General features: G+C 57.2%; 65 protein-coding genes (1 of these 65 cut by a window edge). 39 read left to right on the forward strand and 26 right to left on the reverse strand.

Going from position 1 to position 54,577, the window contains the following annotated elements; genetic code table 11:
• Positions 1 to 100: 100 nt before the first annotated feature.
• From AC1RQG_RS23560 to AC1RQG_RS23650, 19 genes are all read right to left on the reverse strand, one after another.
• Positions 101 to 619 (reverse strand): hypothetical protein, encoded by a 519-nt coding sequence (locus AC1RQG_RS23560; RefSeq protein WP_493135102.1) that lies wholly within the window; start codon positions 617 to 619, stop codon positions 101 to 103.
• 1,257 nt (positions 620 to 1,876) lie between these two features.
• Positions 1,877 to 2,500, reverse strand: a complete 624-nt coding sequence (locus AC1RQG_RS23565; protein WP_493135103.1) for a hypothetical protein — start codon at positions 2,498 to 2,500, stop codon at positions 1,877 to 1,879.
• A complete protein-coding gene (locus AC1RQG_RS23570; RefSeq protein ID WP_493135105.1) occupies positions 2,501 to 3,076 on the reverse strand; it encodes a hypothetical protein in 576 nt (191 codons plus the stop codon). It lies immediately after the preceding gene.
• Between the two features lie 7 nt (positions 3,077 to 3,083).
• Positions 3,084 to 3,629, reverse strand: a complete 546-nt coding sequence (locus AC1RQG_RS23575; RefSeq protein WP_493135107.1) for a hypothetical protein — start codon at positions 3,627 to 3,629, stop codon at positions 3,084 to 3,086.
• A 10-nt stretch (positions 3,630 to 3,639) separates the two neighbouring features.
• On the reverse strand, positions 3,640 to 4,182 hold the full coding sequence (locus AC1RQG_RS23580) for a hypothetical protein (protein WP_493135108.1): 543 nt from the start codon (positions 4,180 to 4,182) through the stop codon (positions 3,640 to 3,642).
• Positions 4,175 to 5,377: a hypothetical protein gene (locus AC1RQG_RS23585; RefSeq protein ID WP_493135110.1), complete on the reverse strand. Its 1,203-nt coding sequence runs from the start codon at positions 5,375 to 5,377 to the stop codon at positions 4,175 to 4,177. The genes AC1RQG_RS23580 and AC1RQG_RS23585 overlap by 8 nt, the downstream gene beginning before the upstream one ends.
• A gap of 15 nt (positions 5,378 to 5,392) precedes the next feature.
• The gene (locus AC1RQG_RS23590; protein WP_493135111.1) at positions 5,393 to 6,430 is read right to left on the reverse strand and encodes a type II secretion system F family protein; all 1,038 of its coding nucleotides are present in this window, start codon (positions 6,428 to 6,430) and stop codon (positions 5,393 to 5,395) included.
• An 11-nt stretch (positions 6,431 to 6,441) separates the two neighbouring features.
• Positions 6,442 to 8,418: a GspE/PulE family protein gene (locus AC1RQG_RS23595; RefSeq protein ID WP_493135113.1), complete on the reverse strand. Its 1,977-nt coding sequence runs from the start codon at positions 8,416 to 8,418 to the stop codon at positions 6,442 to 6,444.
• 18 nt (positions 8,419 to 8,436) lie between these two features.
• A complete protein-coding gene (locus AC1RQG_RS23600; RefSeq protein WP_493135114.1) occupies positions 8,437 to 9,237 on the reverse strand; it encodes a hypothetical protein in 801 nt (266 codons plus the stop codon).
• Between the two features lie 12 nt (positions 9,238 to 9,249).
• A complete protein-coding gene (locus AC1RQG_RS23605) occupies positions 9,250 to 9,906 on the reverse strand; it encodes a prepilin-type N-terminal cleavage/methylation domain-containing protein (RefSeq protein WP_493135116.1) in 657 nt (218 codons plus the stop codon).
• 6 nt (positions 9,907 to 9,912) lie between these two features.
• Entirely contained in the window at positions 9,913 to 10,962 is a 1,050-nt protein-coding gene (locus AC1RQG_RS23610; protein ID WP_493135117.1) for a type II secretion system protein, read from the reverse strand.
• A gap of 2 nt (positions 10,963 to 10,964) precedes the next feature.
• Positions 10,965 to 12,902: a secretin GspD/PilQ domain-containing protein gene (locus AC1RQG_RS23615; protein ID WP_493135118.1), complete on the reverse strand. Its 1,938-nt coding sequence runs from the start codon at positions 12,900 to 12,902 to the stop codon at positions 10,965 to 10,967.
• Positions 12,899 to 13,645: a hypothetical protein gene (locus AC1RQG_RS23620; protein WP_493135120.1), complete on the reverse strand. Its 747-nt coding sequence runs from the start codon at positions 13,643 to 13,645 to the stop codon at positions 12,899 to 12,901. Before AC1RQG_RS23620 ends, AC1RQG_RS23615 begins: the two co-directional genes overlap by 4 nt.
• Before the next feature lie 13 nt (positions 13,646 to 13,658).
• Positions 13,659 to 14,045, reverse strand: a complete 387-nt coding sequence (locus AC1RQG_RS23625) for a hypothetical protein (protein ID WP_493135122.1) — start codon at positions 14,043 to 14,045, stop codon at positions 13,659 to 13,661.
• A 3-nt stretch (positions 14,046 to 14,048) separates the two neighbouring features.
• Entirely contained in the window at positions 14,049 to 15,044 is a 996-nt protein-coding gene (gene parM / locus AC1RQG_RS23630) for a plasmid segregation protein ParM domain-containing protein (protein ID WP_493135124.1), read from the reverse strand.
• A 14-nt stretch (positions 15,045 to 15,058) separates the two neighbouring features.
• Positions 15,059 to 15,325, reverse strand: coding sequence for an IcmT/TraK family protein (icmT, locus tag AC1RQG_RS23635; protein ID WP_493135126.1), 267 nt, complete (start codon positions 15,323 to 15,325; stop codon positions 15,059 to 15,061).
• Positions 15,322 to 16,542 (reverse strand): type IV pilus twitching motility protein PilT, encoded by a 1,221-nt coding sequence (locus AC1RQG_RS23640; protein ID WP_493135128.1) that lies wholly within the window; start codon positions 16,540 to 16,542, stop codon positions 15,322 to 15,324. The genes icmT and AC1RQG_RS23640 overlap by 4 nt, the downstream gene beginning before the upstream one ends.
• Entirely contained in the window at positions 16,539 to 17,369 is an 831-nt protein-coding gene (locus tag AC1RQG_RS23645; protein ID WP_493135130.1) for a type IV secretory system conjugative DNA transfer family protein, read from the reverse strand. The genes AC1RQG_RS23640 and AC1RQG_RS23645 overlap by 4 nt, the downstream gene beginning before the upstream one ends.
• Positions 17,350 to 17,832: a DotD/TraH family lipoprotein gene (locus AC1RQG_RS23650; protein WP_493135132.1), complete on the reverse strand. Its 483-nt coding sequence runs from the start codon at positions 17,830 to 17,832 to the stop codon at positions 17,350 to 17,352. Before AC1RQG_RS23650 ends, AC1RQG_RS23645 begins: the two co-directional genes overlap by 20 nt.
• A 485-nt stretch (positions 17,833 to 18,317) precedes the next feature.
• On the opposite strand from AC1RQG_RS23650, the gene AC1RQG_RS23655 reads away from it, so the two are divergent.
• The 3 genes from AC1RQG_RS23655 to AC1RQG_RS23665 all read left to right on the forward strand — a co-directional run bounded on the left by AC1RQG_RS23655 (position 18,318) and on the right by AC1RQG_RS23665 (position 20,821).
• Positions 18,318 to 19,289, forward strand: a complete 972-nt coding sequence (locus AC1RQG_RS23655) for a site-specific integrase (protein ID WP_493135134.1) — start codon at positions 18,318 to 18,320, stop codon at positions 19,287 to 19,289.
• An 85-nt stretch (positions 19,290 to 19,374) separates the two neighbouring features.
• On the forward strand, positions 19,375 to 19,914 hold the full coding sequence (gene abiEi, locus AC1RQG_RS23660; protein WP_493135136.1) for a type IV toxin-antitoxin system AbiEi family antitoxin: 540 nt from the start codon (positions 19,375 to 19,377) through the stop codon (positions 19,912 to 19,914).
• The gene (locus AC1RQG_RS23665; RefSeq protein ID WP_493135138.1) at positions 19,907 to 20,821 is read left to right on the forward strand and encodes a nucleotidyl transferase AbiEii/AbiGii toxin family protein; all 915 of its coding nucleotides are present in this window, start codon (positions 19,907 to 19,909) and stop codon (positions 20,819 to 20,821) included. Before abiEi ends, AC1RQG_RS23665 begins: the two co-directional genes overlap by 8 nt.
• Before the next feature lie 334 nt (positions 20,822 to 21,155).
• On the opposite strand, the gene AC1RQG_RS23670 is transcribed toward AC1RQG_RS23665, so the two are convergent.
• From AC1RQG_RS23670 to AC1RQG_RS23685, 4 genes are all read right to left on the reverse strand, one after another.
• Positions 21,156 to 21,308 carry a hypothetical protein gene (locus tag AC1RQG_RS23670; protein WP_493135140.1) on the reverse strand — a complete coding sequence of 51 codons (153 nt, stop codon included), beginning with the start codon at positions 21,306 to 21,308 and terminating at the stop codon, positions 21,156 to 21,158.
• A gap of 595 nt (positions 21,309 to 21,903) precedes the next feature.
• Positions 21,904 to 23,178 carry a ParB/RepB/Spo0J family partition protein gene (locus AC1RQG_RS23675; protein WP_493135142.1) on the reverse strand — a complete coding sequence of 425 codons (1,275 nt, stop codon included), beginning with the start codon at positions 23,176 to 23,178 and terminating at the stop codon, positions 21,904 to 21,906.
• On the reverse strand, positions 23,171 to 24,388 hold the full coding sequence (locus AC1RQG_RS23680) for a ParA family protein (RefSeq protein ID WP_493135144.1): 1,218 nt from the start codon (positions 24,386 to 24,388) through the stop codon (positions 23,171 to 23,173). The genes AC1RQG_RS23675 and AC1RQG_RS23680 overlap by 8 nt, the downstream gene beginning before the upstream one ends.
• Before the next feature lie 414 nt (positions 24,389 to 24,802).
• Positions 24,803 to 26,104 (reverse strand): replication initiation protein, encoded by a 1,302-nt coding sequence (locus tag AC1RQG_RS23685; protein ID WP_493135146.1) that lies wholly within the window; start codon positions 26,102 to 26,104, stop codon positions 24,803 to 24,805.
• Positions 26,105 to 27,227: 1,123 nt separating this feature from the next.
• Here AC1RQG_RS23685 and AC1RQG_RS23690 point away from each other — a divergent pair.
• The 16 genes from AC1RQG_RS23690 to AC1RQG_RS23765 all read left to right on the forward strand — a co-directional run bounded on the left by AC1RQG_RS23690 (position 27,228) and on the right by AC1RQG_RS23765 (position 40,441).
• Complete coding sequence (locus tag AC1RQG_RS23690) at positions 27,228 to 27,752, forward strand: hypothetical protein (RefSeq protein WP_493135148.1); 525 nt, start codon at positions 27,228 to 27,230, stop codon at positions 27,750 to 27,752.
• Positions 27,753 to 27,841: 89 nt separating this feature from the next.
• Positions 27,842 to 28,480, forward strand: coding sequence for a DotI/IcmL/TraM family protein (locus tag AC1RQG_RS23695; protein ID WP_493135150.1), 639 nt, complete (start codon positions 27,842 to 27,844; stop codon positions 28,478 to 28,480).
• Complete coding sequence (locus tag AC1RQG_RS23700; RefSeq protein ID WP_493135152.1) at positions 28,477 to 29,391, forward strand: DotH/IcmK family type IV secretion protein; 915 nt, start codon at positions 28,477 to 28,479, stop codon at positions 29,389 to 29,391. Before AC1RQG_RS23695 ends, AC1RQG_RS23700 begins: the two co-directional genes overlap by 4 nt.
• Before the next feature lie 3 nt (positions 29,392 to 29,394).
• Positions 29,395 to 30,624 carry a hypothetical protein gene (locus AC1RQG_RS23705; protein WP_493135154.1) on the forward strand — a complete coding sequence of 410 codons (1,230 nt, stop codon included), beginning with the start codon at positions 29,395 to 29,397 and terminating at the stop codon, positions 30,622 to 30,624.
• Positions 30,625 to 30,633: 9 nt separating this feature from the next.
• Positions 30,634 to 31,683, forward strand: a complete 1,050-nt coding sequence (locus AC1RQG_RS23710) for a hypothetical protein (RefSeq protein ID WP_493135156.1) — start codon at positions 30,634 to 30,636, stop codon at positions 31,681 to 31,683.
• An 11-nt stretch (positions 31,684 to 31,694) separates the two neighbouring features.
• Positions 31,695 to 32,237 carry a hypothetical protein gene (locus tag AC1RQG_RS23715; protein ID WP_493135158.1) on the forward strand — a complete coding sequence of 181 codons (543 nt, stop codon included), beginning with the start codon at positions 31,695 to 31,697 and terminating at the stop codon, positions 32,235 to 32,237.
• 34 nt (positions 32,238 to 32,271) lie between these two features.
• Positions 32,272 to 32,646, forward strand: a complete 375-nt coding sequence (locus tag AC1RQG_RS23720; RefSeq protein WP_493135160.1) for a hypothetical protein — start codon at positions 32,272 to 32,274, stop codon at positions 32,644 to 32,646.
• Positions 32,647 to 32,655: 9 nt separating this feature from the next.
• The gene (locus AC1RQG_RS23725; protein WP_493135161.1) at positions 32,656 to 33,423 is read left to right on the forward strand and encodes a hypothetical protein; all 768 of its coding nucleotides are present in this window, start codon (positions 32,656 to 32,658) and stop codon (positions 33,421 to 33,423) included.
• Between the two features lie 3 nt (positions 33,424 to 33,426).
• Entirely contained in the window at positions 33,427 to 34,662 is a 1,236-nt protein-coding gene (locus AC1RQG_RS23730; RefSeq protein ID WP_493135163.1) for a hypothetical protein, read from the forward strand.
• Positions 34,655 to 34,918, forward strand: a complete 264-nt coding sequence (locus tag AC1RQG_RS23735; protein ID WP_493135165.1) for a hypothetical protein — start codon at positions 34,655 to 34,657, stop codon at positions 34,916 to 34,918. Before AC1RQG_RS23730 ends, AC1RQG_RS23735 begins: the two co-directional genes overlap by 8 nt.
• A gap of 11 nt (positions 34,919 to 34,929) precedes the next feature.
• Complete coding sequence (locus AC1RQG_RS23740; RefSeq protein ID WP_493135167.1) at positions 34,930 to 37,941, forward strand: ATP-binding protein; 3,012 nt, start codon at positions 34,930 to 34,932, stop codon at positions 37,939 to 37,941.
• Complete coding sequence (locus AC1RQG_RS23745) at positions 37,938 to 38,303, forward strand: hypothetical protein (RefSeq protein ID WP_493135169.1); 366 nt, start codon at positions 37,938 to 37,940, stop codon at positions 38,301 to 38,303. Before AC1RQG_RS23740 ends, AC1RQG_RS23745 begins: the two co-directional genes overlap by 4 nt.
• 16 nt (positions 38,304 to 38,319) lie before the next feature.
• On the forward strand, positions 38,320 to 38,730 hold the full coding sequence (locus AC1RQG_RS23750) for a YozE family protein (protein ID WP_493135171.1): 411 nt from the start codon (positions 38,320 to 38,322) through the stop codon (positions 38,728 to 38,730).
• A complete protein-coding gene (locus AC1RQG_RS23755; protein WP_493135173.1) occupies positions 38,727 to 39,209 on the forward strand; it encodes a hypothetical protein in 483 nt (160 codons plus the stop codon). The genes AC1RQG_RS23750 and AC1RQG_RS23755 overlap by 4 nt, the downstream gene beginning before the upstream one ends.
• Positions 39,210 to 39,240: 31 nt before the next feature.
• Complete coding sequence (locus AC1RQG_RS23760; protein WP_493135175.1) at positions 39,241 to 39,747, forward strand: DUF192 domain-containing protein; 507 nt, start codon at positions 39,241 to 39,243, stop codon at positions 39,745 to 39,747.
• Between the two features lie 10 nt (positions 39,748 to 39,757).
• Entirely contained in the window at positions 39,758 to 40,441 is a 684-nt protein-coding gene (locus AC1RQG_RS23765; RefSeq protein WP_493135177.1) for an adenylosuccinate synthase, read from the forward strand.
• A gap of 65 nt (positions 40,442 to 40,506) precedes the next feature.
• Here the strand turns inward: AC1RQG_RS23765 and AC1RQG_RS23770 are convergent, their stop codons facing one another.
• Complete coding sequence (locus AC1RQG_RS23770; RefSeq protein WP_493135179.1) at positions 40,507 to 40,770, reverse strand: hypothetical protein; 264 nt, start codon at positions 40,768 to 40,770, stop codon at positions 40,507 to 40,509.
• A gap of 83 nt (positions 40,771 to 40,853) precedes the next feature.
• A complete protein-coding gene (locus AC1RQG_RS23775; RefSeq protein WP_493135181.1) occupies positions 40,854 to 42,491 on the reverse strand; it encodes a DNA sulfur modification protein DndB in 1,638 nt (545 codons plus the stop codon).
• A 513-nt stretch (positions 42,492 to 43,004) separates the two neighbouring features.
• On the opposite strand from AC1RQG_RS23775, the gene AC1RQG_RS23780 reads away from it, so the two are divergent.
• The 16 genes from AC1RQG_RS23780 (at position 43,005) to AC1RQG_RS23855 (ending at position 50,681) form a co-directional block, all read left to right on the forward strand.
• Positions 43,005 to 44,213, forward strand: a complete 1,209-nt coding sequence (locus AC1RQG_RS23780) for a DNA-binding protein (protein ID WP_493135183.1) — start codon at positions 43,005 to 43,007, stop codon at positions 44,211 to 44,213.
• A 19-nt stretch (positions 44,214 to 44,232) separates the two neighbouring features.
• Positions 44,233 to 45,015, forward strand: a complete 783-nt coding sequence (locus AC1RQG_RS23785; protein ID WP_493135185.1) for a hypothetical protein — start codon at positions 44,233 to 44,235, stop codon at positions 45,013 to 45,015.
• Between the two features lie 3 nt (positions 45,016 to 45,018).
• Complete coding sequence (locus AC1RQG_RS23790) at positions 45,019 to 46,293, forward strand: tyrosine-type recombinase/integrase (RefSeq protein WP_493135187.1); 1,275 nt, start codon at positions 45,019 to 45,021, stop codon at positions 46,291 to 46,293.
• Positions 46,294 to 46,427: 134 nt separating this feature from the next.
• Positions 46,428 to 47,099 carry a tyrosine-type recombinase/integrase gene (locus tag AC1RQG_RS23795; protein WP_493135189.1) on the forward strand — a complete coding sequence of 224 codons (672 nt, stop codon included), beginning with the start codon at positions 46,428 to 46,430 and terminating at the stop codon, positions 47,097 to 47,099.
• A gap of 41 nt (positions 47,100 to 47,140) precedes the next feature.
• Complete coding sequence (locus AC1RQG_RS23800) at positions 47,141 to 47,383, forward strand: hypothetical protein (protein WP_493135190.1); 243 nt, start codon at positions 47,141 to 47,143, stop codon at positions 47,381 to 47,383.
• Between the two features lie 68 nt (positions 47,384 to 47,451).
• A complete protein-coding gene (locus tag AC1RQG_RS23805) occupies positions 47,452 to 47,601 on the forward strand; it encodes a hypothetical protein (protein WP_493135192.1) in 150 nt (49 codons plus the stop codon).
• 10 nt (positions 47,602 to 47,611) lie between these two features.
• Positions 47,612 to 47,845: a hypothetical protein gene (locus AC1RQG_RS23810; protein ID WP_493135194.1), complete on the forward strand. Its 234-nt coding sequence runs from the start codon at positions 47,612 to 47,614 to the stop codon at positions 47,843 to 47,845.
• Positions 47,846 to 47,861: 16 nt separating this feature from the next.
• Complete coding sequence (locus AC1RQG_RS23815) at positions 47,862 to 48,143, forward strand: DUF6283 family protein (protein ID WP_493135196.1); 282 nt, start codon at positions 47,862 to 47,864, stop codon at positions 48,141 to 48,143.
• Between the two features lie 13 nt (positions 48,144 to 48,156).
• On the forward strand, positions 48,157 to 48,354 hold the full coding sequence (locus tag AC1RQG_RS23820) for a hypothetical protein (RefSeq protein ID WP_493135198.1): 198 nt from the start codon (positions 48,157 to 48,159) through the stop codon (positions 48,352 to 48,354).
• 12 nt (positions 48,355 to 48,366) lie between these two features.
• Positions 48,367 to 48,519 (forward strand): hypothetical protein, encoded by a 153-nt coding sequence (locus AC1RQG_RS23825; protein ID WP_493135200.1) that lies wholly within the window; start codon positions 48,367 to 48,369, stop codon positions 48,517 to 48,519.
• Positions 48,520 to 48,781: 262 nt separating this feature from the next.
• Positions 48,782 to 49,234, forward strand: a complete 453-nt coding sequence (locus AC1RQG_RS23830) for a GNAT family N-acetyltransferase (protein WP_493135202.1) — start codon at positions 48,782 to 48,784, stop codon at positions 49,232 to 49,234.
• A 166-nt stretch (positions 49,235 to 49,400) separates the two neighbouring features.
• On the forward strand, positions 49,401 to 49,589 hold the full coding sequence (locus AC1RQG_RS23835) for a hypothetical protein (protein WP_493135204.1): 189 nt from the start codon (positions 49,401 to 49,403) through the stop codon (positions 49,587 to 49,589).
• Between the two features lie 14 nt (positions 49,590 to 49,603).
• Positions 49,604 to 49,765, forward strand: coding sequence for a hypothetical protein (locus tag AC1RQG_RS23840; protein WP_493135206.1), 162 nt, complete (start codon positions 49,604 to 49,606; stop codon positions 49,763 to 49,765).
• A 13-nt stretch (positions 49,766 to 49,778) separates the two neighbouring features.
• The gene (locus AC1RQG_RS23845; RefSeq protein ID WP_493135208.1) at positions 49,779 to 50,027 is read left to right on the forward strand and encodes a hypothetical protein; all 249 of its coding nucleotides are present in this window, start codon (positions 49,779 to 49,781) and stop codon (positions 50,025 to 50,027) included.
• Positions 50,028 to 50,043: 16 nt separating this feature from the next.
• Entirely contained in the window at positions 50,044 to 50,406 is a 363-nt protein-coding gene (locus tag AC1RQG_RS23850) for a hypothetical protein (protein ID WP_493135210.1), read from the forward strand.
• A 35-nt stretch (positions 50,407 to 50,441) separates the two neighbouring features.
• Entirely contained in the window at positions 50,442 to 50,681 is a 240-nt protein-coding gene (locus tag AC1RQG_RS23855; RefSeq protein WP_493135211.1) for a hypothetical protein, read from the forward strand.
• A gap of 108 nt (positions 50,682 to 50,789) precedes the next feature.
• Here AC1RQG_RS23855 and AC1RQG_RS23860 read toward each other — a convergent pair whose 3' ends face one another.
• Positions 50,790 to 51,776, reverse strand: coding sequence for a hypothetical protein (locus AC1RQG_RS23860; protein WP_493135213.1), 987 nt, complete (start codon positions 51,774 to 51,776; stop codon positions 50,790 to 50,792).
• A 554-nt stretch (positions 51,777 to 52,330) separates the two neighbouring features.
• Between AC1RQG_RS23860 and AC1RQG_RS23865 the strand changes: the two genes are divergently transcribed.
• The 4 genes from AC1RQG_RS23865 to dnaB all read left to right on the forward strand — a co-directional run.
• Positions 52,331 to 52,753: a hypothetical protein gene (locus AC1RQG_RS23865; RefSeq protein ID WP_493135215.1), complete on the forward strand. Its 423-nt coding sequence runs from the start codon at positions 52,331 to 52,333 to the stop codon at positions 52,751 to 52,753.
• Positions 52,754 to 52,904: 151 nt separating this feature from the next.
• Complete coding sequence (locus AC1RQG_RS23870; protein ID WP_493135217.1) at positions 52,905 to 53,048, forward strand: hypothetical protein; 144 nt, start codon at positions 52,905 to 52,907, stop codon at positions 53,046 to 53,048.
• Positions 53,049 to 53,280: 232 nt separating this feature from the next.
• Positions 53,281 to 54,039: a hypothetical protein gene (locus tag AC1RQG_RS23875; RefSeq protein WP_493135219.1), complete on the forward strand. Its 759-nt coding sequence runs from the start codon at positions 53,281 to 53,283 to the stop codon at positions 54,037 to 54,039.
• An 18-nt stretch (positions 54,040 to 54,057) separates the two neighbouring features.
• Positions 54,058 to 54,577: the beginning of a replicative DNA helicase gene (dnaB, locus tag AC1RQG_RS23880; protein ID WP_493135221.1), read on the forward strand. The gene runs 869 nt beyond the window's last position; 520 of the gene's 1,389 nt are visible here — the first part of the coding sequence; it begins with the start codon at positions 54,058 to 54,060; the stop codon falls past the right edge of the window.

Consider the following 54,577-nt stretch of genomic DNA (forward strand, 5'->3'; position numbering starts at 1 on the left):
GCGGCCGCCGGCAGCGCCATGGCGGCGCTCATGACGGCCGACGCGTATGCCGATCGATTACGACCGGATTGGCGAGGTCACCAAATCCTTTATCGCTACCTCATTTCCCGCATAACGTAGCACCGACATTGGTGCCGAAAGATTGGTAAAGTGCGCTGCCGTTGCTGGTATAAATTCCACCGTTCTGGAAAAAGCTCGCGGTTGAAGTGTCGTACACCCACATCCAAACAGTGCCTGTGGACTGTGCATTGAACGAACCAAACGACCATCTACTTCCCCCAATGTTGAAAACGTACGAATAGCTGCCGGCAGTGAAGAGCTTTGACCATGTCGCGGTATACCCAGCCGGGCAGCCGGGAACAGTCGAGCCGACAGTGAGCACTGGTACCGTTTCTGCATATGCGCTGCTCGTAGCTTGAATGATGACGGTAGGCGGCTGCGTGGCGGCATTTTGATTGACGCGCGCGACCGCGCCACCTGGGTTGCTGGTGGCGGCATAAGAGCCTCCGGACAGGCTCTTGACCGTCACAGCGCCATTCGCCTGGACCGCGGCCGCCTGATGCGCCCAGTCGATCGGGCCGGCCGCCGCCGGGATCGCGAGCGTGGCAAGTAATATCATGGCGCGTGCCGGCGCGCTGCGACCGGATTGGCGAGGGCATCAGGGAAAGCATTTTGAGTAGGACTTGATAGCAACAGACGCCACTTGAACCAGCGCGTTACCGCTTGAGTATGCGGAGTTGGCGTAAGCGCAAGTCGCATCTGAACTACAGGTAACTACTGGGAATGTAGCTGCGCTGTATGACGAGCCAAGTATGGCCATCATCAGCGCGCTTGATGGAGCGTTCGGATATGAGGAAGCTGGCGGGAAAAACGACATGAGGCCTGTGAATTTTCCAGTTGCGACATCAATTTTACCTACGCCCATTCGTGGCAGCGTGTCTTGCGCAGAGCCAGTCGGAGGCATCACAACATAGCAGTCATCTTTATAGTTAAACGGAAGCCCTCCGCCTGTGGCCTGAATGATGACGGTAGGCGGCTGTGTGGCGGCATTCTGGTTGACGCGCGTCACCGCGCCACCTGGGTTGCTGGTGGCGGCATAAGAGCCTCCGGACAGGCTCTTGACCGTCACAGCGCCGTTCGCCTTGACCAGGCTGTTCTGGTGGGCCCAGTCGATCGGCCCGGCCGCTGCCGGCAGCGCCACGGCAGCGAGGACGGCTGCGGCGCACGTCGACGCGCTGCGACCGGATTGGCGAGGGCATCATGGTTGATTGGCACGGCTATTTCGAGCAGATGGCTGCGCTCCATGTCGAATATGGTCCGCTATATCCACCCTGGCACGATTGGCTACCTCCCTGTACAAAGGTCTCGGTCCCACTACCGTTGTACATGTACGATGGCTTGAAATCCGCGAGCCACACCGCGTATCCCGATCCGCCACCGCCACTGTAAGGTTGATAGACAAGGCTCCATCGGCTCCCCGCCGCATTAAAGACAGCAGGCGGACCGCTATTCTGACTAGGACAACCTGTTCCTGTCGTCACGAAAATGCGCGTGTATGCCGCCGGGCAGGATGGAGGTGTCGCTCCTGCAATAAGCATGGGGACTGTCTCGTTGTAGCCGCCTCCGGTGGCCTGGATGATGACCGTCGGCGGCTGCGTGATAGCGTTCTGGTTGGCGCGCGCCACTGCCCCTGCCGGGTTGCTGGTGGCCGTATAGGAGCCGCCAGACAGGTTCCTGACGGCCACGGCACCGTTTGCCTGGACCGCGCCCGCCTGGTGCGCCCAGTCGATCTGGCCAGCTGCCACCGGCAGCGCCAGGGCTGTCCAGAGGGCCGCAGCGCACGTAGACGCGCTGCGACCGGATTGGCGAGGGGATCCTAAAAACTAATGCAGGCCAATCTGAGAGTGTTATTGCACGTCGCATTCTGATTACCCCAACTAGTACCCGCCGGTGTGCCGCTGTAGGCTCGCGCTGTGAGCGAACCGCTTCCGCTGGTCCACGCTGCACAATAGTTAGTCGAGGCATCATTCAGCCAAGCTGAGAGCTGCCCAGTTGGGACTACGCCAGATTGAATTCTACCGGCTTCAGCAAATTTCCAACCGGAGCCGAACTCAGCAGCGCATTTTGCGTCTGCACCGGAAACGCCACCTAAGTTTCCTGTATATGTCGCCGTTGTCATCATAAGTATAGGAGTGTTTGATGCCGTCGCTTGAATGATTACCGTAGGTGGCTGCGTTACGGCATTTTGGTTGCCGCGTGCGACCGCCCCCGCCGGGTTGCTCGTGGCGACGTAGGAGCCGCCCGACAGGGTCTTAACCGTCACAGCACCGTTCGCCTGGACCAGGCCAGCCTGGTGCGCCCAGTCGATCGGCGCGGCGGCCGCCGGCAGCGCCATTGCGGCGCTCATGACGGCCGACGCGTATGCCGATCGATTACGACCGGATTGGCGAGAAAGCGTTAAGCCCGTTTTCATCAAAATTTTTTGCAATTTATTCATCATTTATTCTCCCTTCCAGATACGCCAGTAATAAGCCGCGAACGCCTTGTCGACGATGTTCGTCGGCGGCCGTGGATCGGGCACTGCGTGCCCGTCCTCGATCAATTTCACGTTGAAGGGTGCAGAGCGGATCCACACCACCACCTCGTCGTTGTTGTAGAACTCAAAGCGCGCGTCTGCGGTGCGTGCATCCGCGACAGCTGCTGCTGCGCCATACAAATTCGTGAGCCGCGTGTCAGCGATACGAACGGTGGACTGGACGAAACGATCACCAGCTGGCGTCAAGATCACCAGCTGCCCGTTCTTGTCGACACCAACCATATTGCCGTACACGACGCGCGGCTTCGCGCCATCGGACTCCTGGTGCACCATGGCACGCATGTGCCATCGCGTAGCGCGGTAAAGCGCCCCGCAACGCACCTGTGCCCCAGTTACCCCAATGGTCCTGAAGAAATCATTCTCGGGCAGCGCCGCGAAACTACCACCCAGCACCATCACCGAAGCCGCCACGACCAACACGCGAAACGTCAGCGGGTGGTCGTAACGAAGGTTTTCAAGAAATTCGATCAACAGGCTCATCCTTTCTTTAGTTAGCCGAAGCCATGCGAACCACAACCGACTTCTTGCCGATACTGATCGTCGCGCCGTCCCCTTTTACCCCAGCCAGCGTTGGAGCGATGGGTGCTTTTCCTGGGGGCATAAAGGCCAACTCATCCATCTTTTCGCCGACCGAGTAAAACCGGCCGTTGATGACAGCCCCGTTGTCGGAAATCGCGCTCACGAAGGCGCTTTGCTGCACCAGCTGAACATAGTCGGGCTCCGGCGGTTCCGGTGGTTTAGGCAGCTCGAGCGCTTTCGCCTCCTCTGGCCGTTTGAATAGCTTATCCAAGCTGTCATCGGCCTGTTGCTCAGCACGGATCGCTGCTTTCTGTTTCACCCACACAGGATAGAAAGCCTTGGTATCGGTGCTCACTTGCTGGGACTGGACACGCTTCAGCTTCATCACGTCCAGGTCCGACAGCTTCTGATTCACCCAGTTTCCGGAACCCCAGATCACGGCGATTGCTCCGAGCACGCCGCCGTAAAACAGGTACGCGGAATCCCTGCTCGACATTGCTTTTTTGATTGCCATGTGTTCGTCCTTATCCGTTACGCAGCAGCACGCAGAAGTCACCCAACTTCGCAATCGGGAAAGCCTTGTCGCCCTCGAGTGAAATAGTTCCCAGAGAAATATCAGGACGCTTTGCGAGGCGGTCAACGCCCATCAGCAGCTTCTCGTAGTTGTCTGCGGCCACGAGGAAATTGGTGCCGTTTCCGCTTCCCGTCACCAAGCAAAACTTCGTCACTCCAAGGGGCATATTGTTCTGTGTGATCTGCTCGATCTTCAACAGGTGCATGTTGTCCCGATCCGTCTGCAGGCCATACCGTTCAAGCCCCAAATGCGCTGCCAAGCCCACCAGGTCCTGGATGGAGTCGGCGCGCTGGAAGCTGTGGTCCCACTTATCACGTGTGGCAGCGAGCGCACGGTAAGATTGCTTCCAGCGCACCACCGTCTCGGTCTGCTCGGATTGCTCCTGGACCTTCACATGCAGCGTTTTCATCGCGATGGTGCCCTGGTATACAAACATGGCGGCAACAGCGGCCGACGCCATCCAGACGATCTTATTGACCTTCTCGTTAGCCATGAATAAATCCTTCGACAGTAAATACGCGGCGGTCCTTGTCCTCGGACACGCCATCTTGGGTCAACCGCAGCGACAGGCCGGTTCCGCCGGCCAGCTGGCCCAGCACCTCGCGCGCCTGATCAATCGCAGAGGACGCGGTCTTCGGCACCGAGATACGGATCTGCGCGTCCGCAACGCGATCCGTTGTGATCAGGTCCTGATTCTTCCCGCCATCAGCATTGATGATCGGATTCGCCGGGCTCTGCCCGACGATCGGAGCCGACACGCTCGGTGCCGGCAATCGGAGCTCGATGATCTGTACGCCTGGCAAGACTCCAATGCCCCGGACAATTTGCAGGACCTTATCAGGCAACACGTCCTGCTTACGCGGCGTCTCCATGAAAATTCGCCTCTGGTTCATCACATCGATATACGCGGAGTCGATGCCGCCGGTCTCGCGAAGCGCGGGGTCGTTGACGGCCTCCTTGAAATTTCGCTGAGCACCATCCCACTCAGTCCAGGAGACCCCGATGACGCCGGCGTTGTAGAGCACGCCAATGGCGGCAACCGCCACCGGAAGTATGAACTCCGCGTGCGAATTCATACTCCGGGATATTGGTGCGTACTTTGCGTGCTCGAGTGCCGACTCGCCCACGTACTCGACACCATCGAGTCCCCAGTCCGAAAGCGGCGCTGCTTGCTGGATCTTTGCCTCGGGATAGTCTGAGCGGATCTTTGCTACAACGGCATCCGCACTGGCGCGGAAGCGAATATCGCCGCGATCCGGCAGCACCTGGTCATACAGGGCGACCAGGCGAGCACCCTCGAAAACCAGCACATCGACGTGGCAGGCCATGCCGTCACGCTCGATGCCACCCACCAGTGCCACGATGCCCTTTGTCTGGCCTCGCAGATGGCGCGCCCAGCTCACACCCCACGCAACGTAGGTGTCAATCAACGCCGCGAAGCGCGTCTTCTCCCAGCCGACCAGCGAGGGATTCAAATAGGTGTAGACCTTCGGCGTGTCCTTTTTAAAACTGGCGAGAAGGCCCTTGGCGGCCTCGCGCGGGCGTTGCGCCACAAACCCCTTGGGAGGCTCGGCACGCGCGTTCATGGTGGCGTAGACCAGGTCTCCGCCACCGATCAACACTTTGCGGTTGCTGGCTGCCTTCAGCTCCTGCAGGCTCTCCACCGCGACGTACTTCGATGTTTTCATGCTCGTCTTCCTAAATTAGTGGAGATTGCGGATTGCCGAGAAGGTCGGAGAATAAACCGCGAACAGGACCAGTGAAATCAATGCTCCGGCTAGCGCCGTGGCAAGAACCTTTCCTACCTCGATACCACGTTCAATCCTGAGGATGCCGGCCTTGATGAGCTCTGGCGCAACGACGTTCATCTGGTCATCGATCCGGCCCGTCTTGTCACCGACCAGAAACGCCCTGCGAATGAACAAAGGCCAGTCATGACGAGCATCGTCAGCGGCAAGGTTCGCAACGTTCGCGGCATAGCTCACTGGGAAGTTGTTGACAGAAATATCCCGTACGAAGGCTTCAAAGCCTAGTTGGCGCGACTCAGGGAGAGATCCCACCGTGAGATTGATACTGCGGTCCAGCGCAATGCCGGCGGAAAACATCAGGCTCATATACTTGGCCCAGATGCCAAACGAAAGCAGGTGCAGTCCCTCGCCTACGATCGGGATGCGCAGCCCAAACTCCATCATGGTTTTCTTACCCTCCTCGCTCTGACCCCACTTTGCTCCGAAAAAGATACCCGCAACGATGCCGGCGGCAACAAACACCCAGGACTTCGCGAAGAAAGACTCCATGGCGAACGCCAGGCCCGTCATGAAATTGCCGTCCGCCTTCAAGCCAAGCGACCTCGTTGCCATTGGCACCGCAGTGATCATCACACCGATAAAGGCCATGATGGCGGAAAGCGCCATCCCTACCGGATAGTTAAGTCCCATCAGGGTCTTCCTGAGCTCCAACTGGATGCCGACCGCATCCGTGATCCTGGAGAAGACGGCCTCCATGGTGCCCGATTCTTCCGCGGCCCTGACTGCGCCCACCAGCGCTTCAGGCCAGATATGCTGAAGCGAGGTAGACAATGGGTTACCCGCTTCAATACTAGCGCGGGTATCCTCCCAAAACTCCGCGTAGGCAGGCTGGGAGGCGACCATCGTTTCGACAGCCTCCAGCACATCGACTTGCGCGCGGAACTGGCTAGCGAGCGAGCCGGATGCTTCCCAAATTTCCCTCAAAGTCATCATGTCCCTACCCCTTAGCCGAAGAACAGAATTGACTTCAGCTCGACCTGGCCGATCTCGACAAGCTTGAGACCAGATTGAAGCAAGGTCAGGGTTTTGGAACGAATCAAGCGCTTCTGTGTCCGCACGTCCTCACGATTGAGCAGTGCATAGGCCGCGTCTTTGATCTCACGCGTGAACTGCAAGATTTCCAGAACGGGAATCTCCCCATCGAAACCTTCTTCGCATCCCGGATTGCGGTCTGGATCGGTTGGGTCGCAGCCCTTCGGATTCGCTCGCGTCAAAGACTCCGGCATCGTCGACGTCTCATCACCGACCATGGCCTTGTTCTTTTCAAATAGGCGACGCTCTTCTTCGGTCGGCTCACTGTGCTCGATTCGGCACTTAGGGCAGATGCGCTTCACCAGGCGCTGTGCAATCGACAGCGAGAGCGCCTCCGCCAAGAGATAGTGCAGCTTGTCAGGCACTTCCTGCGCGATCATCTCGATCGCGCGCATCGAATCGCTCGCATGGGTAGTAGTGAGCGCTAGGTGGCCGGTGTTGCTGAAGCGGATGACGAACTCCGCACTCTCCGCGTCGCGGATTTCGCCCACGATCACCGCGTCGATATCGTGCCGCTTGTATGCTCGCAGCGTGACAGCAAAGCGCTGATCCTCTGGGACGCGAGGCGAAGCTTGGACGTGCATCACGCCAGTAAGATGCCGCTCGATGGGATCTTCAACGGACGGGATCTTCATTTCGTCGCCGTACTCGTCGACGTACTCGCCGACAGCGCCTGCGATCGTGGTCGACTTGCCGTTGTTGACTGGTCCGGATACCAGAATTAACCCTTGCGGCATCACGACGGCATCGCGAATAATTTGAATGATATCCGCGGGAATATTCAGGTCCGCCAGTCGAATCGACTGCTCCTTGTTTTGGAACAGTCGAATGGAAACTGAGCGCAAATCCTTTATCTCACCCAGGTGGTTCAACGGGATAAAGTTCAGACGCATAAACGCCGATGCAGTCGGCGATCGGTAGTTGATTTGCCCGTCCGCCGGCTTGAGCAACTTCGTGCCGGCACTGTTCGCCGCCGCTTTCTGCAGCAGCAAGTTGATTGCCTTGTTGGTCATCGGCGCGCTGAGAATGGTACGCGCCACTTTGCGGCCGCTGCCATTCGCGTTCGTGAACTCACCGTTCACATTGCGGAACGGCTCAATCAGCCTTCCCCATTTTCGAATGCGGATCTCACTGGTGCCATTCCTGAATGGCTTGATCCAGACATCGGAAGCACCGACGTTCAGCGCATGGTCCAGTACGCGCACGAGCTGCCGTTCTTCCTCGGTGGTTACCGAAGCGATATCGCGAACGTTCCACGCACGAATTTCGCCCTCGAGCTGCTCCTGCGAACTTTCGGCGTTCGCATTCATCTTCAGGAGTGTGGCAACGTCATCCGCCGCCCCCACGGCCAGCAGCGGTGGACGCCCGCGCAAGAACAGGTGAATAGGATCGGTGCGCTTCGCTGCCGCCCCCTCTACGGAGTAGTTCAGCATCGGCTGGAACTGCGAGAACACCAACACGGGTACAACGCCTTCAACGAGCATGAGCACCGCGTTGAGCTGGTCGCAGATCTGATGCACGCGACTTTCTTCCATCGCTGCGTCGTAATGGGTCAGCGCCGACAGGCGATCGTAATATGGATAACCATGCTGAAGCGCAAGCACGCCTTCCATCTGGGGCAGCACGCTACTCGGCTCCTGGTCGGCGCAATGAGCCAAAAACTTCACGTCCTTATCGGCCGGCTTCGACTGGAGCAGCTGGTCGCGCCTCTCTGCAGTGAGGATACCCCACTGAACCAAGATCTCTCCAGTCTTCAGCGACTGGGCCAGCGCTGATTTCTCTGCCAACGCGAGGATTTCATCGGTTGGGCTCTTCCATCCCCACCCCTCGGCCAACTTCTTGGCGTCGGGTTTCGTCTTGTAGGGAACGACGTTGCTCGCTGCTTCCATATTCTTACTTTCGATAACTCAGGTTCGGTCGTTCGCGACCAGGATTGGCACGCCCGATGAATTGGTAATTGGCGTCTCGCTCACCAAGATGATGTGGGCAGCGCTCACGAACTGGTATGCGATCTTGTTCCCCCACTGGTTGAACATATCGCCGCAGTCAATCGGGATTCCCTGGTACTGGTATTGCCCTGTGCAGGCTGTGGCCGATCCGGCATACCCGACCAGCGCAGCGAGCGACGTTATGCTGTTAGCGCCCAGAGCGACGTTTCCAGCGTCTACGGACGGATACGCCCCCTTGGAGTTGTAATAGTTCGCAAATTTCTGATCCAACCGGTGCAAGCGGCCCTGCTCCGTGGCCAGCTGATCATTGAAGACCTCACGCGACTCGATGCGGAACCACATGCTCCGGCTGTTGCCGCACCACGCATTCGCTTCAGTAGCGTAGCCGCCAGCACCGCAGCTGTTCGCCGCGAGATAGCTCGCGGCCGTCGTTCCCGTCGAGGGGTCATTGGTAAACAAGACCGCGCGCTGGAAGGTCCACATCGAATCAACGATAGAGCCACTAACGCCGTAACCCTGCCAGTTGTTCATCAGCCCTGTGGTGTATTCGTAGCCAGGTGTACTCGCGAGCGCCCCCAACGAGGCCGGCATCACGCGGTAGTTCTGCACGTATTCAGCCAAAGCCTCTGACAACCGGACCATTTGCTGCGCCCGCGCTTTGGAAAAATACGCGTTTGCCAACCGCTCGAATCGGTCAGATACCTGATCGGATAGATATCCGACCAGGACGAACACGGCGATAACGGCGGCCACGTACATCGGCGTTGACCTTTACTGCTTGATCACCGTGACGGTACGCTGACCGCTGGTCGGCGCGCCGTACTGGATCACAGCACTGGTCGTGTCGCCAGCTGCGACCAGCGCCGTGAGCGACTTGTTATACTTCTGAGCCATAGCCAATACGATGTCGTCCGGGACTGCGGCAAAGCTGACCTGCAGTGGGTTGGTGCCGCCGCCGGCGAACGAGACCACGTAGTCCAACACCTGGTAGACACCAGCGGTCGAGGTGGCTGCCCCGACTTCCGTCATCGCTTTGGCCTGCGAACCGGCCCAGCATGTCTGGAAGGTGGCGGAAACGTTCGCCACGCCGCCGAAAACCACGTCCGATACAGTCTTGCCGGCCGCCGGTATCACGGAACCTGTGATATCTGTGGCTTTGCCGCAGCCCTTCACGCCGACGTTCCATACGTTGTTGATTTGATCTGCCGAACGAATCAGCGCCGTGCTCTTGCTCGGCAGGAACGCGTCCTTGATCTGGTTGCCGAATGCGGCGATCAGGATGCCCAGAATAACCACTACAACGAGCAGCTCCACCAGGGTAAAACCGCGTTGAGCAACACGCCGGATATTCGAATGCTTTTTCATGACTGTTTTGCCTTTCAATTTGCCCGCAGGCTGTTTAAAAATATGAAGAAAAATTAATTTCACGTAAGCTCAAAAACTGAGCACGACGTTATTCCCTGTCGCCACGGAATCTGGTGCACTGCCGCTGGACACGCTGGCACGGATCCGAAACGCGCCGTAGAACGGAGCCGTATTTGCACCCTTAGTTCCGGTAGGATCGTAATCACGGCAATATTCGATCGCGCCGCCCCACGCGGTGGAGCCGAGCTCGGTACTGGTGAGGCCCACGGTCTGCAAGATCGACGCGTCAGTCGATAGGTTGTACCAACCATCACGGCAGGCCTGGTTCGTACCTGGGTTTTGACCGGATAACGACGCCACGCCAGCGGGGTACCAGTTTGTGGTGTCCGCCGCGATCGCCTTTTGCTGAGCTGCGCGATAGTACGAGACAAAGTAGTCGCGCAACTTGTCCAGATTGTTCGTCGTTTTAGTCAACATCGAGCGCTGCACCGGCAGCGATGAGACAATGCTGGCCGCGCCATCGGTCCCGGCGGTAGTCCACGCGGTGTAGTTCAATGCCGTCAGCGCTAGACTGGTGCCGGGAACACCCGTCGCAGCAGTGGGATTGCACGCGGTCGTCGACTGATTACAGGCGGTCATGTAAATCGCACCATACTGATAGGTCAAAGTAACGAGCGGGCCGGATTGGAAGTACATCGGGATCTGCTGCGTTAGACCCGTCACCAGTTGGTAGACGCGAACGCTCGCCCCCACAGTACCGTCGTCATTAATCTCCGTGATGGGCACACCTTGTTGCGTCAGCTTTTGTTTCAGCGCGATGCCATTCGCGGTGACATCCGACGGATTGAATACTGTGGACGTATAACCGCCGCCCGTATATGGCGGCGGCAATGCGCCCGCCGCACCCACCGCGAGGTTCTCCTGTGCATATGACACCAAGGCATCGGCGATGTATCCGTTTTGCAGTTTCGTCTTCTCGATGCTCGCGCGCGTCCACGAGCTGGCGATTGAACCGAATACCGGTGCCATCGCCACTGCCAGGATCGAGATCACAAGCGCGACGATGAGCAGTTCGACGAGCGTAAAGCCACGCTGCGAATTTGGTATACGCTTTCTCATGATCAGAGCTCAGTCAAGTTGACCTTGAGGGCGAAGTAATACGTCCCGCCAGTCCGCGTCGACAGCTTCGAGCCGAATACACCGCCAATGGGGCCATCAGTGCCCGGGATGCCGTTCTCGTTGGTCGTCAGCAGATCCTCCGATTGCCCACCAACGATGATCAGGTCACCTTCGCGCATGATCACTTCGCCGCCAAGCTTCAGATCGCCGACGATAGGAACGGTCTGCGACAAGGAAACCGGCGTCGATCCGATGGCGAACTGCTGCTGGAACGAGCGCTCACCTTCCTTCAAGGCGCTTCGCAATTTGAACGTGGCACGCACGGTCCCGGTCGCAATGTCAAAGCGCGGGAATATCTGCAGCTCGGTGCCCAAATCTACAGGTACCAGAACAGTATTCGTGGCCTGCACTGCCGCGCCGGTGTTGCCGGTGGTAGCGTTTTGCTGCACCAGGGGGAAGAAGTCATGAATGAACTTGGAATAGGTGCCGGGCACGCCAGAAGTGGTAGCCACGCGCGGCTTCTGCACAACCGACGAGGACGTATATTCCTCCAGATAGTCGTTGAAGATGGCCAGACCATCGGCGTTGGACACGATACCGAGCAGCGCACCGCCGACGTCCTGCGAGCCGGCAGACACGTTAGGGATGTTACTACCAGGGTTAAACCCAACGGTGACTCCGCCAGCGGCATTGTTCGACAGCACGGCACCATAGCGGCCTTTTGCGAACTGCGCGAACTTGCGGATGTCCAGCGCTTCTTTCTTGTTCCGGCCGCTCGACACAAGAACTAGCCTGCCTTCGAACGACATCAGGGTGTTGAACGCGCGCGCAGTGCGGGTGAAATAGGTATCAAGATCTGAGAGCACCCAGTGTGGGGCCTGGACCCAAATCGCGCCCGTCTCCGGATTCAATGAGAACGTGCCAATTTTTTTCGACACGTACAGATCGGCGACAGCGCTGCTTGCATCACCTGGCTGACCGGATCCCACTGGCGGAGCCTGCAGCGTAGGGTTGAGCTGCGTCGGCAGTCCATTCGCCATTGGAAGGCCTGGCAACGCTGGCAGTGCGCCGCCGGCCATTAGTGGGGAACCGCGGCTTGCAGATGCCTTGGGAACAGGGATAAGTACCTGCAGGCGGCTTGTGAGTTCACGCGATAGCGCACCCCAATAGTCTTCGTTGTTCGACACGCCGATGCCACCCGAAGAATCGCTGTTCGAACTGGATGCGACCTGCGTCCCGCCGGAGCCGGACTGACCGCCAGTTGTAGGCTGGGCGCCCGTCTGACCACCGCTATTCTGACCTACACCGCCTGATTGGCCGCCCTGCCCGCTCTGAGTCCCCTGTTGGCCAAGTCCCGACTGCTGATTGCCTGTGCCGGACTGGGTCGAGTTCGCACCGCTAGAGGCGACACTCCCGTTAGTCGAGAACGAGCTGCGGCGATTGCCGAGCTGGATGTACCAGGTACGACCAGACACCGGCTTGATGGTCACGATCTTGCGTTGGTCATCGACGTCGTAGTCCAGACCAGCACTTCCGAGAATTATACGCAGGGCCGACTCGGCGTCGGTTCGATTCACGCGACCGACAAAGGTCATGTTATCGAGCGGCAGATCCGAGGTCACGTTCAAGCCCTTGGCCGCCAGCTGCGCCACGATTTGCGACAACGCGGTCGGATTCCCGGCGTTCACATCAACCATGATATTGCGCAGCCAAGCGCCGCTATTTTTCTGGTACGCGACAGACGTAGCCGTCAACATCTTGCCTTTGCGCTCAACGACAACCGGCACATCGGCCAGCATGATTGGTTCGGAGATCGCCTTGCGGGCAACGGGCTGCTGCGCCACGACTTCATCGCGTGCTTCGCGTACCGTGCCGCAACCAACCAGCAATACCACGGTACTCACGGCCAATGCGGCCGTAGTCAATCGAAATGGGTTCATCGTTCAACACCTTTACGGAATACATAGACGGTTGGCGGATCGTTTTCGCCCCACAGCTCGGCGCGGATCTTCGCGCTTTCAGGCAACGATGCGAACAGCTCTTTCACGAACTTCTTGAAGTCGCCTTCAACGCGCATACCGCCGCCCAGACGCAAGTCCTTCTCTTCCAGCGTCTGGGGATCCTTGTAGTTGTATTCCACCGCCCAGCCTGCGCGCGCCGCATACTCGTTGAGCACGGTGCGCAGGAATGACCCAGGCTTCACGACCCACACCGGCTCGCTCTTCTCGACGATCGTGGAGGCTGGCGTGCCAGGAACCACGCTGGCGATCACCACCTTGGGGCTGACGGTCAGGTACTGTCGGTTCCAGTCCACCGACACCAGCAAGCCCTGCTCGGCAGCGAGGGTATCGAGCACCTCGATCCAGTAGCGGCCACCGCGCCAGGTGACCGGCCGGTCTTTGTCGAAGCGGTTGGTCAAATCCGGGGTGACAGCAGCGTGCCACTCGGGCGGAGCGATCTGCTTCAGGGCATCGACCAACTTGACGTCGCGACCAAAGCCGCGGCGCAGCTCCATGTCGCCCTGCGGTTCGCCGATGTACGACACGGCCGCGAGGGTTACTGCCCCGGCCGAAGCTGGCTTGCCACCCAACGGCACCGGATATGAAGGCTTCTCGACGACCTGGAAGCCTGCAAACGCAGAGAAGGGCAGCAAGAGGAGGAGCAGGGACACATACTTTTTCATCGTTATCTCACAGTTACCCGTGTTTCATGAGGCCACCAAGGACCGATTTAGCAGGTACACCAGCAGCCGAGATCGGCTCCGCATTTTGTGGTGCACCACTCGCCGCATTCACGTCGCGGCTGGTGTCGTTGGCTGAGTTCTGAGCCACATGTTGTTTTTCCGTATTATTACTTTCATTTGAGGATAAATCAACATGATTATCATAGATTCCTTTATTTACAAGGAGTTTGAAGCCCGCCACGAGACAGTCTTTCAGGAATTCCTTGTCGTCTTTGCCTAGAATTTCAGACCGACGGTCATACTCGTCCATCACAGCCACTTCGGCAGGCCTTTTTAGGGAAAGCCTGATATGAAAGCGGCGGCCGAACCGCTCCCACGTTTTCCCGACTTCACGCGGCATCGTTTATTCCTCCACCATGTACTGCAGGAATTTGCGCATGCCGCGGGCGTTTGCCTCCGCAGGATCCGCAGGAACATAGCAATGCGGATAAGCTGCGACAATTACGTCGCGCATCAGCATTGCGCCGCCACCGACCAGGATTACCGACTGCATTTCAGCGGCGTCTCCGATGCGACGTTTGGCCTCGCGCAGGACCTGCGCACCGATCTCCGCCACGGCGTTATCAACGATGTCGGCGACGTCGTGATCCTGGCCACGTAGGCGAATCTTGCGGTGACGGGCGACATGGTCGAGTGTCGCCAAGCGGATTTTCGCGACCCCGAACTTGCGCTTGAGCTCGTTTTCCATGTAGTCGTAGACATTGCTAATGCCGACGTTCGCGGTACCTGAATTCGCATGATCGAGCTTGCCGCCCCCGTAGACGGTGACGCTGTCCGTGGTGCGGCCGCCGATATCGAGCACGGCGATTGGCGCGTTGACATCGATGTTCGGCCGCAGATTTCCGTCGTCCGCAGTGAAGTAGTCGATTACGGCAGCCAGGCCTTGGGCTGTCACGACCTGCTTCACGATTTTCGGAGCCTTTTGCCCGTTCAGCGGCTTTACCTCAATGGCGAGGTTGGCGATCTTCTGGTCAATCAGCGACTGGTTTGGCTCACTCGTTCCGGGCGTAAAGAACTTCTGAAACGGCAAGCCGGTAGCCAAGCGGATTTCGCGGCCACCCAGCCCGGCCAGTTGAAGCGCATGATTCACCAGCACGCGGTTGATCTCGTTGAAAGCGTAATCGTCGAAGCGCGTATCCTCACCCTCGATTTCGGCATCCACGGTGAACTGGCGTCCATCCGACTCGTAGCCGCCCATACCCGCGTCTTCCTTGCCCAGCGTAGTCAAGGTAAAGCCAGCCCGAGCGACACTGGGAATCGACAGGCTGATGCCGGTCGATGTCACGATCTTGGTTTGGCGGAAGCCATCGTCCACACCGACGTAGATTGGTTCTTGCATATATTTCTCCTCGATTAATATTTCTTCTGGGGCTTGTGCCACCATGCGACGCCATACCTGATTGGCCCTGCTATCCACGCTCGAAGCATGCGTAGGGCCACTTCCAACGAGATCCCGAACCGCTCCAACGTGCCAAATAGGAGGAATGACGAACAGGCGAAAATGAATGTCCACAACTTGATGTGGGCTAGGAAAATGAGAAACGGCACGCCGGCCTTCGCGTCGAAGACGAAGAAGCGCGCCGTCCGCCCTGTGTCACGCCAAACGTTCTTTTTACTCATGCGGCTTCCTCCTGAACGAGCGCGCCAACCTGGCCGCCGTGTGTTTTCGCAAGCTCCATCGCGATCGCAGTCTTGCCTTCCGCTTCGATCAGATCTGCATAAACTGGATCGATGCGACCAGCATCGGCCAGTTGCCGCGCGTGCTGCGCCAACGTCTGGCCGTGCTCTTCGACCATGCGCGCTGCCGTCGACGGCAGCAGGCTGATATTTTTCGACGCCACCATGAGCAGTTCGCGACGCATTACGTCGTCGAAAACCAGAAACTCGCGCACCGCGCACCGTTTCCCATCCAGGGTAGGCACGAGCCGCTGAGAGACAATCACGCGCAACGAGTCAATCAAGCTGCCCATGATCGACAGCACCTCCTCCGCTGGCACCGCCTGAATAATGCGGAGAAAAGTCGTCGCGACGTTGTTGCAATGGAGGGTGGTATAGAGCAAGTGACCGGTTTGTCCAGCCAAGATACCTACCTTGATGGTCTCCGCATCACGACTCTCGCCAACCAGAATCACATCCGGGTCACGACGGAGTGAATTACGAATCGCAGCAGCAAATGACCCCAAGTGGTCAGGAACAGCCGACTGGTCGATTTCGCACGAGACGGTATGAACTTCGTCATAGACGTATTCGATGGGCGCTTCCATGGTCAGGATGTGGCAATCGGCTTCAGGATCTTCCGCGATCTCTCGAATGATGGAAGCGAGCAGAGTACTCTTGCCGGAGCCAGTAGCACCGGTGACGTATACGAGACCATCAGGCGGGAAGAGCCCGGCCAGGAGCTTTGGATGCAGCTCGTCGCGATCCAATTTCCTCGGAACACCAGCCAGTTCACGGAGAACCAGAGAGATGCCAAAATTCCCTTTGACCAGGCAGCCAGTTCCGCACCAGCGGAAACGTAGGCTACGATCCCGCGTCACTTTGATCGAATAGGCCTGGTCGATCGGGTTGCCGGTCCGAAGCTGCAGGTCGGCATTTGCGCCGCCGTACATTTCACACGTGATCGTAACCAGTTCGTTATGGTCAAGACGGCGATTAGTCAACTTCACCAACTTGCCCTGAACCCGGGCCACGACCGGACGTCCGGTCTTGAAATAGATATCAGAAGCACCGACGGTTTCAGAATGGATCAGCAACCGGTCGAGCTCAGCCTGGTCAAAGCGGATCGGCTCGCCCACCAGCAGCCAATCCTTCTGGCGATCACTACGCTCCTGCGTCATTTAGGCACCACCAAGGATTTCCACGCAGCCGGATTCACCTCCAACTGAGGCTTCGCAGTAATACGCAGCACGCGATCATTGATGTTGATGCTGTTACCATCACCGGTAACCCCCAGGTCAGCCTGCGCGACATACGGCTTACTGATCATGCCTTTGGCGAGCAAACTCTTATACAAGACCATGCCCTTATAGTCACGTTCCAGGCGAGCCAGCGCGCCGTCAAAAATCTGATTCGCTTGCTCGGTTCCAACCTTCCAGCCCGCCGCCACGCCTTGTTGCCAGACGACCTTCTCCGCCTCGCTGTTTGGCAGCAGGGGCGAGGCCGGCATATCAGATGTGTACTTGAAGTCGCGCATCAGGTAGTCACGCCAGTTGGGTGGCGCGGTCACGAATTGCGCCTGGCGTTCGATGCGATAAGTCGCATCCACAATGCGGATCGTGTCAGTGCCGGATTGGTTCAGGCTGTTCTGGCCCTCCAGCAAAACCGGGCACAGAACGTTTTTGTCCAAAACCATCGCCGCGAAGTTGTAGATGCTGTCAAGCATGCGCTCGTTCTCACGAACGACTTGGCCGATCTCATAGGATCGACGCGCGAGGCCGCTCCGCACGCCGTAGCCGAGGGCCGCTTCCTTGAGCGCATCCAGCCGCGCACGCGCAATGCCGCTCAGCGCCTGCGAATCCTGGGCAGCACGGTTAGTGTTGCTCAGCACCGCGTCCAGCGTTGGGGGCTCGCTCACCGCAGGTACTGCGGCGTGTACTTGGGGGGCCAACACGCCCGCCAGCATCAAGACGGCAAACAGCCGTGTCTTAGAGACCGCCATTGCCATATTTGATGCCTACGATTTTTTTAGTGGGATCTACGATCAGGTCCGCGCGGGCTCCAGCTTGGATACCCAGGTTCCTGAGATGATCAGATACGGTGGCAGGATCACGGCCGATTTGCACCAGGATTGGTGTTACCGGGGCCTTGCCGAAGAATTTCACCTCGAAGCCGGCGAACGTCGCCAGCTTGACAGCGGCCTGTTCCAGCGTTCCCTGCCACGGCATGGTGACGACCTGCTCCATCCCGCGCACCTGTTCAAAGATGCGCGGCTGGCCCGGCTGTACTTTCATTTTATCGAACTGCTCCGCCTCCGCCAGCTGGGTAAGCGACTGTTCAATATTCCGAGCCGAGCGTGCCAGCATCTGGAATGCAGGGTCTTGCTCACGTGAAATTGTCACAGGCTGCGTGCTGGCACAGCCCGTTACGATCATCGCGGTAAATACGCCACCAAAGCTTCGTAGTTTCATAGTTTTTAGCACCTTGTTTAGATCAGCCTCAATTATAAGCTAACCAAAGTAAGCGCCAATGTACCCTTAAAACTATGCTTGTGTCAAAGCAAGTGCGTCACCTTGACCGGTTTTCTTTACTACGAACAACACGACTCACGTCCAAATGAGTCAATGTGACCTCAAATAACCATTCCAAAACTCACATATCCAAGTTTGCAGTCAATGTGACCTCACCATGATTGTCAGGCCGTGATGTGAAGTCACATTGACGCACCACCGGGACAAGCAATGGAATCGTGCGCGCCTTGCACAGTCAATTTGACGCAGGCATAAACTTACTTGGCGAGCAACAATGCAACTTCCGATGACACGCCATGTATCAGTTTTCGGTATGCGCCACGTTAGGTATCAAAAAAGGTCACTTGGCAACCGACTATAGTATGTGATACGGTTACTTCGAGAGGATTGCAGCTCGGAGTAACGTGGGGAGCCAAATAAAAACTATGATACCAACTCGACTTGAGAAAACAGAAAAAAACTATGCCATAAAAGCAATGGGAATACGCTCCAGAGCTGCCCGTGCGTATGGTCACGCCTCCCCTTACACGCTCTCCCCCATTGCCGTTGTTGAGCACCTCATCACCCGTAAGCCCACGATCGCCCGTAATACCTGGAAGCAGTACAAGAACTCCCTGCGCTATCACTTCGAGCATTTGGCATCGGAGTCAACGGATAAGCTGGCAAAACAGGAGCTCCAGGCCGCAGTCTCCCTGTTGAACGCGACCTCATCCGAGGGAGCGCTCAAATACGGCACCCAAACGTCATCGCGGAAACAAAAAGGGTGTAAGCGGGCGGACTATGAGAAGCTGTTGTCGTACTTGGCCGATCATGTGGGCAAACACCGCTATGCCGGCGCGCTGCGCACCTGGCTTGAGGCAACGCGCATCACCGGCTTGCGGCCAGGCGAGTGGGAATTCGCTCGGCTGGGCGAGCAGCACGGCAAGCAGATCCTGCACGTGCGCAACGCCAAGGCCACCAACGGCCGTGGCAACGGCGAAGAACGCACGCTCGATCTCTCCATGCTGTCTGCCGGCGAAATGGAGCTGCTGCAGGACATGATCCAGATGCTGGAGGGATACGCGGCCGAGGTCGGGTTCGAGCAGCTGCAAAAGGCCGTGAGCGACTACATGTACGCCGCCACAAGGGGTTGCTTCGGGAAACGGAAAAAATATCCGTCGCTCTATTCGATGCGTCACCAGTTCTCGGCGGACGCCAAAATGTCGGGCAGCACGAAGGCGGAAGTTGCGGCCCTCATGGGCCACGGCAGCGACGAGACGGCCGGCACACATTACGCACCGAAGGCGTCGGGGAATTCCGTCATCAAAGTTGCTCCTCTGGGGAGCGAGGTCAAACGGGTGCGCGCGAAGGCGAAGACGTTCCGGCCGCGGGCTCAAAAAGACGCGGGCAGCAGTTGACACCCGCAATTAAGTACATTGATACCCTATACATAGTTAGGGTATCATTTGACTTAACCGATATTCCTACAACACGGATTGCAACATGAATAAGTCTGCCGCCCTGAATAAACTGGCCGCCCTGGATCGCGTGGGCGTATACGTCTTGACCAAAGCAGACCTGGCCAAGGCCTTCCCGGACGAGAAGGATAAAGCGTTCGAGAAGTCGCTCCAGCGACTGGTATCGGATGGGATCCTGCAGCGTGTCGCCAAGGGCGTATACGTCAACCCGATGGCGCGCTCCAAGAAAGGACAGGTGGTCGAGGATATCGCCGCGGTGCTGCGGCGCGGCCATTTTTCGTATGTGACCAGGGAGTCGATGCTGTCCGAGTACGGCGTCATTTCTCAGGTTCCCATGAGCCGGATCACGATGATGACCACTGGCGCAAATGGCCTCTACGACACCCCCTATGGAACAATCGAGTTCACGCACACCAAACGCCCGGCGGCGGAGCTCATCGCTCGAACCGTGAGCATGAAAGGGCGTCCGCTTCGTCTGGCCACCAAACGCGCCGCGGTCGCTGATCTCATGCGCGCCGGCCGAAACACCAACATGATCGATACAAAGGAACTGGACGATGTCTGAAAACTTCAAGGAGCTTGTTGACGCTGCAATGGAGCAGCCCGGCCGCACAACAATGCGGCCCGTAGTCGAAAAGGAGCTGCTCCACTACGACATCTTCTATGCCCTGGACGCGGCCGGGCTGCTCAAGGATCTGGTCTTCCAGGGCGGCACCTCGCTGCGCCTGTGCCGCGGCTCAAATCGCTTCAGTGAAGACCTGGATTTCGCCGGCGGAAAGGACTTCACGTCCCAGAAGATGGAGGCCATCAAAGCCTGCATCGAGAAGCACATTGGCGAGCGCTACGGCCTCAGCGTCGACGTCAAAGAACCAAAGGAGATGGCCACCTCGCCCGACTACGAAAACGTCCGTGTCGACAAATGGCAGGTCAGCGTCGAGACATCTCCGGAGCAGCGCGATCTGCCTCGCCAGCGGATCAAGCTGGAGATCGCCAACATCCCGGCCTACACGAGTGAGCTGCTACCGCTGCGCCAGAATTACGATTTCCTGTCAGGGTACGGGAGCGTATTGGTCAATTCGGAATCGCTTGACGAGATCCTCGCTGACAAAGTCGTTGCCTTTGCGGCATCAGTGAAGAATATCCGCTACCGCGACATCTGGGACATCGCCTGGCTACAACAGCAGGGAGCAAAGCTACTCCCAGAGCTGGTCCAACGCAAGGTAGAGGACTATCACATCGAGGACTACGGGCAGCTGCTGGAGGACGCGATCGACAGGCTGCCAGGGCTCATCAGCGGCAAGGCTTTCATCGAACAGATGAGCCGCTTCATCGACAGCGAAACGCTCAGAAGAACTCTGCATCAGCCCAAGTTCGACGACTACCTCAAGAATACCGTCGGCGAGATCCTGCAGTCGATGGCCGACCACCTCAACGAAGCGAGAGACGAGGCCGGGCCCGGCTTCCGGATGTAGCTCGCAAACTCCTACTGCCGGATCCGCGCGCGGCACGGAGCGCCCAAACACAGTGGACAGAGGCAGGCAGGTGCAACGAGACGGAATATGCTCCAGGATCAGCCAACCAGCCGCCCTCGCTGCCGAATAGCAAGCGCTCCAGCTTCGCCCGACAAACAACGTCGAGCGTCGCCCTGAAGTGCAGTACGGAAGTGCGCTTTCGCATTGGTGCCCTTGGCACGAGACGTCGATGAAGAAGCACAGCAGCATGGACTCCCCTCTACTCCGCGGCGCTCAGTTAAGAGCTCCAAGCTTCCATTTTCCGCCTCCAGCCCCCCTTCTTTTTTGATCAAAATCATCGATCGCGACGCCGGCCAACTGCCTGGACTCCGATAACAACAATCACGGACAGCGCGATCAGCAACGCCGCTCCGACTCGATGCTGGTCGAGAACGAGAATCAGGTCAGCTGCTGCGCGCAGCCATTCAGGGGAAAAAAGGTTTTTCATGCGGACTCCGCTGGTGATTTGGAATCCAAACAGTGATGTCACGACAAGGCCAGCGGCGACCGTGGGCGCAAAATAAATTCAGTGGCCCTGCCCCGCCGCGAAAGGTGAAGGTTTATGGGGCAGCTGTCGCCAAAGGTGAAGAAATATGGGGACGACGCGATCACGTGGCGTCAAAGGTGAAGATTTATGGGGAGCCGTCCGTCGAACAAGGCAATTCGACGCCCGCCATGAGAAAAATTATCAAATGCAATATTACCACGCCATAATTGCTTAATTATTAGTCAATTCGGTACTGCGTCACAGTGACTCAAAGCAGAAAAGGCAAAAGGTGAAGGTTTATGGGGCGCTTTGCGTCACCGTGACTCATGAACTATCGTGCGAAAGGTGAAGGTTTATGGGGGTTCGCACGGAGTCTCAGTCACAGTGACCCAACCCAGACACCAAAGGTGAATGAATATGGGGTAATAGTTGCGTCACACTGACCCACGTCGCATAGTCAAAAAACGGGAAAGGTGAACATCTATGGGGCGGCCACGCCCACCACCATCAAAGGTGAAAGTTTATGGGTATGTTCCTAGTAGGAACATACCCATACTCACTGCTCAGGCAATTCCTTCGCAAACGTGGTCACGAACTCAAGCAGAGCTACCTCAAAGCGCTCTTGGTCTTGAGGCTGCAGCTGTACCTGCTTGTCCAGATCGATTTGGAAGCCATGCTTGCCGGGCTTGATCGTCGCGAAAGTGCGACCGCCATGCCAGGTAGCGGCACGCTTGTCAGTGACCTGTCGCTGCGACTGCTCGGGATGCGCCTTGATTTGTTGGTCCACCCATGCCGCCGCGCTCGCGTGATCGACTTCACCGCTATCGACCTTCTTCAACACCGTCGTCAGAAGGTCCTTGTAGTCGCCCCGCTCGGTATACGACGCGAGCGCAGTAGTTACGATCTGTTTCTCGATCCAGGTTGCAGCCTTCATCTGGTCCAGATCGCCTACCTCGACCTTCTCAAGCGCAGCTACAACCAGCTGCTCGTAATCAGGACGGTCAGCGTAGGCAACCAGGGCAGCGGACGCATTGCTACCGATGAGGGCTGGATTCCGAGTCAGCATTTCGTGTGCACCCTCTGGCAACTTCGCATAACTCATCATGCGCGACATTTCGGTCTTCGACATCTCAGCATCGATCGCCATCTGGTTCTGCGATTTCACGAAGCCAGCATCCAACAACATCTTGTAGCCGCGGTATTCCTCGTAAGGCTTGTACGCGCCACGCTTCTTGTTCGAGAACACAGCCATCCTGGCGGCAGTCCGGTCGTCGTAGTTCTTGATGATGGCTGGAATGAACTCTTCATCAAGCAGCTTGAAGGCTTCAAGCCGGTTTTCCCCCGCGATCAGCTCGAATTCCCACACCAGATCGTCACCTACGATGCGCTTATATGCTCGCACCGTGATTGGATCGTTCAAGGTGTCGGCACGGACACTCTCAGCAATTTCGGCGACGTGAGCCGGATCCAATTTCACGCGTGGTTGATACGGGCTCGGTTTGATGGACCGAACTCGGAGCATCACCAACTGGCCGACCTTTTCCTCGCTCACTGGAGCATGGCTCGCAGACGGCATCAAGAACGCTGGTGCCTCAGCCTCGTGCTGATCAGAGCCCTCGGAGGCCACGACAGGAGGCTTGGCCTCGCCCATTACTACGCCGTCAACTGCTGCAGACGGGCTCTGCGCACCAGGTAAAGAAGCACCGGGCTTTGCCAACGACCTCATTCGATCGAGGTACGCGCTGTTCGCCGGCGGCACAACAGGTGGCTTGGGAGCACTCCCTCCACCGAGCAGCCCAGAGCGCTTGTGTCCAGTTTTTGCTTCAGCCATGACGAGCTCCCGCACGTTTCGGTGTCGACTTCACTGATTTTGTCGCCGCACGGGCAGACACTTTCGAGGTCGGCTCGGCTACCTCCGCTGGCAATTCAGGGATGACCGCTGTCGCCATGCCCTCTTCCGCTACCGCAACACCATATTTCTCGTTCAGAGAAAGCGTCAGATCGATCAGCGCCAAAGTTGCATCACAGTTCGGCTCTTTTTCGACCAGTGGCCGGCACTCTCCCGGATTATGAATATCAACCTGGCGGCCGAAGCCAGCGTAGTGCGGGATAACGTTGTCGTTCAAAACACAGTCAGGGAACATTGGCTCTCCGCTCTCGGGATCAACACCGTGAGCCGACTGTAGCGTGAACAACGAATCCCGGCAGTGTTTATACGATGGGTGGAAACCGTTCGCGACGAGCTCGATAACACGACCACCGTTGTCGAGCTCATTCAGCTCGCTGATGTTACTGAGCAGCAGCTCGATTGCCTTCAGCGATTGGCCTTCAAGCATCACCGGTGCGAACACGCGTTTGGCAGCAAACATGAAATTGTAGGAGAGCAAAGTAGACCCTGGGGCACAGTCAACAATAATCAAGTCGTACTCGCAAAACACCTTCTTGTGCGCGTTGAGGAAATTCATGAAGCGACGCTCCGGGCCGGTGCCACCGGACATGCGTGCATCAAAATCAGCCAACGTGATATCGGAGCAGATGATATCCAACATTCCATTTTCATAGACATGGCGAATACCTGAACGCACGAACTCGTCATTCGGTTTCTTGCCATTCTCGGTCCTGTCCATCATGTGTCCAATGGTGATGATGTCATCGGCCGTGTTCGGATCGATGCCATGCAGACACGTAAGGCTCGCTTGCGGATCGCCATCAATCTGAAGGACGCGATAACCCATCTGTGCTTCAATCGCGCCGATGTTCGCGCAGGTCGTCGTTTTACCGGTACCACCCCGCGCAATACGGCCCACCAGCAACGGCGGAAGCACTCCTGCTGCACGAACTGCACCCGCTCGCTTCGCCAACGCCAGACGCAGCTGTCGCATGTCCTGCAGCGAGTATTTGAGATGGTAACTGCCCTTTCCGTCGTCGTCACCGCCAATGAGAGCGGATTTGAACGCTTTCAACTGATCGGTTGACAGTTGGTCGCGGACGAGGCGATGGGCCTGACCACTGCGAAGTGCAAAGTCACGGAGATTGTTCATACGCACCTTTCATGAAGTAATTTCCGTCAGTGTACGGCAAAGATTCAAACTTTGGAAGATTATTTTTATTTTCTTCTGAAAATCTTTTTATGTTGAATGGAAACGATGCCCCGATGTCGATGTCCCTAGTAGGAACGCTTCGCAACGCCCCAGGACGGACTATAGGCAACGGGAGTCGATAAGCCGTAGGGTAATTAGGGCTCCGTTATCGCTCGATCACCAAAAAAAACGACAAGCGTCACAACTACCGCCAGGCACGCACGCGTGCAACGGCGGAAACGAATAATGAGCTCAGGAGGTCAAGCGGATAAACGAAGTTTTCCTAGTAGGAACGGTGATGCGGGTATCAGATACAGATGGTAGAGGAGGAGACAGGCAGGGCAGTATAGCTACTATTCGAGCCGCTCTATCGGATCAGCCCGCAACAGCGATACCCAGTTCTTCGTAGCGCTTGCACAGCGCCTCATCGAAGCCAGGCAAAAATTCTTTCGCAACGAAATCCACGAACGCGGTCTCAACAGCCTTACTCTTGATCCCGCTTTTTTTCCACACAGCGAACAGCAATTGATTCTGCTCGAGCGCTTGAGCGAAGCGAGCGTCCATCTGGGCGCGGGCGTCATCTGGCAGAGCAACATAGTATTCACGAACGGCCGCATTGCGCTCCGCAATGAAGTCACTCTTCGCCTGGTCACGCATTTGGGCTTGGGTCGCGGTTACCTGGACGGCCGCCTTCTTGGACGCAGCCGTTTCACGCTTGACGCGATCGAAACCGCTCTCATTCACCGCAATGTCGCCGTCTTTCACCACCTTCAGGAAATACGGAGCGATCTTGCCTTGTTTGACCCGCCCCTGCTCGTAGCGCTCTTCCACATATTTCATCACAGACTGGATCCGCTCCTCGGAATGTGCGACCAGCGTTTCCTTCGCCTGCTTTTCTGTGAGGCAGAAGAACTCCATCAGACGCTGCTGAAGTACTTCATTGAAAGTGAACGGAGTGTCCATGGCCAGCGCGCCTTGTGGGTTGCTCTGGATCGAAAACTTGACTCCGACAACTCGCCTATTTTCCTTTCGCATCTCTAGATCCAAGACGATGTCGGAGTGGGTGTTGACCTCCTTCATGGCCGGCTGGATCACAGCTTTGTTCAGGACCTTGAATTCGTCATAGGAAGCGTTGTCGCCCACGCCGATCAGATCACGGAATAACTCCAAGGAAAACACTGGCGTCTGGCGCACGCCCACAAATCGGACGCAGTTCTCGTATAAAGCCAGGGCATGCCCGCTCGAGAAGCTGTTCTGAATAAGGATGTTGAGCGGCGCGTAATATTCTGGGTTGTTGAGCTTCGCACGAAGGTGCGCGCTATATGAGTAACTGCAAATACCATCCTTGATGACCGCGCTTGCCAGGGCCGTACTCACGCCCCACTCTGACTTGCCAGACTCATCCACGATATTCCAGTTGAGCTTTTTAGTGACCATTTCCTCAAGCGCTCCCTTGAGGTAACCCACGTTCTTACTGTTGAAACCCGCCAGCTCTGCCAACTCTTTAACGGGAATTTCATGCGTGAGAACTTTTAGATCCCCCAAGTCAGGGTAGGCATTGGCCAGCAAAACGTTGTATGCTTTTCTTTGCAAGAAAGAAAGGTCGTTCTTGATGTGGATAGCACCAACGTGCTTTTTCACGACAGGAGCGGCGACAACGGTAGAGACTGAGTTCATACGGGATCCTAAGACGGGCAGGTTGCAGGATAGTATAACGAAAGTCAAACTTCAGCAACATTCTGGAAGGATACAACACTTCTGCACTTGGTGCACAAGCTTATCCAAAAGAGCAACAGTGTGATATTTGCGCGCGACGGTATGGCTTTGTATTGTTTGTTTTTTAAAAGATAAACATACAAACAGCAAACAACGTTTACAGTGCGCTAAGTCCTTGAGTTATAAGCGTTTACACGGACTCAGGTGAAGGCTTATGGGGCAGAGGTGCATGTTTATGGGTCTCAAGTGAATAGTTGTGGGGTTAACAATTGCCCCATAAAGATTCACTTCAGGGTCCCATATCCTTTCACCCACCCGCTAAAGGTGAAAGGATATGGGGTTCAGGTGTAGGTTTATGGGGCGTTACTGCGTAAGGTGAATGTCTATGGGGAGGTGGCTCTCGAATACAGGCTGTCCCTACTAGGAACACTTTGGCGAAGTGCGAAGTGGCTAAGTTCAGTTGAACCACCAGTCCGTGTTCGTTCAAATAAGCTGTCCCTAGTAGGAACATCAAGCTGATCCCCAACCCCTCATTTGAACTAGCCTGCCGCACGTCATCATTTCTGGCCACGTTGTCATAACTATCTACATGAGTCGGGCAACCTCGACTTAGCGTCCCTTGACCTGAGTTAGTCAGTAGTTGCACCGAATGTCACTGCCGGCAGGGCGGGGTAGCGCCGTGTTTAGCTGGATGAAGCATTGAGGTAGAGCCCCGCCTTTACGCGCAAACGACGGCTGGCCTGCGATCTGTACGGTAGTCACCTTGATGATCCACTCCGGTGCCGTATTCGTTCCTACTAGGAACAGCTGCGTTTGAGGTTGAGGCGACATCACTGTCCATAAAAAATTGACTTTCGTTTGCTTAAAGTTTGGTGTATTGCGATAATTCACTATATTTTCCAACCAATGGAGGAATCGTGAATTCAACCTTGCCGCTCTACACCGTGCCCAAATATCCCAGTGGGGTTGCTGGAGGGGCCTTTGCTGTCCCTCTGTCGACCCGCTCAAATCTCCCGAAGCTTGACTTTCGCGATTTGCCATCTCCGCCAGCGCAGGTGCTGAATTCTCCAGGAAGGCGGCCAGGATGAGCGGGGCAGCCGCCGAACACGAAGTGTTCTCGTTCTGCGGTCATATCGAAGGTCAATCTCCGTCGGAGTTGAAGACCGGCCTGCTGATTGCCAACACGCCAGAAGAAGCAGTGTTGATGATGCTTTCGTGCGGCTTCGTCATCAAGGCCATTTCCTCGCTGGTCGAAGTCCGCCAGATGGTGGACATCCTGGAGAAGATCGCCAGTAAGCATCCTGATGTCGAGGCGTCCGAGTTCATCGATACCTTGGACGGGGGCGAGGCGATTGTTCCTGAGAATAACGTCTTCTGCTTCTCCGGTAACGTCGTCAATCCAACTGGTGGATTGAAGTCCGGATTCATCATCGCCAGCGATCTGCAGTTCCTCACCGACTTCCTGGGTGGGCTTGGTTTTGTGGTTGAGTCGGCCACTTCGCTATCCGACCTTCGCGGCGTAATGCAGGAGATGATCGATGTCCTGCAAACAAGCGAGAACGAGGAGCAATTCGACACCCACGTCGTGAACTTCAAAGTACCAGGATAAATTACCACAGGCATCACAGGTTGTTGACACATATGGTATTTTTGCGTATTGTGCGCAAGGTATCGTATAACGAAAGTCAGGTTAAGATTATGGCATCGGCCAATGATGAATATGTGCTCAGTCTCGCAAGACTGCAGTTCTACAAGAAGTACTTCGGCATCCTCTTGTGGACGCTGTTTGGAGCAATAGGGGTCATCGCCGTGCTCATTTTGGCGTTTGTCGCGGTCAAGAACCAAAAGGTGGAGAGAGAATACTTTGCGGTCGACCAAAACGGTCGGCTTACCAAGATCATCCCACTGGGTGAACCATTCGTGGATCAATCAACGCTGCTCAACTGGGCCAAGAAGTGTGTGATCGATGCGAACACCTATGACTTCGTGAACTACAAGGGGCAGTTCCAGGAACACTCGGCATGTTTCACGCCCGAAGGTTGGCAACAATTCATGACCGCAGTCGAGAGGTCCGGTAACCTCGAAACAGTGAAGAATTCGCGCTTGGTCGCTTCAAGCGTTGAGCAAGGCGCGCCAATTATCACGAATCAGGGCTTGCGCAAGGGCGTGTATTCCTGGGAAGTGCAGTTCCCGATCCTAGTTAGCTATCAGGGCGGTCAAGGCGGCCGCGGAACGGCATCGCAACGCCTTCTGGTGACTCTCCTGATCTCGCGTGTGCCAACTGCGTCTTACAAAGAAGGCGTCGGCATCGTTCAGTATATCGGGGAGGAGAAATGAAGCACTGGTCGCGTCAGATAAGCGTGCTGGCCGTCCTGCTATGCAGTGTGCATGCTGGCGCGCAGCAGCAGGCCGGGGCTATCCCGCCACCAGGTACGCCGATCCCGAATCTGCCGAAGCTGCCCAATGTCAATCAAGAGGCATTTAAGCAGGTTACCGAAGAGGCAGCCCCCTTGTCTCCAGAGCAGATTAAGGCGCTGCGAAAGCTTGTGGACGACGCGGAGCGCGCTGCGGCAGCTCCTGCACGATTCGTTCCCAAGCCAGTCTCGAGCGCGGTCACGGTGTCTCTGCTTCCAGGTGCTACTCCCCCAGTCGTGCGTCTGTTTTCGAACTACGTTAGCAACATCATGTTCGTTGACCAGGTCGGTAATCCATTGGTTGTGGACGATGTCGACCAGAGTGCGGCATCGCAGTTCAATGTCACTTGGTCGCAAAAAGCAAAGACGCCAGCGGGCTCGAACGTGATCAAGATATCGCCCAAGGCAACGTATGCAACCGGTAATGTTTCGGTGTCGGTGGACGGCGTCATGACTCCGATTTCGCTCACTCTCGTTAGCGGCCAGCGTGAGGTGGATTACCGCGTCGACGTGCGAGTGAAAGGCGTGGGCGGGACTGGGAAATCTGCCAGCGGATCTGCACTTCCGGAAAGTGTCAACCCGGTGATGCAAGGCATGCTGGAAGGCGTCGCGCCTGACGGCGCAAAAACGCTTGCGACATCGAACCCTGAGGTCAGCGCTTGGGAATATCGGAACCGCTTCTACATTCGCACCAACTACACGCTGCTCTCGCCGGCTTATACGGGCATTCAGAAGAGTGCAGACGGCTCCGCCGTCTACGAGATTCCACCAGTCTCGGTATTGGTTGCTATGGTCGGCGGCAGCACGATCAATATTAACTTGAGCGGATTTTGAGACATGGCAGACGATAGCAAGGCAAGCCGCTTTGGCAACATCAAAGCACAGTTGAGCGATGGAAGCACGCGCATTCGCTTCTTTGGGGGACTGGCAATCATCGCTGTCGCGGTGATTGTTGGATATATCTCGCTGCGAAAGGCCGGTAGCCCAGCGGGTAGCGGTCTGCCCAGCGAGGTCGCGGCGGTGCCATCACTGAACAGCCAGCAACCAGGACAGGGGCCGGATAACAACCATGTGAACCCAGCTTACGATCAGCTGTTGGCAAAAGAAAATGCCACTAAGGCAGCCGAGGCCGCAAAGACAGGGGAGAGCGCTGTACCGGTTATTCGGCCAGCGGCGGCTGCTGGGCACGACCCTATTTCAGCTGCGCAAGCCGGGGCTACAGCGTCGACACCAGGCAACAACTCGGCCACCGCGCCAGCTGCCACGCCGGCTGAGGTCGCGGCACGCGAACAAGCGGCGCAGCAGCAGCGTCAGGAACAGGCGAATGCCTACAAAGAAGCTTTGACCACCAAGACTTCCGCCATGAAAAATCAGGTTAACCTCCTGATCGCTTCTTGGGGAGCGAAGGACCACGCGACTGTTGGCGTTCGCGAGATGGCAAAGGACGCGCCTGTGGCTGCGAACGGCGCAGGCACTACCGCCTCGACGACAGCAGCGACGAACAGTGCGGCCACACGCACGGTCGGCAAGGCAGGTGACACCTTCTACGTGTTACCGGAAACAGTGGCCAACAATGCCGGTAGCCCGACCGTCACAGCGGTCATCCAAAACAAGGCGCTGAAAGGCACTCGCATCATGGGGCGTGTTGAGATGCCCCAGAACGCTGACGGCCCACTGCTGAAGTTCACGATAGCGAATGTCGATGGATACGCCACCAGCCAGACTATCGACGCGGTCGCCATTGACCCGCAATTTCTGGACGTCGACAACCACTATTTGCTTCGCACCTTTGCGGTGCTGGGCTCGTCGTTCCTCTCCGGGTATGGCGACGCCTTGTTGAAAGGCGGGCAGCCGCAGCAGGTCGTGACCACTCCTACAGGTGTAGTCGTGCAAACGGACTCGTTCTCGACAAAACAACTTTTGCAAATCGGTCTCGGTAACGTCGGGAAGACCGTGGGCACCAACGTGGGCAGCTTGATCAACAAGCCCGCGACCGTGTCGGCCGATCCGCAAAAAGCGCAGGCGGGCTTCGCCATCATCCTTTTGAGTGACATGACGTTGAAATAAGGTAAAACCATGAAAAATGTGCATAGCTTGAACCAGGACGACGTCCTGAGCGGCGACCCCAAGGGAGGCGAAGAAGAGCTTTCGCCGAGTGCATTCGGAGATGAGATCCCGGATGACGATACTCCGAAGAAGGGCAGTTCCAACCTAGTGATGTATGGCGGAATCGCTGTCGCTGTGCTGGTGGTCTTGTTCTTCGTCTGGAAGGTCTTCATCAGCCCTCATATGCCACGTGCGCAACAGGAAGCTGAAGCGTTCCAGCCGCTCGCCGCGGCGCAGCCGCAGCAGGCCGCGCCAGCGCCCTCTGCTTCGCAGTTACTGGATCCGGCAGCTGGTCCAGTGCCCGCAGGCGCACCGAGTCAGCAACTCATTGCAGCCCAGCCTGCGGCCGCGCCCGAGGTTGCGGCGCTGCCGGCTGCCACGGTGAGCGCTCCAGCGCCGAGCGCGACGGCGACGATGCAGCAGCAGGGGCAGGTGGGTACAACTACGGCACAGGCAGTGCAATCGCAGGCACCGACCATGTCGAGCGCGCCGCTGGCGGCACAAATCGGTGCCCAACAAGGTCAGCGCGTACCAGCTGATGGTCTGGCGCAGGTGAACGCGCGGATAGACAACCTGGAGCGTAGCCTGGCTTCGATTCAGGAAATGGTCAACAAAATGTCCGTTGCTGCTGCCGCGAATGCTGCTGCTAAGCCAGGTGCCACGCAGGCGAATCACGTATCTAGCGCAGGGCCTGCAGCGGCAGGCCCGAAGGCTTCGCGGCTGAGTGCAAAGTCTTCGATCGAGAAGGTCGGCATGTCCAAGAAGGCTACAGCAAACACCGAAACGACAGTGGCTTCGGCGAAAGCGGAAGTAAAGGAAGAAAAGGTCGCGGCGCGCCAAGAGGGCGGCCAAAGGGCAACCCTGAAGGCGGTCCTGGACGGGCGCGCATGGTTCCAGACTAAATCCGGTGAAACCCTGACTGTTGCTGTTGGCGAGGAGGTGCCTGGACTGGGTGTGGTGAAAAGCATCGACACGGAACGTGGCGAGGTTCGTTTCGCCAACGGCGTGAGCGTCCAATAGTGAGGCGCTAGATGATCGACGCTTCGACTATGCTCGGGACCTTCATGCAGTCGTTCCCAGGGTTCGAGCTTCTCCTAAATCTGGGGGTTGCTCTTCTCGGGATGTGCCTCACCGGCATGGCGCTGTTCAAGTTCGTCGAGCTTGGGAAGCCTGGCGGACACCCGGGCGGTGTGACGTGGGTTACGCCAGCGATGTATCTGGTATCCGGGGCCGCTCTGTGGAATTTTGGCTCCAGCATAGATACGTTTTTGGAGACGATCTATGGGCCATCGACCTCGGTTTCCAATTTGCTGAGCTATAACGGCTCCTCGTCCAAGATGCCACAGGAGACAAAGTTGATGCTGACGGCTTTGATCGCGTGCATCCGTCTCTACGGCTATTTCACGTTCGCCAGGGCCTGGATGAGCGTGCGGAAGATCGGGAGTGGCCAAAACGGTTCTGACGAAGTATTCAAGGGCGCTGTCATCCGGCTATTCGCCGGCGTGGCTCTCATCAACATCGTGCAAACCACGAATGTAGCATCAAGCACCTTCGGCTTCGGAGATGTTCTTTAATAGTAGTTTTTTTCTTGTCATAACGGAGTTACAAATGTCCAAAACTAGCACGAAACTGAAGATGTTTATCAAGGTAACCGCAGGCTTGATGCTCGGTGTTACCCAAATTGCGATGGCCCAGAATGCCGGCAAAGTCGCGCAAAATGTGGCGGGTACCTTCAACTACATGGGTCTGGCCGTGCAGGCGTTTTTTGCGTTGGCCGGCCTGATACTGATCGGCTTGAGCATCTTCACCCTGATCAAGTACAACAAGACCGAAGGACAGGGCGCGAAGCTGTCGACGTTCGGCATCTACCTGGTCGGTGGTGGCCTGCTGTTCTACATCGCTAGCCTGATTCAAACCACCGGCGACACCATCTGGGGCGACGGCCAAGGCAATCGCACCAAGGTCCAGATCCAAGCCAACTAAGGTGAAACCATGATTGCGCAGATCTCGCTCTCTGTTTGTCGCGACGTCCGGCGGACGCCGCTGGTGAATCATATGTCCAGCCGTGACAAGAACGCTGAGCGGGTGCGAGATCTCGTGATCAGCCAAGGGCGCTTCGGTCGCCGTTGCTACTACTGCGACTTCGCCTTCGGGACATCGGACTGCTTCGAAGTTCACCATCTGGACGCTGACCATACGAACGAAGCGCTGGAAAACCTGGTGCCCGTATGCGAGCTTTGCCACGCACCGTTCCACTTGGATCTGGTGGCACGGAAATGGCCGAGCAAGCAGGGTGCGATCATTTTCTTGCCAGAGCTTTCACAGCCAGAGTTGAACAACTTGCTCCAGGCAGTGTTCTACTCGATGGCGATGCAGGCTGCTGGCAATCTGGATGGTACGGTCCAATCTTCCCTTCCGCAAGAAGGCCAGAAGGAGCCCAGCAAGCCACTCGCGCAGCTGGCGCACCCACATACGATCTATCGTCGTCTGCTGGAACGCCGTGACCTGGTCGAGCAAAATAACAAGCAGGAAGTCATCCGGTCCGGTATGTCGGACCCGACAAACCTGAGTCTTGTCCTACTAAGCTCTCATCTCACAGATGATCAATACGCGGCACGTGATGCACTCCTAGCTGGCTGTCGTTACGTACCCGATCCGGACCACTTCGTGGCGAAGGCTGGGCAATGGAATGCGCAAGGGGCGGCGTTTAGTCGCCTTGATCTGGCTGCCTGGCCAGGTGTTGCCGGAATCGGTGCGTGATCCATGGGCGTTAAGCACTTTGGTTGTGTCAGGTTCGACTCCGACGATCCTAACTTAGGCGGATGGGCAGCCGTCAATGGCGAGCAGGCCTTTCGCATTTCTTCCGTGGGTAACCTGGACAACGACACCTTGTGGTGGACGAACTTGTCCTTCAAGGCGATCCACGGAGCGAACCTGAATAAAACGCCGTACATCAAGCGAACGACTTACTTGAACTCTTGGCTGCAAGACGGCCAGATCGAGATATGCAACGGCTGGGGCCTGCTGCGACGCTCCCACACGGAAAAGGCCATCACCGAGTCACTGTCGGGCGTGTTCGCACGCCTAATGCAGTTTGCCGGCAAAACCTACGGAATAGACTTCGCAAGATCTGTACCGAGTCACGACAACTTGGCTGACGAGCTGCGGTGCAAGATCTTGCCAGACAAGGATCCCCATATCGGGCCAGAAGTCGACAGCGCGCTCTCGGCCGCGCATCAATACTACACATATTGCCTCACTCCTTACGCAAATAGGGATGAGACAGCAATCGTTCGATTCGCGGTACCGGCGGTAGCATATGCTGCCGAAATGCTCAATGCGGTCGTGCCGACGGACCAGGTCGACTTTGTTCCCTTGGAAAAACTGCCACCTGCGGAAAAGCGTTTGGAATGGATAGTCAATCATCCACGTCCGGCGCTGGCTCGGGTCACCATCTCGAACATCAGCCCAGATTATGTGAACGTGATCGCCTTCGCGAATGGAGCAAAGGCGGGCAGCAATCGGGCCTGGGTATCGCAGCCGGAGTTGCTGCTGCTATCCCGTTATGCGAAGGTGGAAATCAGCGGCCTGTTTCTTTTCGGAGGCTACGAGACGTTACCACCGGAGTCGGCGCTGCCGAAGTTTACAGCGATGCAGGCGATGACGCCAAGTGCGGAAGTTATCGCATCGAACCACTGGATCGGGCTGGCGCGCGAGAACTGCTTCCGCCTTGAACCCAAAAGTACAGAGTGCCGTGCGATTTCTCCGCGGGCAGCCTGGATGACGGCGATTGACCGCTTTCTAATGTTCACCTACGCGCTGCAGCTGCATCGCGCTGGCGTGGCCATCCGCCGATACGGTGCCGGCGCGGTCACCGTAGTCGTCCCAAAGCACAACTATCGCGACGCCTATGAGATCGCCACGTCTATCGGCCTGATCGCGCCGCCAGGCCTCGTGGCCGATATCGAAACCCAGGATGAACTGCACGCCCATGGTTAATGCCGACGACCTGCTGATGATCGAAGTCGCCTTACGCGATTCGCGCCACATCGAAGTAATTATGGCGCTCGATCGCCTCTTTCTGATGCCAGTGCAAGAAGAGGCCCTGCAGGCGGCGATGCAGGATCTGGAGGTCGTCAAACGCTTCATCAATGAACACTTACCGGAACGCTTACGCGGGCCGGCGCGCGCGATCTTTGTGGAGCACGGCCGGTCCATCGGGGACCATTTTCGTGCAGCTCAGGATAATGAATAGAGAGGAATAGAATGAACTTCGCAGAGCGGGTAATTGACAACGTCGAGAGTTTTCTTGCGTGGATCGCCTCAGGCGTCAAGCAAGCCGGCGCAGACTATTGCGATATCGAGTCAGTCGACGACGAACAAACGATCACCATGCGTGACGGAACTTTGCTCACCATTATCAAGATACATGGTTCGTATCGGATGATCGGTGCCGATGAGTTTGCCGAGGTCGATACCACCATTGCCGGCAGCCTAAAGGCCTACCTGAGCTCGGGTGGTCATGCTGTCCAGTTCGTGTACAGCGGGGATCCAGATTCGGCTGAACGGGACATTCGTGAAGCGCTGGCGTCGTCCATGGCCACGGCCAAGCGCCTGAACCTTGACCTTGACGACTTGTTCGAGGAAGACATCGTGCACTTGGCCAAGTACTGCGCCAACGAAAAGACATTTGCGGTGCTATACACGCGCCCTGCTGCCGTCACGGCCGCAGAACAGAAGCGTGATTTGAAGGCGAAGATCGAGCTGCTGACCGCCAACCCGATGCCACGCATGAAGGATGCCCCAAACCTGTTCGCTGCGATGGCTGGGCTGCGCACCCGGCACAGTTCCTTCGTGTCCGCCATTATGGGCGATTTGAAGAACACCCGCATCGCTGCCGAGGTGCTTGAGGTCCACGTCGCAGTTCGTGAGCAGCGCATGTCGGTCGATCCTGACTTTACGGACGAGTCATGGAAGGCTTGCCTGGTGGGCGACAAGATCCCTCACCGGAAGACCCGTCGTGACCCGAAGGACATGTCGGGATCCATCTGGCCCCGGGTTGACCGGCAGATTGTCCCACGCGCGGTCGAGCCGATGAGCCTCAAAACCGTCCTGGTCGGCGACAGGATCTACGCGCCGATGTACATCGATCTGCATCCCGAGGAGATCAATCCCTTCCAGCAGCTGTTCCTCCGAGTCGTCGAGTCACGTATGCCTTGGCGCATGTCGTTCCTCATCGAGTCGGGAGGCCTGGGCATCATGTCCTATAAGAGCGCCGTGACGGCGCTGTTTGGCTGGAGCGCCGGAGAGAATGCGCTGATCAAAAGTGCAGTTGAGGAGGTGAAAGCTGCGGTGCGGAATCGTGGTTCCTATGATGTCAGGTTCCGCGTTGACTTTGCTACCTGGGCACCAAAGGGGGAAGAGAAACTGCTGGAGAGACGGGCCTCGCGCCTCGCGCGTGCGGTGCAGGGGTGGGGCGGTTGTGACGTTAAAGAGGTATCCGGCGATGCGGCGCAGGGCTTCATGTCAAGCTGCCTCGGGGTATCCCTCAAGAGCGTCGCTACAGCCTCGTGCGCCATTTTGTCCGATGTTACTTCCATGCTCCCCCTGTACCGTCCGGCCTCGCCATGGAGCGATGGAGGTGCGGTCATCTACCGTACTCCGGATGGGAAGATTTGGCCTTATCAACCCAACTCGCCGGTGCAGATCGGCAGCATGGTCGTGACCGTCGCCGAACCTCGTTCCGGTAAGTCGGTTAAAGCGAATCAGGACAATCTCGCGCTGTGTGTGTCGCCTGGTATTAGCCGCCTTCCGCTTATTGCCATCGTGGACTTCGGCAAGGCGAGTTCGGGCCTAATTTCGCTTCTGCATCATGCGCTGCCGGAATCCCAGCGGCACCTGGTGCTGAGCGTTCGGCTGCGTATGCTTCCGGAATACTCGGTCAATCCATGTGATACGCAGTTGGGATGCCGCTATCCATTGCCACATGAGGAAGCGTTCCTCATTAACTTCGTATCGATGCTTGTCACTCCGATCGGCAAAGAGGGTCCTGCGGACGGAATGGTCGGGCTGGTGAGGCTTTCGATAGATTCTGCGTACAAGTACTACAGCGACTCCAAGAACGCCAAGCCGTACACGTATAACACTGCAGGAGCGGAAAAAGTGGATGCGGCTATCCACACCTACGGCCTGCATGTCGACGAAAAGACCACCTGGTGGGAAATCGTCGACGCCCTGTTCGACGCCGGAGCGGTACACGAAGCAACGCTCGCACAGCGCTATGCCGTGCCTACCGTACCGGACATAGCATCGATCAGCCGTGAGCCACAGTTCCAAGATCTCTACGGCCAGAAATCGACGCCAGATGGCGAACCGCTGTTGCAGGCGTTCACGCGAATGCTGTCGGAAGCCGTCCGCGGGTACCCAATCCTCGGCAGGCCAACGAAGTTCGATATTGGTGATGCCAGGGTCGTATCGATCGACCTTGACGAGGTGGCGAAAACCGGATCGGATGCAGCGGACCACCAGACGGCAGTGTGCTGTATGTTGGCCCGCTATGTGGCGGCGCGAAACTTCTATCTGAATGAAGACCACGTGGTCAGTTTCCCTGCGCTGTACCGCGCCTATCATGAAAAGCGAATTCACGAGATCCGGCAGGACAAAAAGCTCCTGCAGTTCGACGAACTTCACCGGACGAAGAAGGCGATACCGGTCCGTGATCAGATCAAAGCAGACATGCGTGAAGGTGGCAAGGTCGGCGTCGGTATGACGCTCATTTCGCAGTCGGTTACTGACTTCGATGACGTCATGCTCGAGTTCGCGACCTGCAAGATTGTGGTGTCGAAGCAGAACGAGATGAACGCCGACATTATGCAGAGAATGTTCAATATGTCGGATACGGCCAAGTACGCTGTCAAGCATCTCATCAAGCCGCCTGGTCCACAGGGGGCGACCTTTGTCGGTATGTTCTCGACCAAACGAGGAGACGCGGTACACCTGCTGAACAATACGCTTGGCGGCATTAAGCTGTGGGCGTTTTCGACGACGAACGAGGACAGCTATGTACGGGACAATCTGTATGGCAAAATCGGCCCTGTGAAGGCGCGTAAGCTGCTGGCCAAATTGTACCCGGGCGGCACGATTACGGATGAACTGGAGCGCCGCAAGCGCAAGCTGGAAGAAACTGGACTGATCGGGGGGAACCACGAAGAAGGCGTGGTCTCCGAGCTCATCAAGGACATTTTGGAACAACATTCGAAGATGGAGCTGGCAGCATGAATCGACGACTTTCCCTGGCGGCCGTAGCGGCGTTGTTGCCCCTATCTGCGATCGCGCAGAGCATTTTCAACGTGCCGCAGGCTCAACCTCAACAGAAGCAGGCAATTGCCGTGCGCCCTGCAGTGCAAGCGCCGGCGGCACCGCAGCCCCAGTACCAGCCCATCACGCCGCCGGCGGCATCGTCGGTTCCTTTGGTGGCGGCAGATCCCAAGGTCATGGCGCAGTTTGATCGATTCCCAAACGAGAGCGACGATGCGTTTATCGCGCGGATGAAGGTCGTCTATCAGCGTTCGACGGCGGACATGGAGCGCGCGAGCCGCGCTCATATCGAAAAGATGAAGGCGCTCAGCGCCGGCAAATGAGAGAGAGGACTAAGGGATGCGATTGATAGTGGACCTGCCCGACGAAGGGCTTGAAGACATCGACCAGGACGAATTGGCGAACCTGGTCCGAGATGCGGTGGTCGGAACACATGACCTCCACTCGGGAGAAGGGCTGTATATCGGAAGCGCGCGCGTGACGATCGACGAATCGGAACTGGATGTCATTCCACCTCGATCATTCAAGGCATGGCTACTCAAGCAGCTGGATCGTGATGATCCAGTGGGCGACCTGGCGCGTGACGCCAGGTCGGACAAGGATTCACCAGCGGGTAGGAAATCCTTTCTCGCGTGGCGAATTTACCTCCAGGCGCGTTTCGCGCATGGGGATGCTCTACGCGCGTTCAAGGATGCCTGGGCAGAGTTCAGCAAGGAGTGCGCGGCTGCTCTCACCGGTGGCCGGTTATGAGGTCAGACTACGATTTCCTCATTTCCCTGCGCGTTCACGATGCGACCGCGTTGCGCCTGGCTGCGCTGCATCACGAGGACGCCCAACCGGATCAGAACTTTCTGACGCCGGAAGGCGACGTCGACGTCGGGAGCTGCCTGGTGATGTTGCTGGATCCGGGATCGCTGGATGGATGCTCTATTCAGAGCAGTGCTGGCACAGCGACGGAAGGCGCTCGTGAGGACGACTTCGAGTTCGGGATGTGGCTGACAGTGTTTTCTCCGGAAGCGCTGCGCGCAGCTGCCCTTGCACATGAGGATGCTCAACCTGAGGATCAGTTCATCGATGACCTGGGCGAAGTGGATGTTGGAAACTGCCTGGTGATGATGTTGGACCCTGGATCGCTTCCTGGGTGCTCGATCCACTCGAGCTCGGCATCCCCAGCGGACGCGTTGCTTGTGGAATTTGATCTCGACGAAGCGCCGCGACCACGCATGTAAATTACGGCAGGCGTAAATTATTGGAGCGGTAATGCGCAAGGCAGAATTCAATGTTGCGTTGGGAGTAGGGCTGGCTGTCTTGGTCGCTCTGAGCGGGGTCGGCCTTGTGTTGCGGCCGAGCCTGGTGACACTCTATCGCAACCTGGTCCCGGCGAAGGTTGAGTTCAGCCGTGGCGAAGTCACGGTGGCCGCCCACCGCATTGAGGTGGAAATCGCTTCAACGGATGCCGCTCGCGATCGCGGGCTCATGTATCGGTCGAACCTGCGGCCTGATGCCGGCATGCTGTTCGTCTTCGACAAGCCTGACCGGCAGTGCATGTGGATGAAGAACACTCAGCTGGCCCTTTCGGTCGCCTTCATCGATGTTCGGGGTACCGTAACGAACATCGAGGAGATGCAGCCGCATACAGAGGATGTCCACTGCTCGAAGCGTGGTGCTACCGCTCGGTATGCACTTGAGATGCCGGCTCGATGGTTCGATGAGCACAAGTTGTCGGCCGGGGCGCGGATCGATGCTATGCCTGGTCAAATTGATTGATTGGAATAACGTGAACCATGTAGAACTGTGCAGCATTGCGGTCAAATGGCTTCGTCGTCCAGCGGGCGAAGATGGGCCTGGCTGCAATGTAGCAGCAAGCGAGTGTACGGGTTCATACAGCGGTGAGATCACCGATGCGATCGGCTTCCGAAGCGTTGGCGAAGAACAGCACTCCGTGGTCGTAGAGGCGAAAGCCAGCCGCGCTGATTTTCTCAATGACGCGCGAAAGCCGCACAGGACTGGAGCAGTTACGGGCATGGGGGTGTTTCGGTACTATCTCGCACCAGCCGGCCTGATTCAATTGGACGAGCTTCCGCTAGGCTGGGGGTTAATTGAAGTGTCAACGCGAGGTGCGCCTAAGGTCCGCTGTGGACATGTCTTAGAAAGGCCTCAGGCAGATCTAGGCTGGCGAAAGGACTACTCCAGATGGCGACACGTCCACAATGCTGAAAGAGAGACTGCGTTGCTCGTGCGGCTTCTCGCCCGGGTGGGTGACGTGGAAACGCTGCAGAAAAGCCTAAAGACTGCACGCAACCAAGTCGCGCAGTCTCAGAAAATAATCGACCAGCAGCAGGCTGAGTTGAAGGCTTCCCTGAAACAGTACTGGGATCTTAGGCAGGAGTTTGAGAAAGCGAGGGGCAAGACACTTCTGACGGCCAGACCAAAAGCCTCGCCTACAAAAATCGCAGTCTGATTCGACGCAAATTGCAGTTTTAGACTGCATTTTCGGCACTGCGTCCCGTGACAGCGGACGAGCGGTCAGCCTGGGGGTCCTTCACTCGTGGCCTCGCGCACGAGGGTGGCGTACCTGTCAAAAGCAGGTTTAATTTTCTCCCGAATATGCTTGAGGTGGACATAGATATGCTGGCGGTGCAGCCCATGGTCTGCGGCCACAACGCTAACAGGCATCTTCAGAACAAGCACATCGTGCAGCGCGCTTCGCATCTTGTCCGTGTCGATCCTGCCTACGTCCAGGATGGCCGCCAGCATGTCGGCCGTGAGCGGATAATCCATTTTTTCCATCTGGTATACTTCCTTCTCCTGTCGAGTCCTCGATAGCGTGGCGCGGCGGCGTCGGAACCGCCGCGCCACACCTCCTCATCCCTTCACGCGGCCAGCCGCTTTTCCAACTCCTGCATGTGCGACGGTAACGGCACGTTGGCCAGGAATAGCAGTTTGGCCGCCGTGCCGTTGACGCCATCGCTCGTTTTCTGCATCTTGCCTAATACGACGCAGCGCTTTGCCCACATCAGCGACACCTTGCGCGCATCGACCTTGGCCAGAGGCTCGAGCCGTTCCCACACTGCCAGCTCCGGCTTGATAATCCCTGTCTCTGTGCGGCCGTGGTCGACCAGGTGGCCGTGGAACAGGGCGCAGCGGGCGAACACCGCCAGCGCTTCGAGCCACACCGCGTGGCTGATGACGAACCGCTCGCGCATGTCGAACGCCGAGATCTCGCCTGCCATCATTTCGCGCCAGTATGGCACGTGCTGCTCGCACGCTTCAAAGAAGTGACGCAGGAAGCCGTCGAGTGCATCGAGTTTTGTCTTGTCTAGCTCGCCGATATTCTTTTCGGTGACACCGGTCAGGATCGACAGGAATTTCTTGAACGCGATCAGGCTCCACAGCTTGTACGATTTGGCAGCCACGCTGGAATTCTCCATGTCGATGCGCTGGGATACGCCTGGCAGCATGTCGATCACCGACAGCGCCCACGCATTGAACGGGTTTCGCCGATCGTACAGCGCATTGATGGCCGAAGACGGTTTGACCTGGCGGCCGTTGATGTCCGCGAACATCTGCTGCGAGCGCTTCAGTCCCTGGTCGAAGAAAAGTGTCACCGTCACAGTTTCGTTTGCCAGGTGCGGCTTTTCCTTGATAGCCAGCTCAATACCGCGGCGTCGATGCTGACCATCGTTGATGAGCAGAGTTGATTCCATTGGGATATGCAAGAGACCAAGGCTGCCGGCGGCACCGGGAATATCGACCGGTTCGAACGCCATGTCCGCCGACACGCTGGCGGTCAGGGCGGGCAGCACGTAGTCGGCCGGATTTTGCACCACGTACTCTCCGATCGCTTCGGCGCGCCGCTCGCTCATCACGCGCTGGGCGCGCAGTTCGGCCGGCACCACGTCTTCTTCGTCGAAACGGAACAGCCGCACTAGCGCACCGTAGGGCACCTGCGCTGCGTAGAAGGCGCGCCCGGCCTGCGTGCCGGCGACGGCAGGGAAGGTATAGCTGAACTGGCTGCGCTCAGCCTGCAAGGTCGCGGATACAGCTCGGATGCGAGCAGTGCTTTCAGCCTGCGCAATCCGTTTGGCCCCGGCCCGGTCCAGCTCCGCTTCGGCACGATCCTGATAGCGAGTGCGCAGTTCGTCCAGGCCCAGGCCGATCTCTTCCAGGAGCCAACCGACAGTTTGATCATCGGTTGCCTTGTTGCCATGCCAGATCGGGTCGATCACGCATTTCATGATGTACAAGGCGTTGTCGTCGTAGCGCTTGGCCAGCCACTGGTCGGCCAGCTCGACGTGCACGCTGCCCTTGGCCAGCGCCTTGTCGATGGCCACAACGCCGAATCTGGGCTTTCGCGCGCTGGTCACACCATTCTTGCTGTTGGCCTTGTCGCAGCGCTCCTGCGCGTTGAAGCTCTCAGTGTGCATCGAAATGATGCTGCCTTTCTCAATGTTGAACGTGTCGGCCAAGTAAGCCGTGCTCAGGGCGATCACATAGTGTCGGTCTGCCATAAATCTGTCCTCGATGTGTTGGGTGGCGCGCCGCTATGGTCGGAAAGGGCGCGGTGGCGGGTAGCCACGGTTCACATCATCGCCGCGCCTCGGCCGGCTGTCAATAGATAACTATTGACATCTCTACGAAAAAGAGCGTGACAGGTCTTTGGGCAGCCACTGAGCATTTTTGTTTACTTAGCTCAGGCTAAGTAAACAGTTGCTTTTTACGGGTATATTTATACCGGACTTTGTACCTGAACTTGCCGGGACGGGTTCCCTCTCTTTCACTACGAAAACGAGCAGACGGCTGGCATGCAGGCGACGGGTAGCGGCTGGTCAGCAACGGTTTAATTACCGCCTGCGCCGCCCTAGCCAGCTTTTTGGGGTAAGTTATTTCGAGCAAAATCAATAGCTTACATGTACTTTGGGTATTTTCACACGAGTCCCGACCGTCCTCGCCTACACAAAAACGCTTGTTTTATTTCGTATCGTATCGTATCATACATTGATATCGTATCGTATCGATACGATATGCACCTCAACCAGACAGGAAACCTCATGGCCCGCCAAGCGACAATTACCCAGGAACACGTCAACGCCATTTGCGACAGGCTCCGCGCCGGCAACATCACCCCGTCGCCACGCAAGATCCTTGATGTCCACGGCAGCGGCAGCCTATCCACCATTACGCCCTTGTTCAAGAAGTGGGAGGCAGGTCAAGTCGTGTCGGCCGACGCCGGCAAGGTCACGCTCCCAGAAGAACTGACGAGCATGATGGTTAGGGTCATTGGCCAGCAGCTGGCCGCAGGCAAGGCCGACCTTGAAGCCAAGCTGGCCGAGAGCGAGCAAAACAACGCCGACTTGGCGCGCGAGGGCGAACGTCAGCTGGCCGAGATCGACACGCTGACTGAGCAGCTGGAAATCGAGCAGCAGGAGCTGGCCACCGTGCGCGGCCGGTTGGAGCAGGTCGACGCCGATCTGGTCACGGCACGCGACGAAGCCAAGCGCGAGCGGGAAGGGGCCGAGAAAGCGAGAACGGACTTGGCCAAGGCCGAACTGCGGCTCGAAGCCATGCCGCGCCTGGAGGCTGATCTGGTTGACGTGCGGGGCGTACTGGACGACGAGCGTGCCAAGCGTATCGCTTTTGAGCGCGCCGCCGCCGTATCGGACGCCCACCAGGTGTCTCTTACCGAGCGCCTGCAGGAAGAGAAGACCCGCGCCGAGGCGGCCAGCGCCGCACTGCAGCTGGCGCAGGACCAAATGGCGCAGATTCAGCAGCAGTCACAGTCGGCTGTGGCCAAGGTGCAAGAGCAAGCGCAGACGGCGATCGCGGCCTTGAACGAGACTCTGGCCAGCGTGGACCAGGCCCGCATCGAGGCCGAGCAGCGGGCCGCCGTGCTGGCCGCCCACAACGAGGACGTTACCGCTCGCCTGCAAGAAGGTGTCGAACGTGCCGAGCAAGCCGCGAGCGCACTGCAAGAGGAGCGCAGCACCGTCAAGCGCCTGCAGGAGAGTCTGACCACTTCCCGCGTGGCGGTGGAAACGGCCAATGCCCATCTTGACGCGGCACAGCGGCAAGCCGTCAGCGCCCGCGAGGACACGGCGGCGGCGCGTGCCGAAGCCCGCAAGGCGATCGAGGAGGCCGCAGAACTGCGCGCTGCGGCCGAGCTGCGCAAAAAAACCGAAACCGCCGATGGCGTTGTCGGTGGCAAGGCCGGCCAGAAGTCTTCGAAAAGCTAACCTGTAACCGGATAAAAACATGGCCCGCAAACGGATCGAGCTGACCGACGCCCAATCGCAGGCCCTGGCTGACGCCATGCCTGCCATCATAGCGCGCCACCCGGACGATGCACTGAACTGGCGCACCTTCGTGGACGACTTTATCCGCGCCGTTCATGCTACCACCGGCCAGACCTACAGTCCGCTGGTCTACCGCCGGTTGCTCGATGAATACGCGCCTGGCCGGACACCAGCAACGGACACGTTCGAAAGAGCCAAAAAGGAACTGGTGCGGGAGCTGGCGGGCCAGGCGCGCGCCGCCGAGCAGTTGGCCGCAAAGCCGAGCGCAGTGCCGGGCCAGGATCTGGCGTTTTTGATCGAAAAGGCGCTGGCGCGCGTGCTGGCCCGCGCCCCGCACCACAGCCCTGAAGCCGAGCAGTTGCGCGCCCAGTTTGCGTACCTGCAGGCTCAGCTAGCCGACGCCGAAAAAACGGTACGGGAAGTGCGCGGGCAGGCCGCCCGCCTCGCCGGCGAGCTGCTGGCCGCAACAGAGATCCGCGCTGCAATGCAGGAGCAGCTGGCCAGCACCAATGCGGCCCTGGTCGCGCAAACGGAACGGGTCGGGCAGCTGGCCGAAGAAAGCAAAGGTGCGCGATTGTTCGCCATGAACGCGATCGACGCAGTGCGCGGCGAGACTCGGGCCGTCCAGGAACGGGTTGTCGACCTCGAAGCCCGGCTCAAGCGCGAGCAGCAAACTGTCGAAACCTATCGCCAGTTGGCCTTCCGTGCCGGCGGCGCACCAGGATCAATGGAGAAGGGGTAGAGCATGAATAAAATCACGCCCGCCGGCACCGCCCAGGTCGACCTGCTGAGCCACAACCCTGAGCCTGGCCACGGCTTAGGACCGGTACTTGACGACTGGGAGGCGGCGGAGGTCTGGCTGGCGGCCGTCGCCCGCAAGGCCGAGAGCAAAAAGGCTGGTTCCACGTCCACGGTCGACACGTACCGCTACCACATCGCAAAGCTGCGGTGGTTCTGCGAAAATATCATCATGGTTACGCCTTCGCGCTGGACTATGCGGGAGGTTGCCGCATACTCCGCTTTTCTGGCCAAGCTGCCCGCCGCGGCACTACCGGACGACGCCGGCCAAAGCACGCCTTTCAGATCGCAGCCGACTGCCAGCAGTCAATCTGACATCCTACGCGTGGCCCACGCAATGTTCGCAGCGTGGCTGAAAATGCGCTATATCCGATTGAACCCCATGGCGCTCGAAGGAGCTCCGCGCAGGCGTAACGCCAACCCGCAGCGTGCCGTGTCTCTCGATCTATACGACTTGGTGTTGGAGACGATGGCTGCACGCGGAAGGAACGCGTTTGCCGGCCGCCAAGTGCTTATGCGCGACCGCTTTATTTTTGAACTGCTACGCGGACTCGGCCTGCGCGCCAGCGAAGTTGTGCAGGCGAAGATGAGTGCTTTTCGGCTAGAGGCGATGCCCGGCACTGGCGATCGGTACCGGATCTTCGTGGTTGAGGCAGAAACGGCAAAGGGCGGCGTCGAACGCATGCTGCCGGTGCCAGTGGCCGTGTGGAGCGCGTTATGCGCCTACAGGGCCGCCTATGGCCTTCCCGAGGTTATTGCCGAGGGCGAGAAGACCCCCTTGCTACTGTCCGTCCGTACCGCACCCATTGTCATCGCGGGGAAAAATTTGCGTAGAACGGCTGATCGACGTTATTTCGGATCGTGGACTGCCGTTAAGACTCGGCAGGGCCTGTACCGGATCGTCAAGGACCGACTGGCCGCCACCGCAGACGCCTTGTATGAAGCGGGGCGCTACGCCGACTCCGCCAACCTGGAAGCTGCGTCGCCCCACTGGCTGCGTTCAACTTTTGCGCGCGCTGCTCTTATGACCGGCCCAGGCCTGCTGCGCGATGTAGCCGCTTTACTGGGGCACGCCGACATCCAGTCGACTCTTCCATACACCGCCCCTGCTGTACTGTCCATCGTGGCATCGCTCGAGCAGATCCGGCCGGGGGCGATCGCGCGCGAGGGCACGGCGCCGATGGCTAGTCCAGCGGATACCTCTTGTGACTTTCCGAAATAGATGCGACGTTTTTGGAAAAAGGCGCGACTGGCTTTTCCGAGGACTGAGGCTGGGCCTGTGTTACGCTAGAAAAAGAGTCCATCATCGGACTAGCTCTGAATGCAACCTGTTTTACGCCTATTCAGAGGACCACCATGCCACAAGCCGCCGTCTTGAAGCCGGGCCAGTACCGGCACCTACTCCGCGTCACTAAAGCCACCAGCCGCGATCCAGAGCGCGATATCCTAGTCCTGCTACTCGGCATCCACACGGGTATGCGAGTGTCTGAAATCGCGCAGATCGAGGTCGGCGACGTGCTATTTCCGTCCGGGGCGATCCGGGCAGAAGTGTCCCTCCGGGCCATCATCACGAAGGGCCTTCGGCAACGGTGTATCTATCCAACAAACCGGGACTTGGTGGCGGCGATTGATGACTACCTTGCGCTACGCGCCGCACGGCGCTGGCGTATGAGCGATGACCCGAAGCGGTATCGTGGCCTTCGGCCAGACAGCGCGCTGGTGCTCACCTTCAAGGGCTATCGCTACTCAATGAACACCAAGCGTCGAATCAACAGGGCCGGCGACCAGGTCGATTACGCGGCTTGCGATGCACTGCAAGCGCACGTCTCGAAGCTGTACCGCGATGCGGGGATCAAAGGAGGCAGTTCGCACAGCGGCCGTCGCACGATGGCGTCAAGACTCTTGGCCAACGGTGTCGAGCTGGGCACCGTGCAACTGATGCTGGGGCACGCTGAACTGGATCATGTTGACCCATATTTGGAAGTCGATAAACGAAAACTTCGGCAGGCATTTGCAGAGGTGATATGATACTCATTGGGTACGTAACGAATACTAATATGACTACGACAATGACGCAGCAAGAATTTCTCCGCGATGCAAAGGCAAAGCTTGGTCTGACCTGGCCCGAATTTGCCAAGCGCATCGGCGCGCCAGAGACTACGCTCAAGAAATGGGCGTTGCCAGATGACGCTGAAAAAAATGCGAGGGAGATGCCTTCGACCATGTGGGTTCTTCTGCGCGAAATCCTTGCGCATGAAGCCTTAAAAGGCAAACATGAACGCCTTTTGAAGAAGGTCGAAAAAATAACTTGACGTACCCAATGGGTACTATATAATCTAAGTCATGGGATGCGCAATTATGCGCCCCGAAACCAAAGGGTATGACGATGGACGATGTGATGAAAGGCATGTACGTGCGCGGTATTGAAAATCTGCGCGGCCTGCTGCAAAAAATTGGCCGCCACGAGTTCCGCGCTTTCGGCTACACCGCACAGCTGCGCGAGTACCGCGCCATCGTTCGCCAGGCGTAAGGAAAACGACATGAGGCGATTGCACACACCAGACCTGAAATCGGGCGACATCATCCAATACATGGGCGGTACGTTCCAAGTCGGCGCGCTGCAAAACGTGGACACTACCCAACCTTTCCCTGAATTTCAGTTCGAGACGATCGTTCTAGAAATGGGTAAGACGATGCGCAGTTTCGGCTACCGCAAGGAGTTCACCGTGCGCGGCAATAAGAACCATGTGTGGAACGTAATCCGCACGAACTAACCGGGAAGCCGAGCCTGTGAAACTACCGCACATACCAAGTCCATGCCGTGACTGCCCGTTTCGCAAAGACACTTTGCAGGGCTGGCTTGGCGAGGACAGGATGGCAGAAATTCTGGAAGCAGACTCGTTTGTCTGCCACAAGAAAACGGACATGCAGTGCGCGGGGCACATGCTTGTGAATGGCGACAGGAACGCGTTTGTGCGGCTCGCTGCCCGGCTGCGAATTGCGCTGCACCTGACAGGTGCTGAGCAGGTTTTCGCCAGCCAAAAAGCGTGCATCGAACACCACAAGAACTGAGAAGGAAAACGATATGTCTCTTTCTAGCGATGAAAAAGCCTGGAGAGCTCGCTGCGCCGAACTGACCACCCGTGAACAGCGAGTCTATCAGGCAGCGATTGATCAGTTACACAGCTTCGGCGTATCAGCTGCAGAGGACGAACGCAAAGCGCGTCTAGAAGCGGCCTTGGTGCGCTACCTGATCGAGTCGCGTGACAGCAAAACTCCGTAAAGGAAATCGATCGTGAAAACCATTATTCTGAAATCCCGCACCATGTACTTTTACGCGCACGCTCATCGTGACACTTTGCTGACGCTGCTGGCACAACGTCTGGTGAACGCTAATGCAACTGACAGCGCCCTGGTGCAGCAGGCTGTCGCCGATCTGCGCGCCTAAGAGGAAAATCAGCATGACGACAAACGCACCATGTGGTGCAACCGCATCGGCCGGTAGCCGACGACCAAAGGAGACAATTATGTTGGGTTGGAATACAAGTGCCACTAAGAAAAAGCGTGACGAGCAAGCCCCACTAAAGATTATCGCGGTCGTATTTCTTGTTCTCGCGGTGGTCCTGTTCGTCACTCATTTCTGGCCTGCGGTTCCATATCTTCGTTAAAGTACCGTCCCTGCTCACTAAGAATTCAAGGAAAATAACGCGATGTCCAAATTGAGCGAAATCGTCACCGCAGCACCAGAGCATGAACAGGGCTGGCGTACGCTGTGGCACCACTACTGCGAAGGCCATTTGCCCGAGAAGACGACGGCTGCCACGTGGCGTCGGATCGTTGACCCAGCATCATCCATCGGAGCCTTGGTAGCGACGATTGACGGCGCAGTTGTCGGGTTCGTCACGTTCGTTGAACACGAAGGGACGTGGGAGACGACGCCGCTCTGCTACGTCGAGGACCTGTATGTAGAGAAGTCCTATCGAGGCGATGATACCGGCGTCGCAAAAGCGCTGGCCGGGGCGTTACTGGCCCGCCTTGAGGCCGGAGAGTGGTCCCGCCTGTATGGCATTACCAGATCAGATAATGTCGTCGCTCAGCGGTTGTATCGTGGCTTCGCCAAGGGTGAGCCGTACTTGCGCTACGTCCTGCGGAGAGCCGCATGAAGCTATTTCGATCCATTGCTGTCACGCTCGGCGCGTTAGCGTTGTTTGCTGCCGGTTTAGCGTTTGACACTTGGCTACACATCGGCAGCTTCGATGATTGTCAAGCTGCTGGGCACTCAACAATCGTGTGCGTAATGCGGATACTGTGATCCAAGGAAAACGCATCGTGAACGACAACCATCTTGACGACAAGATCCTGGCTGCGATCCGCGGTGGTCACGGCAGCCGGGAGAAGCTGATGCAGATTGAAGCGCTCCGCATCAACACCTGGGCGGTAGTTGGGGAGCGCCTGAGTGTCCTGACGAAGCGCGGCGCGCTCATCGCTAGCAAAGCCGGTTGGCGGCTGGCAAAGTAACCGAGGAAATTTCTGTGAGCGAATTTAAGAACACGCCCGGCGAGGCCGCGCAAAAGGAACCGGCGATTTGGGCTAAGGTTGGCGGCGGCGGTTGGTACGCTATTCCGCCGAGCATGGCCGATTCGTTCCGTAAAGCTGGTGCCGAAGTGCGCCAGGCACATGAACTGCCGCAATAGGGAAAACGGTGCCATGAATTTCAACCAGGTGATGGCGATCTACCGAAGCGCGGTCGATCAGTCGGCAACGGCCGCAGAAGGTCGCGATTGGTGGAGCGAAGTTCAGGTCGAGGTCGAGTCCGTCATCGCAGCGCCGACGAAGGCCTCTGCCGCGGCGATTATCGCTTGGTGGATGTCCGAGTACGAGTGGGTGCAGTGTGGCGACTCGCCGTCACGCGCCGCCGGCCGCATCCGCCAGGTGGCGAAAACTGTTTTGAAATAGCCCGGGGAAAGTTTGTATGACTAAGTATAAGATTAACGTCGCATTGTCGTTGATACTGCTAGGAGGGTTTCTGTTTCTGGCCGTGCAGGGTGTCCGAATGGTGCAGGCTTCGACTACGAGGGTTTCTCGTATCAATGAGGACATCAAGCGCGAAATGCCTGACGCCGGCCGTTATCTCGACAGGTGGTTGGTATGCTACCGTAGTGCATCTAGCGCAAAGGAAGTTCAGCAATGCGATATTGCGATTCAGCTGGCTGCAAAATCGACTGGGCAAGAAGATCTTGTAGCCGTGGCGCTGGAACGGCAACGTGATAAGGTGTGGGCCACAAATAGCCGTAGCAATGTCGGCTGGCCCTTCACGCTGATCTACGAGAACTGACGTTGCTAGGATCGGAAAAATTAGGCGGGTAATCCATGAAACTGACTGAAGCGCAGCGCCGTGTGTTGAAGTGGCTTGGGCATGGATGGGAGTCAGAGCCGGGAGCTGGTATGGCCATTCACGTCAACGGTAAACGCATCTGCAACGTCGACACGATGCACGCCCTTTCACGACTTGGGTTGGTCGAGCAAAAAGAGGTCGACGGCCGCACGTCCATCGGCGAATGGAAGGCAACGCAAGCTGGCCGCAACATCGCGAGTCAGCTTTGCCTGTAAACACCGCATGGAAATTAAAGAAGCTGGAGTAGTTATCCACAGATTCTGTGGATAGATCAATTGCCGACCACACTTGCCGCCCGCAGTTGAAGGAACACGTCGGTGTGCCTAAGTTTTGAGCGATGCGGTATTTGGCTTCGCCTCGAGTCGTCTTCTGGCTGCAAAAAATTCACTCATGCGTTGGCGCTCGTTCAGATGTCGAACCTTGGTCCTTACCAGTGGAAGTAGAGGCGTCGCGAGCAGCATGCAAAGCGCTCCGAATAGCATCGCAACCAGTATCTGGAATCCTGGCCACCGCCCTGATGCGAACTTCAGCGCAAGCAGCAGCACCGGAAGCGCAGCCGCCGCTTGCAACCAAGTCTTGAGCCCAGGCAGCGTTATCGCCGCGACATCCAGCAACGTCGCATCCACCTCGATGTCACTGGCTGCGGCATCCAGCTTCAATTTTTCCATGTCGACCAGGTGCGGCTCCCACTGGTGCTTGTAGCGAGTGTCGTTCATGTCGCTTAGCACTTGGTCCAGCGCCGCAAATTCGGCTGGCCAGCACTTCTCTACGGCGATACCGTATGCCTCCATCAGATGGCGTATAAGATTGAGCGCCTTCACACTTTCAACAAATCGTCCATCGAGAACAGCAAGGCATGCGCCACCAAGATTGAAGATCCGAATGCGATCGGCTGCGGGGTAATCCTCTTCCGACACCAGCGCGGGAATGTGCGTTATGTCGCGCTCCTTGAATAGGGCAACCCGGTTCTTACCTTCGTGTGCAAGGATGATCCCAAGTGGTTTGATGTGGGTATATTGAGGGCATTCCGATTCAACGTGCCCTGGCGTAGATGATTCAAATGCGGCAGTTGTTTTTTCGAGGACGCGCAGCTGCTGGGCGTCGTCCAGATTATGTGGCCACCAACGCCAGCTCTCGCCGATCACTTGCGCCGTTGGCACTAACGTCTTGCGTCGAGTGCCGCATGCTCTTGCTTCTGAGCGAGCATGCCGAAAGAACGGCAATACCTGTGTCGCGAAGCAGTGCGGGCCAATGCTGCGATGACCCTGCCAATCAGGAAACAGCTGACCGACGATGGTGGTGCCGGCCATGGTTCTGCCTAGCTGATCGATTTTGTCTTTCGTCGCCACCAGGTTAGCGGCCGCAGCGATGACATCAGGCGTGCATGTGAGTTCAAGTTGTGGGGGGGTGTTCGAAAGTATCATTTTGATCCCGAGTTTGATTTCTGTGTGGCAACAAGTTTAACCTAAATTTGGATAGCGGCGGCGCGCCGTCTATTCTTGACGTAGGTGCACACGTGCACCTAGAATGCCATTTGTGAGATTGGATGTAATCTCAATCTCTTCCCTCCATCAACAAATTTCAGCATTCAGCACATGCCACCTAAGACTCCAGTGACTACAACGACAGTGCGTGCCGGGCGCGTCCAGAAGGTTGACAACGGAACTGCGCTTCGAAACCTGATCGAGGCTGCCGGAATTACGCAGGTCAAAGCCCTTGACTTGATCAATGAAGGGCAAGCGTTTCCAATTGCGCAGAGCACCTGGAAGTCTTACCTAGCTGCCGCCGACAGTGTGCGCCGGCGGCCCTGTCCGGACAAGGTCCTTGACCATGCCATGGACGTGATTATTCCTGAAGGTAGAACATGAAGTCGTTGGCTGTGGGCTTGTTCAGGCTTGCGGTATCGCTGTGTGTTCTCGCATTCGCCTTCGTTGCCGCATTCCGCGTAATGGGGGCGATGATGATTTATGACGACGCGCAGATCCGGCTCGACGAGCCATGCCCGGTTCAGCAGACATCGGAGGGGGTGTGTCTGGTGCGGGGAAGTCTAGGGCACACATTGGTGTCCGGGGATGCCGAGATTACGTTGAAGGATGGGACAACCTGGATTGTACCGGCCGCCAGCGTACGCAGCACCATGTTCGAGAAGCGCGTGGTGCGCTATGAGCCGTTCGGCAAGGTCCTTTCTGGCGCTATCGGATTCGCGGTGCTGGTGTTGGGTGGTCTTGTGGCGCTAAGTATTCCGGGATGGCGGCCGAGCGGGCGTTTCAAGAAAACAGGGCGGTAGATCTACAGATAAAAAGATTTTAAGAAAAAAACAAAAAAAATCTTTCAAAGTAAAAATCTTTGGCGTACACTGGCGTTGTACTTAAAGCGAAGCCCGCTGCGGCTGTAACCGGAGCGGGCTTCTTTCAAATTCAGACTGAACGGAGTGTGAAATGAATGACGCCAATTTTACCGGTATTCGCATGAAAAAGGATGACTGGAACCGCCTCCCTGCCCACTTTCGTAAAGTTGAGCGCGAGGAGGGCTTGATGGTCCTCGCGGGAGGTAACTGGGCACCTGTCCTGATCGTTGATTAACTGTGGCCGGTAGCGAAGATTTGGCCCGCGACCCCTTCAATTTCTGTCCTAACGTTTCCCATCCAGGACACTATAGAGTTCGGTTTTGGCGTGAAACCTATGAACCTGAATCGCCAATTGAAAATTGACACTGCATCCCTCTTATCTGTCCTTATTTGTTTTTTTCGATTTGGCCAGAATAAAGCAGCAGTGCAATGGAATTCGCCAAACTCAACTCATTTAGGAGATATCGATGGAACGCGACTGGGACTTAGTTGAGCGGCTGTCCCGCCTTGAGGATTGTGTTGTTGTAGGCGTAGTCGAGACAGCTGCATATACTGGTTTTGCTCCTGCCACTCTGCGCGGGCGGGGCGTCAAAGGCTTTCCAGCACCAATTCCGGGGCCACGGCACCTGAAGTGGAGCCTCGGCCAATTGCGTGCTTGGGCTAAGGGCGCAGCGATTGCCGCCCCCACGTTGGTAGAAGCCCTATCAACAGCGGAGATGAAGATAGGGGATAACGTGCAGGCTAAGCGGATTCAAACCGGACGCAAAGAGTCTTCTACAAAAAAAACTCCGGTAGCCGCAGAGTCTAACTGTTTGCCAGCAGTGGTAATTCGTACGTCATTTGAGCTGGAGAAGAGTCGAGCTGACGTGAGACGGCTTCGTGATCTATTGGTGAACTTGAACGCTTCCTATAAGGAATCCCATTGGGCGCTGATTAGCAGGACAAAGAAGGCGTTAAGCCTGGCGATAGATGGGGTCGCTTACTATCAAAGGGAGTTGAACGTGCCATACAAAGTTATCGCTGCCGAGCTAGGTGTTTGTGCGGGAAGAGTTCAGCAGCGGATCGCGAAGCGACGTAGGATGGTGAAGGGGATGCTTGCCGATTTGCCGAATGAGTCGAACCTCGGCCAAGTCAATAAAAATCACCTGGCTTGCGCTGAAATCGAGCGTAGGGCTGATGAAACAATCATCGGGCTCTTCCTCGCAGTACCTTCTCGTGGAAAATAAATTCAGTTTGAGTTACATATGAAAAAATACGACATTAACGTAGACGAGCTCCGCCTTCCTCCCCACTCCATCGAAGCCGAACAGTCGGTTCTCGGAGGCCTCCTTCGGGACAATAACGCCTGGGATCGCATCAGCGGCCAGGTTAGCGCCGGTGACTTCTACAGGTACGATCATCGGATTATTTTCCAAGAGATGATCAAGTTGATCGCATCCAGCAAGCCGGCGGACGTCATCACAGTGCATGAGCAACTGGTACTACTTGGTAAGGCTGACGATTTCGGCGGCCTGGCGTATCTCAACGACATGGCGCAGAGCACTCCGTCTTCTGCGAATATCACCAGGTATGCAGAGATCGTTCGAAATCGTGGCGTCCTGCGTAACCTAATCACTGCTGCCAATGAGATCTGCGACGACGCGTATCGGATGCGTGACGAGGACGTATCAGGGCTGTTGGATCAGGCGGAGGCCAGGATTCTGGCCATCGCCGAAGATCGTTCGCGCGGTACCGACGGCGCTGTGGCGCTTCAGCCCTTGTTGA

This window comes from Rugamonas sp. GW822-FHT03B10 (assembly GCF_058801745.1).

What these genes read in the sequence shown, in the direction of transcription:
- AC1RQG_RS23560 (WP_493135102.1), bottom strand. Translation starts at nt 619, where the DNA reads ATGATATTACTTGCCACGCTCGCGATCCCGGCGGCGGCCGGCCCGATC.
- AC1RQG_RS23565 (WP_493135103.1), bottom strand. Translation starts at nt 2,500, where the DNA reads ATGATGAATAAATTGCAAAAAATTTTGATGAAAACGGGCTTAACGCTT.
- AC1RQG_RS23570 (WP_493135105.1), bottom strand. Translation starts at nt 3,076, where the DNA reads ATGAGCCTGTTGATCGAATTTCTTGAAAACCTTCGTTACGACCACCCG.
- AC1RQG_RS23575 (WP_493135107.1), bottom strand. Translation starts at nt 3,629, where the DNA reads ATGGCAATCAAAAAAGCAATGTCGAGCAGGGATTCCGCGTACCTGTTT.
- AC1RQG_RS23580 (WP_493135108.1), bottom strand. Translation starts at nt 4,182, where the DNA reads ATGGCTAACGAGAAGGTCAATAAGATCGTCTGGATGGCGTCGGCCGCT.
- AC1RQG_RS23585 (WP_493135110.1), bottom strand. Translation starts at nt 5,377, where the DNA reads ATGAAAACATCGAAGTACGTCGCGGTGGAGAGCCTGCAGGAGCTGAAG.
- AC1RQG_RS23590 (WP_493135111.1), bottom strand. Translation starts at nt 6,430, where the DNA reads ATGATGACTTTGAGGGAAATTTGGGAAGCATCCGGCTCGCTCGCTAGC.
- AC1RQG_RS23595 (WP_493135113.1), bottom strand. Translation starts at nt 8,418, where the DNA reads ATGGAAGCAGCGAGCAACGTCGTTCCCTACAAGACGAAACCCGACGCC.
- AC1RQG_RS23600 (WP_493135114.1), bottom strand. Translation starts at nt 9,237, where the DNA reads ATGTACGTGGCCGCCGTTATCGCCGTGTTCGTCCTGGTCGGATATCTA.
- AC1RQG_RS23610 (WP_493135117.1), bottom strand. Translation starts at nt 10,962, where the DNA reads ATGAGAAAGCGTATACCAAATTCGCAGCGTGGCTTTACGCTCGTCGAA.
- AC1RQG_RS23615 (WP_493135118.1), bottom strand. Translation starts at nt 12,902, where the DNA reads ATGAACCCATTTCGATTGACTACGGCCGCATTGGCCGTGAGTACCGTG.
- AC1RQG_RS23620 (WP_493135120.1), bottom strand. Translation starts at nt 13,645, where the DNA reads ATGAAAAAGTATGTGTCCCTGCTCCTCCTCTTGCTGCCCTTCTCTGCG.
- AC1RQG_RS23625 (WP_493135122.1), bottom strand. Translation starts at nt 14,045, where the DNA reads ATGCCGCGTGAAGTCGGGAAAACGTGGGAGCGGTTCGGCCGCCGCTTT.
- parM (WP_493135124.1), bottom strand. Translation starts at nt 15,044, where the DNA reads ATGCAAGAACCAATCTACGTCGGTGTGGACGATGGCTTCCGCCAAACC.
- icmT (WP_493135126.1), bottom strand. Translation starts at nt 15,325, where the DNA reads ATGAGTAAAAAGAACGTTTGGCGTGACACAGGGCGGACGGCGCGCTTC.
- AC1RQG_RS23640 (WP_493135128.1), bottom strand. Translation starts at nt 16,542, where the DNA reads ATGACGCAGGAGCGTAGTGATCGCCAGAAGGATTGGCTGCTGGTGGGC.
- AC1RQG_RS23645 (WP_493135130.1), bottom strand. Translation starts at nt 17,369, where the DNA reads ATGGCAATGGCGGTCTCTAAGACACGGCTGTTTGCCGTCTTGATGCTG.
- AC1RQG_RS23650 (WP_493135132.1), bottom strand. Translation starts at nt 17,832, where the DNA reads ATGAAACTACGAAGCTTTGGTGGCGTATTTACCGCGATGATCGTAACG.
- AC1RQG_RS23655 (WP_493135134.1), top strand. Translation starts at nt 18,318, where the DNA reads ATGATACCAACTCGACTTGAGAAAACAGAAAAAAACTATGCCATAAAA.
- abiEi (WP_493135136.1), top strand. Translation starts at nt 19,375, where the DNA reads ATGAATAAGTCTGCCGCCCTGAATAAACTGGCCGCCCTGGATCGCGTG.
- AC1RQG_RS23665 (WP_493135138.1), top strand. Translation starts at nt 19,907, where the DNA reads ATGTCTGAAAACTTCAAGGAGCTTGTTGACGCTGCAATGGAGCAGCCC.
- AC1RQG_RS23670 (WP_493135140.1), bottom strand. Translation starts at nt 21,308, where the DNA reads ATGAAAAACCTTTTTTCCCCTGAATGGCTGCGCGCAGCAGCTGACCTG.
- AC1RQG_RS23675 (WP_493135142.1), bottom strand. Translation starts at nt 23,178, where the DNA reads ATGGCTGAAGCAAAAACTGGACACAAGCGCTCTGGGCTGCTCGGTGGA.
- AC1RQG_RS23680 (WP_493135144.1), bottom strand. Translation starts at nt 24,388, where the DNA reads ATGAACAATCTCCGTGACTTTGCACTTCGCAGTGGTCAGGCCCATCGC.
- AC1RQG_RS23685 (WP_493135146.1), bottom strand. Translation starts at nt 26,104, where the DNA reads ATGAACTCAGTCTCTACCGTTGTCGCCGCTCCTGTCGTGAAAAAGCAC.
- AC1RQG_RS23690 (WP_493135148.1), top strand. Translation starts at nt 27,228, where the DNA reads ATGAGCGGGGCAGCCGCCGAACACGAAGTGTTCTCGTTCTGCGGTCAT.
- AC1RQG_RS23695 (WP_493135150.1), top strand. Translation starts at nt 27,842, where the DNA reads ATGGCATCGGCCAATGATGAATATGTGCTCAGTCTCGCAAGACTGCAG.
- AC1RQG_RS23700 (WP_493135152.1), top strand. Translation starts at nt 28,477, where the DNA reads ATGAAGCACTGGTCGCGTCAGATAAGCGTGCTGGCCGTCCTGCTATGC.
- AC1RQG_RS23705 (WP_493135154.1), top strand. Translation starts at nt 29,395, where the DNA reads ATGGCAGACGATAGCAAGGCAAGCCGCTTTGGCAACATCAAAGCACAG.
- AC1RQG_RS23710 (WP_493135156.1), top strand. Translation starts at nt 30,634, where the DNA reads ATGAAAAATGTGCATAGCTTGAACCAGGACGACGTCCTGAGCGGCGAC.
- AC1RQG_RS23715 (WP_493135158.1), top strand. Translation starts at nt 31,695, where the DNA reads ATGATCGACGCTTCGACTATGCTCGGGACCTTCATGCAGTCGTTCCCA.
- AC1RQG_RS23720 (WP_493135160.1), top strand. Translation starts at nt 32,272, where the DNA reads ATGTCCAAAACTAGCACGAAACTGAAGATGTTTATCAAGGTAACCGCA.
- AC1RQG_RS23725 (WP_493135161.1), top strand. Translation starts at nt 32,656, where the DNA reads ATGATTGCGCAGATCTCGCTCTCTGTTTGTCGCGACGTCCGGCGGACG.
- AC1RQG_RS23730 (WP_493135163.1), top strand. Translation starts at nt 33,427, where the DNA reads ATGGGCGTTAAGCACTTTGGTTGTGTCAGGTTCGACTCCGACGATCCT.
- AC1RQG_RS23735 (WP_493135165.1), top strand. Translation starts at nt 34,655, where the DNA reads ATGGTTAATGCCGACGACCTGCTGATGATCGAAGTCGCCTTACGCGAT.
- AC1RQG_RS23740 (WP_493135167.1), top strand. Translation starts at nt 34,930, where the DNA reads ATGAACTTCGCAGAGCGGGTAATTGACAACGTCGAGAGTTTTCTTGCG.
- AC1RQG_RS23745 (WP_493135169.1), top strand. Translation starts at nt 37,938, where the DNA reads ATGAATCGACGACTTTCCCTGGCGGCCGTAGCGGCGTTGTTGCCCCTA.
- AC1RQG_RS23750 (WP_493135171.1), top strand. Translation starts at nt 38,320, where the DNA reads ATGCGATTGATAGTGGACCTGCCCGACGAAGGGCTTGAAGACATCGAC.
- AC1RQG_RS23755 (WP_493135173.1), top strand. Translation starts at nt 38,727, where the DNA reads ATGAGGTCAGACTACGATTTCCTCATTTCCCTGCGCGTTCACGATGCG.
- AC1RQG_RS23760 (WP_493135175.1), top strand. Translation starts at nt 39,241, where the DNA reads ATGCGCAAGGCAGAATTCAATGTTGCGTTGGGAGTAGGGCTGGCTGTC.
- AC1RQG_RS23770 (WP_493135179.1), bottom strand. Translation starts at nt 40,770, where the DNA reads ATGGAAAAAATGGATTATCCGCTCACGGCCGACATGCTGGCGGCCATC.
- AC1RQG_RS23775 (WP_493135181.1), bottom strand. Translation starts at nt 42,491, where the DNA reads ATGGCAGACCGACACTATGTGATCGCCCTGAGCACGGCTTACTTGGCC.
- AC1RQG_RS23780 (WP_493135183.1), top strand. Translation starts at nt 43,005, where the DNA reads ATGCACCTCAACCAGACAGGAAACCTCATGGCCCGCCAAGCGACAATT.
- AC1RQG_RS23785 (WP_493135185.1), top strand. Translation starts at nt 44,233, where the DNA reads ATGGCCCGCAAACGGATCGAGCTGACCGACGCCCAATCGCAGGCCCTG.
- AC1RQG_RS23790 (WP_493135187.1), top strand. Translation starts at nt 45,019, where the DNA reads ATGAATAAAATCACGCCCGCCGGCACCGCCCAGGTCGACCTGCTGAGC.
- AC1RQG_RS23795 (WP_493135189.1), top strand. Translation starts at nt 46,428, where the DNA reads ATGCCACAAGCCGCCGTCTTGAAGCCGGGCCAGTACCGGCACCTACTC.
- AC1RQG_RS23800 (WP_493135190.1), top strand. Translation starts at nt 47,141, where the DNA reads ATGACGCAGCAAGAATTTCTCCGCGATGCAAAGGCAAAGCTTGGTCTG.
- AC1RQG_RS23805 (WP_493135192.1), top strand. Translation starts at nt 47,452, where the DNA reads ATGACGATGGACGATGTGATGAAAGGCATGTACGTGCGCGGTATTGAA.
- AC1RQG_RS23810 (WP_493135194.1), top strand. Translation starts at nt 47,612, where the DNA reads ATGAGGCGATTGCACACACCAGACCTGAAATCGGGCGACATCATCCAA.
- AC1RQG_RS23820 (WP_493135198.1), top strand. Translation starts at nt 48,157, where the DNA reads ATGTCTCTTTCTAGCGATGAAAAAGCCTGGAGAGCTCGCTGCGCCGAA.
- AC1RQG_RS23830 (WP_493135202.1), top strand. Translation starts at nt 48,782, where the DNA reads ATGTCCAAATTGAGCGAAATCGTCACCGCAGCACCAGAGCATGAACAG.
- AC1RQG_RS23845 (WP_493135208.1), top strand. Translation starts at nt 49,779, where the DNA reads ATGAATTTCAACCAGGTGATGGCGATCTACCGAAGCGCGGTCGATCAG.
- AC1RQG_RS23850 (WP_493135210.1), top strand. Translation starts at nt 50,044, where the DNA reads ATGACTAAGTATAAGATTAACGTCGCATTGTCGTTGATACTGCTAGGA.
- AC1RQG_RS23855 (WP_493135211.1), top strand. Translation starts at nt 50,442, where the DNA reads ATGAAACTGACTGAAGCGCAGCGCCGTGTGTTGAAGTGGCTTGGGCAT.
- AC1RQG_RS23860 (WP_493135213.1), bottom strand. Translation starts at nt 51,776, where the DNA reads ATGGCCGGCACCACCATCGTCGGTCAGCTGTTTCCTGATTGGCAGGGT.
- AC1RQG_RS23865 (WP_493135215.1), top strand. Translation starts at nt 52,331, where the DNA reads ATGAAGTCGTTGGCTGTGGGCTTGTTCAGGCTTGCGGTATCGCTGTGT.
- AC1RQG_RS23870 (WP_493135217.1), top strand. Translation starts at nt 52,905, where the DNA reads ATGAATGACGCCAATTTTACCGGTATTCGCATGAAAAAGGATGACTGG.
- AC1RQG_RS23875 (WP_493135219.1), top strand. Translation starts at nt 53,281, where the DNA reads ATGGAACGCGACTGGGACTTAGTTGAGCGGCTGTCCCGCCTTGAGGAT.